This window comes from Myroides odoratus (genome assembly GCF_965118575.1).
GTDB lineage: Bacteria > Bacteroidota > Bacteroidia > Flavobacteriales > Flavobacteriaceae > Flavobacterium > Flavobacterium odoratum_B.
Genome location: NZ_CBCPHW010000002.1, coordinates 115,344 through 173,014, shown reverse-complemented (window position 1 = coordinate 173,014; position 57,671 = coordinate 115,344). Strand labels below are relative to the sequence as shown.

Sequence of the window (57,671 nt, the reverse complement as noted above, 5' to 3'; positions counted from 1 at the left end):
TCAATTCTTTGCTGTACTCTGAATAAGGATTGAGTATAAAGGTTGCTCCTTTTGTCATGCCAAATAAGTCCTGTCCTTTTAGACTGATATACGCTACTTTATCTTGAACGATATCGTTGTCAAAAATGCGATTCAAAGAAGTAAATATAGGAACTTGTCCATTCTCAAAAGAGACAAGCTTAAGTGTTTCATTTTCTCCTAGTATATGAGCTCCCTCTTTAGTATCGGTTTGGTCCGGCGTTAAAACGAGAAGCTGATTCCACACTAATTTTTGATAGAAATACGATTGAGCGTCAAAATCGGAGGTCGCTTCCAGCAAATAACGCTCTAATTCATTCTCCGGAAAGGTTGACTCAAATTTTTTCTTTTTCTTAAAAATATCGAATAATTTCATCTACTATACTTTTTATTCCCAAAATAGGAGTGCTAGGCTACTACCCTTTTGTGGCATTCATCTACTACAAAACTAGCTACAAACACAAAAAGAAGTGTAAAAATCCTATAACTACTAAATGTACTTCAAATAAAATCACTCCGCTAATCTGTTAACAATTCCTTACAACAAAATGATATTGACAGCTATTTCGATCTAGAAGGGATCGATGCTTTAAAATTCTCTCTTGTTTTAGTTCTCACTTTAACAACAGCAGTTGGTGGATTAAAACCCAATTGATCTAATGCAACAACTTCATAATCTAAAACATAGTTTTGATCCAAAAGCACTTGACTAGGCTTACTATTCACTACAACTCCATTTATCAGAAAAACAACATTCCCTTCAAAACTAATATTTTCTTTTGCCCATTGACTCAATAGAAGCAAATTAGCCTTATTATTTTCTTTGAGTGTCAATTGAATTTTTTTATCATAAGCCCTAGAATCAACCTTATACGTGCCTTGATGTACTTTCACATTGTCAATGCTTTTTGGATTTACTCCCAATACGCTATAGCCACTATATACCACATTATCAACTTCAACTACATATTGATAATTTATCTTATCTAAATCTGGTTCTTTTACCTGAGCCGATAAGGCTGCTGATAGATCAATCTTCTCTTTCTTTTGTGCAAAATTAACGGTGCTACAAAGTCCTAGACACAATATAGCTATCCAACTTATTTGTTTGAATCTCATCTTTTTTTATTAAATGTAAGCAAAAACACAATATCAAGTATACACAAAACAAAAAAGGTTTGTGTATACAACACAAACCCTATCCGTTTTACTATTTATATCAGCTCTGCGGCTACATCTTCCCATTCTTGCATCAAGGCTTCTACTTTTCTTTTATTCTTTTCATATACACCAAAAAAGCTTTCATCTTCCTTTAGTTTTTCATATTCTGCAGCTAAACGCACATCATCTTTCGCAATTTTTTTCTCTAAATCACTAATCTCACTTTCAATTTTACTCAACCTATTTTGCAGTGTTTTTTGTTTCTTTTGATCTTCATAAGATAGCGCAACCGCTTTCTTTTCTTCAACTTTTGTAGCTACTTGAGGTTCTTTTTTTTCGCTTTTCTTCTCAACCTCACGCATGTTTTGCACTTTGCGCTCTTCTAAAAAGTAATTGATATCGCCTAAGTACTCTTTAATCTTCTGATCTTTAAACTCATAAACGAGATTAGTCAATCCTTGTAAAAAATCACGATCGTGAGAAACTAAAATCAACGATCCTTTAAAATTCAGTAAGGCTTGTTTCAGTACATTTTTAGATTTTATATCTAAGTGATTCGTAGGCTCATCCATCAGCAACACATTGATAGGTGAAAGCAACATACGACAAAGTGCTAAGCGGTTTCGCTCTCCACCTGACAATACTTTTACTTTTTTCTCTACATCATCTCCTCTAAATAAAAAAGAACCTAACATATCGCGAACTTTTACGCGATTCCCATCTGTTGCGGCATCCAACATGGTGTCTAGCAATGTTTTTTCTCCATCCAAATAATCGGCTTGATTCTGTGCAAAATAACCAATCTGAACATTGTGTCCTAATTTAATAGATCCTTCATATTCAAACTCTTTCATAACTGCTTTAATCAACGTCGATTTTCCTTGTCCATTTTGTCCTACAAATGCAATTTTACTACCGCGTTCAATTAGAAAATCAACATCCTTAAAGATGATTTTATCTCCAAAGCGCTTGGTAACTTTTTCCATTTCCAATACTACTCTACCAGGGTCAATACTCACGGGAAAAGAAATATTCATTACGGCATTATCATCTTCATCAACTTCAATGCGCTCAACTTTATCTAATTTTTTAATTAATGACTGAGCCATAGAAGCTTTCGTCGCTTTATAGCGGAAACGCTCAATCAGCTTTTCAGTTTCTTCAATCTTTTTTGCTTGATTTTTTTGTGCTGCTAATTGCATTTCGCGTAATTCTTCACGCAAAACAAGATACTCAGAATACGGTTTATCAAAATCGTAAATCTTACCTAAAGAAATCTCGATGGTGCGATTGGTTACATTATCCAAAAACATTTTATCATGCGAAATAATTACAACTGCTCCAGGGTAATTTCTCAAGAATTGTTCCAACCAGATAATACTTTCAATATCCAAGTGATTGGTTGGTTCATCCAGTAGCAATACATCATTATCTTGCAACAATAATTTAGCTAGCTCAATACGCATACGCCAACCTCCCGAAAAAGTATCCGTTAAATTGTCAAAATCCTCGCGTTTAAATCCTAAACCTTGTAATACACGCTCTGTATTTCCGACGTAATTATACCCCCCGATGATTTCAAATCGATGCGTTAAATCACTTAATTGTTCAATTAATTCAGAATAAGATTCCGATTCGTAGTCTGTACGTTCGTTTAATTCTGTATTGATCTTTTCAAGGGTTGCCTCAACTTCTTTAATTTCCACAAAAGCTTGGTACGCTTCGTCTAATACTGTTCTTCCCGGAATAAACTCAATATCTTGACGTAAAAAGCCTATTCTAAGTTCCTTTTCCATTGCGATACTCCCGGTATCGGGGTCCATATCTCGAGACAAAAGTTTTAACATCGTTGATTTTCCAGCCCCATTCTTTCCTACCAATCCAACGCGATCGCCCGCACCAATTCTGAAAGTAACGTTTTCAAATAAATATTCTCCAGAAAACGAAACAGACAAATTATGTATATTCAACATAAATACTACTTCTTTAATTTAAATTTTTTGTAGCGATGAATGGATATATTCTCATCCAACGCAATATTATTTTCTATATAATTATAAAGCTGCTCCGCCAAATAAGGTGCTAATAAAACACCTCGTGTTCCCAAACCATTCAAAACCAAAATACGATCCGATTCTAAGCTTCTACCTAGTAAAGGACGACGATCTTTGACTGTTGGGCGGATACCAGCAATATGTTCGATAATTTCAAAATCCAAGTTTATAAAACTTCTCAACCCATCTAAAAGTTCAGTTTCACCCTCCTTAGTTGGCAGATCCGTTTTATCTTCCCAATTATAAGTAGCGCCCAATTTATATCTATCCTCACCTATTGGAATCAAAAAAATTCCTGCTTTCAGCATAAAATTGCACTTGAGATTGGGTATTTTCACAATCATTAATTCTCCTTTGGTTCCATCTAGAGGCAATGCTTTAAAAAATGGATTTTGCAACATCCCAAATCCTTCAGCAAAAACAATGCGTTTGGCATTTATATCTTTATAAGAAACGCCTTCATCTCCATATACAAATTGTGAATAATCGAATGCTTCCTTTCTATAAGCTCCTTGCTGCATTAAATACTGACGATAGGCTGGAATCAAATCATCCGTTTCCAGATACCCTGTGCCACCTACTTTACCTAAACCAAAAGGCAAATCTACTCCTTCTATTGTTCTCTTTTCAATTTCAGGAGATAAAAATGTTTGTAAATTTGGTCGATCCGCCGCCTGAAACCAATTATTTTGTTCTTCAACCGAGGCTAAACGGCGATATAAATCCATGGGATGCCAAAATTTCAACTGCAATTTAGCTTCTAATGCCGGATAAAAAACTTCAGCGATAACCAACTGTTCTTTCACGTTCCATACATCAGTAAAGCGTTTTAAAACCACTGGATTGTACATCCCTCCAGCAACCAAGGACGATGATCTTTGCTCCGCATCTACAACAACAAAAGTTTTTCCTTCTTGCGCCAATTTTTCGGTAAAAGCTATCCCTGCTAAACCTGTTCCAACAACAATGTAATCCACCATAATCAAATAATAAAAAAAGCTCTTATCTAAATTAGATAAGAGCTTTATAAATTAGAATTACAAAATTAGTAATTCCATAAATCATCTTCAAGATTTCTAATCAATTCTTTGATGCGTTCGCCTTCAAATAATTGACTCAACTCACCACCTTTGATATAATCGTTGATACGACTGTCTCCGTATTGATTATCTGCTTTGTAAATAGTAGAGCTAAAACGTCTAGCATTTAACAAATGATCAAAGTTCATTGGGTTCATTGGGTTTTTAGAATTAAATACCGTTGCGTCAAACAGGCTACCTCTAGCGTCTGGGAAGAAAATCCAAAAAAGCTCTACTGCGTTTTCAACATCAGCGCCTTTTGTGTATAGATCAACTACTACTGGAGCGATTCCCAACAAGCGATACTTCAACTGTCCTTCGTTACGATCAAAATACCATAAACCAACAACGTGATATGATTTCACATCAGATGGGCGTAATTCAACACGTTGAATATACTCTTCTGGAATTCTCTCACCAGCATTATAGTATTCAATACCAGCATCTGTAGTATCAATTTTCACGAAAGATGTTTCAAGCTCCTTTAACGTTCTTTTTCTTTTAAAGTCACTATCATCGTATACTTCTGTGATAGCTCCAGACTTAATACCATCAATCAATGCTTGGAACATCGATTTTCTTCCATCGCCAGATACCTCTTCGATAGGATAGTAATAAGACTCATTAGCTTTCTCTTCTAGAGAAATGTTTTCCCATACTTTTATACCAAATAGGATATCCTTATCTGCTACATACCCGTATGGAATTGGCCCTTCGCTTTGTACGTATATATCTTGAATACTTTTCATTCCGATTTCCTCCGCAGACTTAGCATTTAATAAGTTGCTTTGTGCAAATGCTTGCAATGAGAATATTGAAATTGCTACAAATAGTGAAATTTTTTTCCAGTTCATATTATTCAAAGTTTTCTTCTTTTATTAATGTCGAAATTACATGATTTCGAATGTACAAGGCGCTGTTTTCTTCAGTGCATAATCACCTGCACCGTCCAAACGTACCTTGATATCAGAAATAACAACTACATCTCCTAGTCTCGCTTTTGAAATCGTAGCTCTCGCTCTTTCATTCATTCTGTTCCCTTGAACTACCACAGATGGTTGCCCTGGCACTTGCAATACAAATCCTGTAACTGTTAAACCTAATTCAAAATCAAAATCTTCTAATTTTGCACCAATGGTTACAATCTCTAAGTTAGACTTAGGTCCTTTCGCTGTGTATTCACCACGAACTGTACCACGAGGTGCAGGAATATCTTTAATTCTAAATACTTTTTTATCGCTTACCGATGTTCCGTCAGGTAATTTACCATTCACGTTAATCGTAACCTCTCTACCAGCTTGTGGACGCATATTATATTGTCCAGCTTTACCGCCTTTAGATAAACCAGGAGCAGAAGCTACCACTTTATCATCAGAGATTCCAGCAAATGAAATCGTCATAGGGTTAACAACTCCGCGGTAAACCACGTTCATCTTATCCGCAGAAATATTGGCTGAATTTGGCTTAGGAACTACTACATAGTTACCTTTAATATCAATTTCAACTGGTTTTCCATCCTCCATAAATGTAAACTTACCATTTACATCATGTTCTCCAACATTACCTGTACCAAAACTTAAATTAACTTGACCATCTTGTAAAGATTTACTCAAATCAACCGTTTGTCCATTTACTACAACTTTTGTTGGAACCGTAGATTTATCATAACGTCCTAATACAACTTTACCTTTAAATTGTTCTCCAGCAAAGAAAGCTGATTTTTCAGGAATTACAATTGCTGCATAGTTACGCATTGAAGCCGCTTGACTTAATGTATTCCCTAATAAACTATTGTAAATTTCATGCTCAATCACCATTGCGTCATTCTGCATGGTTGATAATTTCGTTAAAGAGGCAATAGCTGGAAACCCTTGAAAATTATAGTTCAAATACGGTTTCACAACACCTTCACCATCTTTCACATCTGAAATATCAAATCTATGTTGCAAATCTACAACAATAGGTTGAAATTTAACATCCTCACCTACCACTCCTAAAACAGCGCTTTTGTATTTTTCAATTTCAGCAATAAATGCTTCTCCTTCTGTAGAATATTTATCACCCTTAAACCAAGCTTGATCAATTACTTCCCCTTTTTCCATACGTTCCGCTGGTAATTTACCATCGATACGTTGTGCTTCCAAAGGATCCGTAATTTGTTTTTTCACTGTTTCAACATAAGCAAAAAACTCTTTTGTGATAGTTGAAATCTGCTTTGCTTTCTCATAAGGCCCACCAAAACGAGTAGGATCATCCGCTGATTTAGCTTCTAAACCTCTTAATAAGCTCTCATTATTATCTATCGCCGAAGTATTCGCCGATTCAAATTTATCGTTTACCATTCCAAAAGCTGATAAAACCTCCTTTGACATCTGAAGTGCCATCATTGCGATGAACACAAGGTACATCAGGTTAATCATCCTTTGTCTAGGTGTTAATTTTGCTCCTCCTGCCATTATTTATAATTTTATCTGGATTATAAATTAATTAGCACCACGGTTTCCCATTGCAGAAAGCATTCCTCCATAAACTGTGTTTAAAGAAGATAAGTTGCCTGTTAACACAGACATTTGCTCTTTTAATTTAATGTTATTTTCAGCAACCTCTTTATTGATTTCAGCATTGCGAGTAGCACTCTCTAACTGAACTTTATACATCGAATTCAACGATTCTAATTGAGCAGCAGCTAATGACATTTCTTCAGCATATTTTCTAGTAGAAGCTACTGAATCAACTGTTGGAGCAATCTCTTTTGAAGCGGCTTCAAAGTTTCTGATACTTCTATTTAAACTACTCATCAACTCACCGTCAATTTTCGCTTCCTTAAGTAAATCATCTAATTTCTTAGATAACATTCCTTGCTCTTCCGTTGCTCCACCAACAAATCCTACGGCACTACCACCACCTCTAACTTGTGTTGGTTCTCCACCTTTTAATTCTGGATAAACTTTAGACCAGTCTAACTCGTCATCAACTGGTTCAAAAGCAGATATCGCAAAAATAAGAGCTTCTACAACCAGTCCTAAAGTTAGCATATTATTTCCATTAATTGGACCCCACTCCATGTGCGTAATTTTGAATAATGCACCGATAATTACAACTGAAGCCCCCATTCCATAACAGAAGTTCATTACTTTTTTAGGTATTGCCATAATTTTTTACTTGTTTTAATTGTTTGTCTATAATCTATAAATTGTTTTGGTTCGGGTTATTTATTTTGCCATTTTAGACACATTGCTTCTTGCCATAGAGCCTGAAACAGATTGTACGGTTCTAAATCCAACGTAAGATCTAGCTGAATCCGCATATTCAGAATCACGTGTAGCAACTTGTAACATATAAGCTGGATCTCTCCAAGATCCACCTCTAATCACCTTTAATGGCGTATCAGATGGTCTGTTTTTAGGTTTTAAGCTTGACATAAAATCATAAGACGAAGAATCGTAAGGTGAGCTTGTCCACTCTGCTACGTTTCCAGACATATTATATAAATTATATCCATTTGGTGGATAAGCGCGTGCTTCAGCAGTATAAGTTGCTCCATCGGCTGCATAATCAAAACGACTTGGTTTGAAGTTAGCCATAAAACATCCTTTTTCATCTGTTGTATAAGGACCACCCCAAGGATACATAGCTCCTTCTAGGCCACCTCTAGCCGCATATTCCCATTCGCTTTCCATTGGCAATCTGTATTCATGTACTTCAGAAGGCAAACGTTTTGAACGTAAAAATGTATTCTTATATAAAGTTCTCCATGCAGCAAATGCTCTAGCTTGATGCCAGTTTACACCTACTACTGGGTATTCTCCAAATGCTTCATGCCAAAAATAGTCATTGTGCATTGGCTCATTATATGAATATTGGAATTCTTTTATCCAACGCGTTGTATCTGGATAGATTAACAAAGTTTCTGTTTTCAAGTGTCTATTGCGTTTTCCACGCGGATCAACCCCTTTATCTTTCATTGCTCCTTCTAAATCAACATACGTGTATTTGAATTTCAATTTAGAAGCATCAAACATTCCTAATCCATTATACGTTTCAGAAGCAGGAATATACAAAGAGTCCATTACTTCAACAAAATACTCATCTGGGTATTTATCAACTAAGTTCGGTAAGTTTACTTTTTTATTTAATCTTCGACCAGCATACATGTCATCACTTGAATCCATGCTATAGTAGTTTTCATACATATATCTCTGATAAGGCGTCATACGATCTAGATTTTCTTCACTATCTAAAAACGCATAAGCACCAATACCCCCACCATCTGGAGTCAATCCCATGTCATCAGCTGCAATAGCTAAACGAGTTCGAATAATCGAATCCTTTACCCAATCAACAAATTTTCGATATTGATTGTTTGTAACTGCAGTTTCATCCATATAGAATGACCCGACTGTTACCGTCTTTGTTGGAGCATCCTGTGCACCAAGGAAATCTTCGTTTGATTGTCCCATTGTAAAAGTTCCTCCTGGAACTAAAGACATACCATGAGGTTTCGTAGTTGACCATCTCTTTCCTTCTACTCCTCCTAACAACTCACCTCGATCTCCAGTACCACAGCTGCATACCAAAGCTAAAACTGCTCCTAACGTAATGATCTTCTTCATATATTATTTAGGTTTTCTTATATACTTCTTAAAAATGTAAACGTATTCAATTATTTTTAATTTTCAAAAACAAAGCTAAAAAAAATTTAGTTTATATTTAACATATGTAAATGTTAAATTTTTCACCTCTATCCTAAACTCTTTTTAAATGCTCTCCACCATCTATCAGGCAATTGCTGAGTAGTAGCCTTTTCGTAATCTTCATAGCTGCACGGTAGTAATATTTTTTTTGTTAACTTTTCGTTAACACCCCCGCCAACATTAACCTCAATCCACCACCTTCCAGAGAGATCACTCTTGTAAAATAGTAGGTTCTCATATGCATCAAAAGGGACTATATACTTCATATAGTTATCTTTACAAGTAAAAGGGTATTCATTGTAACGATAATTAACACCTTCGATAAAATACCACAATATCTGTCCTAGTAATAACGTTTCATTTGTTTGATTATTATAATTAAACACGCCAAAAGTACTAACTTTATCGCTTAATCCACTATATCTAGCCAAAGAACATATTTCACGACCATCAAATCCATTGGGATTATAGTCGGAAAAGTTACCTGAATCACTTGATTTTACAGCATTAATATCAATACTTACAATATCTGCGTCTCTCAAAACAGGTTCTGCAGTTGCAATATTATTAATTATTTCGCCAACTCTGTAAGCTTCAAAGTATAAACTTTCAATTAAATCAATTTCTTCTTGAGCATTATAATACGTTTGGTAGCCTAAATTTGAAAAATTAAACAAATTCATCGGTTCTTCTAAAATAATTCTCGACAAAAAACTTTCGGCAGCAGGGCCTCCATCTTTTGCCAAATCCAACTTATGATCGATACAAACGAGATTAACCATTTGTTCTAATTTATCATAACCCCGATATAATGCATAGGTTAAATCCTGACTTCCTCCTACAACGATTGGAATAGTGCCATTTTTCACTAAATCTTCAATAATTGTCTTTAACAAGAAATAGGTATCTTCCAGAGACTCTCCGGGTACCAAATCACCTAAATCGACAATTCCAACATGCCAATTCCCAGGAAATAGAGTATAAAAAGATTTTCTTATCTTCATTACATCTACAACCGCTGTTTCTGATCCTAAACCTCGGTTATCCGTAACTCCAATAAATGCAATTTTATATTGCTCATATTTATCAAAATCTCCTCCTGAATGAAAATGGACTTTTTTACCAAGACTTTGACTTGGTAATCCATCTATATAATTCCTAAACTCAACACTAACTGGATGTAAAAGTTCTAACATGCCTGTCTAATTCAATTATTTCTTGGTCGTCGTTTTCGTCGTCGCTTTCGTCGTTGCTTTTTTTGCAGGGGCTTTTTTAGCCGCTGGTTTTTTCGCTGCCGTTTTGGTTTTCTTTGCAGGCGCCTTTTCTTCAATCATTGCTTTTACCTCTTCTAAGGTCAAAGCTTGCGCATCTTTATCTTTAGACAGCTCAATCTTAACTTTACCTTTCAAAATAACAGATCTACCCCATCTTGCTTTTTCAACACGGATTCCTTCTTCAGCCCAATCGTGAATTACTTTATCTTTATCTTTTTGAATTTTGTCTTCAATTAACTCGATCACATCTTGATTGGAAAGATTATCAAAATCGTATTTCTTATTGACATTAATAAAGATATTGTTCCATTTCAAATAGGGACCAAATCGGCCAACTCCTTTTTGTACGGGCAACTCTTTATACATTGCGATAGGTTTATCTGCTTCTTCTTTTTCTTTGACAAATTCCATCGCTTTTTCAAAACTCACATCCAAAGGCTCTAATCCTTTTGGCAAAGAAATGAAGGTTTTACCCACGCGAACATAAGGGCCAAATCGCCCGTTATTCACTTCTACTTCCTCTCCTTTATACTCTCCGAGCCTACGAGGCAATAAGAATAATTTCAAGGCTTCTTCTAGGGTAATAGTTCCAATATTTTGATCCGGAGCTAAACTAGCAAATTGCTTGTTTTCATCTTCTGCATCTCCAATTTGCGCCATAGGGCCAAATTTTCCTAAACGCACTAATACTGGTTTTCCTGATTCAGGATCAACTCCTAAAATACGCTCCCCAGATTCACGCTCAGCATTCTCTTCCACATCTTTTACTGTAGGATGAAAATGATCGTAAAACTCGCGCATCATCTTGGACCAATCTTCTTCACCTGCGGCAATAGCATCAAAATCTTCTTCTACTTTTGCCGTAAAGTTATAATCTAAAATAGTTTTGAAATTTTTTACTAAGAAATCATTGACAATAATTCCGATATCAGTTGGAATCATTTTTCCTTTATCTGATCCGGTTTTTTCTACTAATACTTTTTCCGATACTGTAGCCTGAGCAAGGGTCATCACTTTATAGTTACGCTCTTTTCCTTCTGTTGTTCCTTTTTCAACATAGTTACGTGCAATAATAGTAGAAATGGTTGGTGCATAAGTAGATGGTCTTCCTATCCCTAACTCTTCTAATTTTTTCACTAAAGAAGCTTCGGTATAACGTGCCGCAGGTTTACTAAAACGCTGCGTAGCTACAATTGCATTTGTCAATAGAGGCTCCCCTACTTTTAAGTGAGGTAAAATGCCTTCTACTTCCTCGTCTTCATCATCATGCCCTTCTAAATATACTTTTAAAAATCCATCGAATAAAAGTACTTCACCCGTTGCTACGAATAAATCCGAATATTTATTTGCTCCAATTTTTACATTGGTACGTTCTAACTTGGCATCACTCATTTGAGAGGCTAAAGTACGCTTCCAAATCAAGTCATATAAACGAGCCTGATCCCTATCTAAAGGAACCGTATGCAATGCCATATTCGTTGGTCTGATGGCCTCGTGCGCCTCTTGAGCTCCTTTGCTCTTCGTTACGTAATTTCTTGATTGAACGTATTGAGAACCATACGATTTGGCAATCTCAGCAGCAGCTGCTTTACTTGCTTCTTCTGATAGATTCACACTATCCGTTCTCATATACGTGATATATCCTTCTTCATACAAACGCTGTGCTAACATCATGGTTTGTCCTACAGAATAATACAACTTACGCGCAGCCTCCTGTTGTAAGGTAGAGGTTGTAAAGGGTGCTGCAGGTGATTTTTTAGCAGGTTTGGTTTCTAAATCCTTAATCGCATAAGCTGCTCCTATATTAAGGGTTAAGAAATCTTTTGCTTCTTGTTCACTCGCAAAGTTTTTAGCTAATTTCGCTTTTACTACTTTCCCTTCTTCAGTTTTGAACTCAGCCGTTACACTATATGAAGACTCAATTTTAAATTCGTTGATTTCCTTTTCGCGTTCAACAATTAATCGAACAGCCACGGATTGTACTCTTCCGGCAGATAATCCACCTTTTACTTTTTTCCACAATACAGGCGATAATTCGTATCCAACTAAACGGTCTAAAATACGTCGTGCTTGTTGTGCATTTACTAAATTATAATTAATCCCTCGCGGATTTTCAATTGCCTTTAAAATAGCGGACTTAGTAATTTCGTGAAAAACAATTCGCTTTGTTTTGCTTTGATCTAATTTTAGTTCCTCAGCTAAATGCCAAGCGATAGCCTCACCCTCACGATCCTCATCGGACGCCAACCAAACAACTTCTGCATTTTTAGAAAGCTCTTTTAATTTCTTTACTACTGCTTTCTTGTCATTCGTAACTTCATACTTGGGTTTAAAATTATCTTCAACATTTACTCCTATCTCTTTCGATGGTAAATCTGCTATGTGTCCATAACTCGATTCCACCTGATAATCTTTTCCTAAAAATTTTTCAATTGTTTTTGCCTTTGCTGGCGACTCCACGATCACTAAATTCTTTGCCATACTTCATTAATTTGTGAAGCAAAAATATGTGTTTTTTCTTAATATTTCCACTTCATCCGATATAATTCCTATTTTCTCTTAAAATCCTTTCCGATGATTTAAGAAATATATATCGTTTTAACGTTGATTACGAAAAAATAAATATTTTTCCTCCCTCTTACTACTACAAATAAAAATTCCTTCCAAAGAAAAAAACAAAAATAATTCGCCCTCTTCCTTACTTATTTTTAACCTACAACAAAATATGGCTCTCTTTATTACTTTTACTTCTCATTTCAATTCCTCAGTCCTGCGCTACTCTTTCATTAAGTCAATAAAATATAAATGTACGTTTCGAATTCATCACCTCCCGAGCTTGAGTTCCAAAAATGAATTGCAAAAGACAAACTGATCTACAAAAAAAAATGCTTCAAAAAAATCCACAAATAGTTTAAACTACATAGCAGATAAAACAAGAACAATCCCAAAACACCTTAAGAATCCTTCAAGAATAGTTCATAAAACCTTTGTTTTTAGGGCGCCCTGTTGAAGAAACCTTGAAGAAACCTTGAAGAAACCTTGAAGGAATCTTGAAGGAATCTTGAACAAAACCTGAAGCAATAAGCAGCATGCCCTAAAAAAACTTAAAACTAGGGAAGTAAGGAATACCTTTATAGTACCCATATGAAAAGAAATCCTTAAGCAATCTTAGTTAAAGTGATTCAATTCTTATCAAAATACTATTAAATATAAAGCTGTCAACTTGTCAGCCAATAAAATTAACCTATCTTTGTATCCTAAAATAAAACTCCCTTTCAAATAATCCTATGGAAAAGGTAATTGACGAAAATAAACAAGGAACAAGCTTACAGCTAGAACAAAATAAAGACAATACTAAAAAGCTTTTTATTGAAAGCTATGGCTGTCAAATGAATTTTTCAGACAGTGAAATTGTTGCCTCGATTTTATCTGATGCAGGCTATAATACAACCACTAATTTAGAAGAAGCTGATTTAGTATTGGTCAATACTTGTTCTATTCGCGACAAAGCAGAACAGACCGTACGTAAACGCTTAGAGCAGTATAACCAAATAAAAAGAAAAAACCCAGGCATGAAAGTGGGTGTTTTAGGTTGTATGGCCGAACGATTAAAAAGTAAATTCTTAGAAGAGGAAAAAATTGTAGATATGGTTGTTGGACCTGATGCATACAAAGACTTACCTAATCTTCTTAGAGAAGTAGATGAAGGAAGAGATGCAATCAATGTGATTTTATCGAAAGATGAAACCTATGGAGACATTTCGCCTGTTCGTTTACAAAGCAATGGAGTAACCGCCTTTGTATCCATTACAAGAGGTTGCGACAACATGTGTACTTTTTGTGTGGTACCATTTACTAGAGGACGTGAACGCAGTAGAGAGCCGCATAGTATTATTTCAGAAATCCAAGATCTCCATGAACGAGGATTTAAAGAAATTACTTTGTTGGGTCAAAACGTAGATAGCTACCTTTGGTATGGAGGTGGTTTGAAAAAAGATTTTGAAAAAGCTACAGAGATCCAAAAAGCTACAGCTGTTGATTTTGCACAGCTCTTGGACTTATGTGCTACAAAATTTCCAAAAATGAGGTTCCGTTTTTCAACGTCGAATCCACAAGATATGCACCTCGAAGTAATTGAGATAATTGCGCGTCATGAAAATATTTGCAAATACATCCACTTACCTGTACAATCAGGAAGTACGCGTATTTTACAAGAGATGAACCGTCAACATACAAGAGAAGAATATATCGAATTAATTGACAAGATTTATACGTTAATTCCAGATATTTCTTTATCTCAAGACATGATTACAGGATTCCCAACAGAAACAGAAGAAGATCATCAAGATACACTTTCGTTAATGGAGCTTGTTCGCTATGACTTTGGATTCATGTTTGCCTATTCAGAACGACCTGGTACCTTAGCTGCTCGTAAATTAGAAGATGATATTCCTGAAGAAGTAAAAAAGCGCCGTTTAAGCGAAATTATTGCCGTTCAAGGAAAAATCAGCTTAGAGCGAACCAAGCGTTTTGTGGGACAAACAGTTGAAGTACTGATTGAAAAATCTTCAAAGCGTTCAGATTTAGAATGGAGCGGTAGAAACTCGCAAAACACAACGGTTGTATTTCCGAAAGAAAATTACAAAGTAGGTGATTTCGTTGAAGTTTTTATTGAAGATTGTACTTCCGCAACCCTAATTGGCAAAGCCATTGGGTATTCACCTATGCAAGCCTAATCCCATTCTGAAATAGCTCTATCAAAAAGTTCACTACATGGAAAATGTTCAAGCGATAAAACAACGATTTGAAATTATAGGAAATGACCCTAAACTAAACCGGGCTATCCAAAAAGCAGTACAAGTTGCTCCTACGGATATTTCAGTTTTGGTAACGGGTGAAAGTGGAGTTGGTAAAGAAAGTATTCCCAAAATCATCCATTCTCTTTCTCATCGAAAGCACGGAAAATACATTGCTGTAAACTGTGGAGCAATTCCTGAAGGAACCATTGACAGTGAACTATTTGGCCATGAAAAAGGAGCTTTCACAGGAGCTATCGGCACGCGAGAAGGCTATTTTGAAGAGGCTAATGGGGGTACTATTTTTTTAGATGAAGTGGGTGAATTACCGCTGACTACTCAAGTGCGTTTATTGCGTATTTTAGAAAATGGGGAATTTATTAAAGTAGGTTCTTCTCGCGTACAAAAAACAGACATCCGAATTATTGCGGCTACCAATGTTCACATGATGGAAGCAATTCACAAAGGAAAGTTTAGAGAAGATTTATACTATCGACTAAGTACTATTGAAATAAGTCTGCCTCCGCTACGTGAACGAGGAGAAGATATTCATTTGTTATTTAGAAAATTCGCTTCAGATTTTGCGCATAAATACAAAATGCCACCTGTCCGCCTAGATGCAAATGCCGCGAATTTTCTAGTTCGATACCGCTGGGACGGAAATATCAGACAATTGCGAAATGTGGCAGAAGAAATTTCGGTTTTAGAAACCCAACGAGAAATTACACTCCCTATTTTACAGTCGTATTTACCCAATTATGACCGACAATTACCTTCGGTTGTACAAAGTAAAAAAGCAGAAAGCGATTTTAGTACAGAACGAGAGATTTTATATAAAATCCTCTTTGACATGCGCAACGATATTACGGATTTAAAGAAACTTACCCTTGAACTTCTAAAACAAGATCAAGGACAAGTACAAGAAACCAATCAGCATTTAATTCAGCGTATCTACGGAAATAAAACCAATGAATCCGTAGAATACCCGACCAATCCTTCGGAGATTTTACAGTTGGAAAACAGTCTTTTACATGCGACTCCACCGAATAATCACGCGGCCTATCACCCTACGATTATTGACAATGAAGAGGATGACGAAGATTATTTAATTGCTGAAACGGTCGAAGATGAACCTCTAAATTTAGAAGAACAAGAAGTTGAATTAATCCGTAAAGCCTTGGATCGCAACAAAGGAAAGCGAAAAGCAGCAGCAGAAGAACTCGGTATCTCAGAGCGAACCTTATATCGAAAGATTAAACAATATAACTTATAAAGGATGAAGTTTAGACCAATCATTGCTATTCTTTTTATAGCTTTAGTGTTACAAGGCTGTAAATATTATAACTTTACAGGTACAGGAAAAATTGATGCCGATTCTTTCCAGGTGAATTATTTTCAAAATAATGCCCCTTTGGTGGAACCAGGTATTGAACGTACGTTTACCTTAGCTTTACAAGATTTAATTCAAAACCAAACAAGTTTAACCCTAACTAATTCCGATGCAGACTTAGTTTATGAAGGAGAAATTGTCGATTACAGAATTAGTCCAATGACGGCAACTGCGGATCAAAGAGCGGCACAAAACCGGCTATATATAGCAATTAACGTTCGTTTTATCAACAAAAAAAATCCAAATGATGATTTTGAAAAGCGATTTTCATTTTATTATGACTATGATGCCAATGCACAATTAGTTGGTGCAACCTTAAATACAGCTTTAGATGAGATTTTTGAAAGAATTACACAAGATGTGTTCAATGAATCTCTAGCAAAATGGTAGAATTATAAACAAAATTAATTTGAATAAAGCAATCTTACATACTTATTTAGCTGATCCAGTAAATTTACAGCGATCTGATATTCAAGAATTAAAGCAATTACTTGATCAGTATCCTTATGTACAGGCAATAAGAAGTTTATACCTAAAATCGCTCTATTCAAATGAAAGTACGTCGTATAATCAGGAACTCAAAAAAACAGCGGCTTATACGCTAGATCGCGATATTTTGTTCAGTTTTATTATTTCGGATGACTTTACAACTTATACTCCCTTGGAAAATAAAATCCAAGAAGACGAAATAGAGGACACAAGTAGTTTAGGCAAAACAAAAGATAAAAATCCAGAACAAACGATTAGTACACTCCTACAAACTATTTCAAAAGTAGCTTATTCAATCACGCAAGAAGATAATTCGCAACCTCTTAAAATAGAAGAAAATAAAATAAAAGTAGAAGATTCATTCGAAGATTCAACCCCAGAGGTTTTAGCGGTTATTCCCGAAGATGAGGCTGTTCTTTCAGCGGTAGAAATACTAGAAAATAAATTGGAAATTGGCCAACCCTTAGCCTTCGATGAAGGTGAAAAATACTCTTTCCAAGAATGGTTAAAATTGTCCAAACAACAGCCAATTAAACGAGAATTGGGTACAGAAAAAGAAGGATTACCTCAAGATAAGGAAGAAAAAAGGGAGATAATTACAGAAGAAGAAAAAAAATTTCAAGAAAGTTTAGAAAAAAAACAAGCTTTAATTGATAAATTTATTGAAACAAATCCTAAAATTCTCCCAACAAAAAAAGGCATCCCAAGTCCCATAAATATTGAATTATCACTGCAAGAGAATACAAGTTTAATGACGGAAACCTTAGCTAAAATTTATTTAGAGCAAAAAAAATATCAAAAAGCAATACAAGCTTATGAGATTTTAATTTTGAAATATCCAGAAAAAAGTGGTTTCTTTGCAAACCAAATATTAGATATAAAAGCGTTACAACAACATAATAGTTTATAAGCATGAACACATTTACAGTATTTTTAGTATTGATTGCTATCGTATGTTTTTTATTAATTGTAGTTATCATGGTACAAAATCCTAAAGGAGGAGGTTTAGACTCATCTTTTGGAGGTTCTACTGTAGCAGGAGGTGTAAAAAACACGAATGACTTCTTAGATAAGAGTACTTGGACTTTAGGAGCGGTATTAATTATCCTTATCCTAACGTCGAGCATTAGCTTTAGCGGTGGTGCAATTGGCGATTCTAAACTTTTAGATCCTAATGCAGAAATACCTGTACAACCTGCTCCTGTTCCTGCTGCTAATACAGAAAACAAGACAGAAACAACTCCAACAGGAACTGAAGCTCCAGCTACTAGCGAAACTTCAACACCTGAAACTACACAACCTTAAGAAATTAAATTTTTTCTATATAAAAATGCCAGCTGTCAAGTTGGCATTTTTTTTTGGCAATATGTGTCAACACAAGCTTTGGCACACTTTATGACTATTTCTAAGCGTTTAGAATAAATATAAATAATTCAATTTTATAAACTATTACACTATGGCATTAAACATTAAACCACTTGCAGATAGAGTTCTTATTGAACCTCAACCAGCAGAAACAAAAACTGCTTCTGGTATTTTTATCCCTGATACAGCGAAAGAAAAACCTCAAAAAGGAACCGTAGTAGCTGTAGGAAATGGAACAAAAGACCACAACATGACGGTACAAGTAGGTGATACGGTCTTGTATGGTAAATATGCAGGAACAGAACTAAAATTAGAAGGTAAAGATTACCTGATTATGCGTGAAGACGATATTTTAGCAATTGTTTAATAAATTGAATCAAATAACAAAGTAAAACAAGACTAGATCATGGCAAAAAATATTAAATTCGACATTGAAGCACGTGAAGGTTTAAAACGTGGTGTTGACGCTTTAGCAAATGCTGTTAAAGTAACTTTAGGACCTAAAGGAAGAAATGTAATCATTGGTAAAGCTTTTGGTGCACCAACGGTAACTAAAGATGGGGTTACAGTAGCAAAAGAAATAGAATTAGAAGATGCTCTTGAAAATATGGGAGCTCAAATGGTAAAAGAAGTGGCTTCTAAAACCAATGACTTAGCAGGAGATGGTACAACAACAGCTACTGTTTTAGCACAAGCTATCGTTAAAGAAGGATTGAAAAACGTAGCTGCTGGAGCTAATCCGATGGACTTAAAACGCGGAATGGACAAAGCAGTTGAAGTGATTGTTGCTAATTTAAAAGAACAAGCACAAGAAGTAGGTGGATCAATGGATAAAATCAAACAAATCGCATCTATTTCTGCTAATAACGACGAATTTATCGGAGAATTAATTGCTAAGGCTTTTGAAAAAGTTGGAAAAGAAGGAGTTATTACGGTTGAAGAGGCAAAAGGAACAGAAACTTTTGTTGATGTAGTAGAAGGAATGCAGTTTGACAGAGGTTATTTATCTCCGTACTTCGTTACAAATTCAGAAAAAATGGAAGTAGAATTAGAATCTCCTTACATTTTATTATATGACAAAAAAGTATCTTCTTTAAAAGAGTTACTTCCAATTTTAGAACCTGTTGCACAATCAGGAAAACCTTTATTAATTATTGCGGAAGATGTAGATGGAGAAGCTTTATCTACCTTAGTAGTAAATAAATTAAGAGGAGCCTTAAAAATTGCTGCTGTTAAAGCACCTGGATTTGGTGACAGAAGAAAAGCCATGTTGGAAGACATCGCTATCTTAACAGGTGGTGTTGTGATCTCAGAAGAACAAGGATATACCTTAGAAAACACTTCATTGGAGATGCTAGGTACATGTAAACGTGTAAACATCGACAAAGACAATACAACTATCGTTAGTGGAAGTGGTGAATCAGCAATGATTCTAAACAGAGTAAATCAAATCAAAGCTCAGATGGAGACAACTACCTCTGACTATGATAAAGAAAAATTACAAGAGCGTTTAGCTAAATTAGCTGGCGGTGTTGCTGTACTTTATGTAGGAGCAGCTACAGAAGTAGAAATGAAAGAGAAAAAAGATAGAGTTGACGATGCTTTACATGCTACAAGAGCTGCTATCGAAGAAGGAATTGTTGCTGGTGGTGGTGTTGCTTTATTAAGAGCAAAAACAAACTTAGAATCAATTAAAGCGGTTAATGCTGACGAAGAAACAGGTATTCAAATCATTGCTAAAGCGATTGAATCTCCTTTGAGAACTATTGTTGAAAATGCAGGTTTAGAAGGATCAGTAATTGTTGCTAAAGTATTAGAAGGCGATAACAACTTCGGTTATAATGCAAAAACAAACGAATACACAGATATGCTACAAGCAGGTGTAATCGATCCGAAAAAAGTAACAAGAGTTGCTTTAGAAAATGCAGCTTCTGTTGCAGGTATGATCTTAATCACTGAATGCGCTTTAGTAGATATTAAAGACGAAAACGGTGGTGGAATGCCAATGGGCGGTGGAATGCCAGGAATGATGTAATAAATCACCCCTTTTATAACGAAGAGGCTTGAACACATTTGTTCAAGCCTCTTTTTTTATACCTTTATTCTCTGATTCATTTAACTATGGTTATTTTACTTACAGGTGCTTCACATACAGGGAAAACAAATTTAGCGCAACAACTAATGGAACGCTATCAGTATCCGTATATTTCAATTGATTTATTAAAAATGGGACTAATCAGAAGCCAGCAAACTGATTTAACACCTGAAGATGATGCTGAATTAGAAACCTACCTATGGCCAATTGTTCGAGAACTAATTAAAACCGCTATTGAAAACCAACAACACTTAATTGTCGAGGGTTGTTATATGCCTTTTACTTGGGCAGACGATTTTGATTCTGCCTATCTAGAACACATTCACTTCTATTGCTTGATTCTGTCAGAATCGTATATTAAAAATCATTTCGAGGCGATAAAAAAATATGCCCCTGTTATTGAAAAACGCCTTGACGACTCTTGGTGTACGCAAAAAATGCTCTTACATGACAATCAACACAACCTCACTATGTGCCAACGTTACAACTGCGAATATATCCTCATTGAGGAACAATATGCCATCGATCTCTCCTTATTTGACAAAATATAGTTAGAACTATATCCTGTTTTATTTCCCCAATGGATTATTAAATCATATCTTTTGAGATAGATACACCTAAGAGGTATCTCAAAAAAAAGCCTATTACTGCGGCGTAAAAGGCTTTTTTTCTATTCTTTAGTATTGGTTATTTTGAAGTTATTTCTTTTAAATTGGCGATTGTGGCAATCGAATCTGCGGCACTAAAAACAAAATTACCTGCTACAAGCGCGCCTGCACCTGCGTCAACAAGGGCTTTTGCATTTTTGTCATTTACCCCCCCATCAATTTCAATGATTACTTCAGCACTTTTCACCTCAATCATCGCTTTCAATTTGCGTACTTTATCATAGGTATTTTCGATAAAACTCTGTCCTCCAAATCCTGGGTTAACACTCATAATCAATACCAAGTCTAAATCTTGAATAATCTCTTCTAAGACCGAAACTGGGGTGTGTGGATTTAAGGCTACTCCCGCTTTCATTCCCTCCGCTTTAATAGCCTGAATCGTGCGGTGTAAATGCGTACATGCCTCATAATGCACCGTCAATATATCAGCGCCTAAATCTTTAAATGTTTTGATATAGCGATCAGGATCAACAATCATCAAATGCACATCTAAGGTTTTTTTTGCGTGTTTCTGAATGGCTGCTAAAACAGGCATCCCAAAGGAGATATTAGGTACGAAAACGCCATCCATAACATCAATGTGAAACCAATCAGCTTGGCTTTCGTTGATCATTTCAATATCGCGTTGTAAGTTTGCAAAATCCGCCGCTAGAACCGAAGGAGCAATCATTGTGTTTTTCATAGTTGTGTGTAGTTTTTGTAAAGATAAAAAAATCTCAAAAGAAAATAACCTCTCCTCTTTTTATAAATTAGACGCCTGTACTTTAATTGTAGCCTCGAAAAGTTCTGCAAAATATTTAATAATCTTCGCGCGAACCTCATCCTCATCCACATAGTTAACTCCCAATTCTACGTGCAAAGACGTTACCGCTTTCCCTCTAATCCCACATGGAATTATATTGTCAAAATAACCTAAATCCGAATTGACATTCAAAGCAAAACCATGCATCGTTACCCAGCGAGAAGCTCTTACGCCCATCGCGCATATTTTACGTGCAAATGGAGTTCCAACCCCTAACCAAACACCCGTTTCTCCATCACTCCTTCCTGCTTCTATGCCGTAATCTTTCAATACAAGAATCATGGTTTCTTCCAATAAACGCAAGTATTTGTGGATATCCGTAAAGAAATTCTCTAAATCTATGATTGGATAACCAACGATCTGACCTGGTCCGTGATAGGTAATATCTCCACCTCTATTAATCTTATAGAAGGTCGCTCCTTTTTCCTTTAACTGTTCATCATTGAGCAACATATTAGCCATGTCCCCGCTTTTCCCCAACGTATACACATGAGGATGCTCTACAAACACAAAATAATTGGGTGTTTGCACGTCGGTTTCATCTCTTCTATTTTTTATTTTAAGATCTAAGATGGACTGAAAAAGGGTTTCTTGATACGCCCAAGTATCTTTATAATCCTTTTCGCCTAAATCGATTAGGGTGATTTCTTTATTCATTTTTTGCTTATCTGTTATATTTTGGATTATTGAGAATGACCAAGGCTCCAATAACACCAGGAATCCAGCCTGCTAAGGTCAAAAGCAATACAATTAAGATAGATCCACATCCTTTATCGTACACAGCGATCGGTGGAAAAATAATAGACAAAATGACTCTCCAAATACTCATAATCACATATTTATACCCTACAAATTTCGTCATTTTTTTGTGAATTAAGACTATAATTTGCGTTAAACCCATACCTCGAAATCATTCAAAAGTATCAAATGACTAATTAACTGACATTTGGCGAGATACAAATGCCCCTAATTTTTAAAGATTACCTATATTTGCACTTTATAAATTAATTCATAATTCACAATTATTATGCAACTTTCAGAACAAGAAATCATCAGAAGAGAGAAGCTCGCAAAATTGCAAGAGCTCGGTGTGAATCCTTATCCTGCTAACCTATTTCCAGTAGATCATACATCCAAGCAGATAAAGAACGATTTTGAAGAAGGTAAGAAGGTAGTTGTGGCCGGAAGATTAATGTCTTCTCGTATTCAAGGAAAAGCTTCTTTTGCAACGATTCAAGATAGTGAAGGAAAAATTCAATTATACATCAACAGAGATGAACTTTGTCCGGATGAGAACAAAGATCTATATAACGAAGTTTACAAAAAACTAATCGATTTAGGCGATATTATTGGTATTGAAGGAGAATTGTTTACTACACAAGTTGGAGAAAAAACAATTCGCGTAAAAGGACTATCTCTATTAAGCAAATCTCTGCGTCCTTTACCTTTACCTAAAACAGATGCAGAAGGCAATACTTTTGATGCTTTTACCGATCCGGAATTGCGTTACAGAATGCGTTATGTAGATTTAGTAGTTAACCCTAAAATTAAAGAAACGTTTATCAAACGCACCAAGTTGTATACAGCGATGCGTGAGTTCTTTAATGAATCTGGATACATGGAGGTTGAAACCCCTGTATTACAGTCAATTCCAGGAGGAGCAGCAGCACGTCCATTTATGACACATCACAATGCTTTAGATATTCCTTTGTATTTGCGTATTGCTAATGAACTTTATTTAAAACGCTTAATCGTTGGTGGTTTTGACGGCGTATATGAATTTGCTAAAAACTTCCGTAATGAAGGCATGGATAGAACCCATAATCCTGAATTCACGGTTATGGAAATTTATGTAGCTTACAAAGACTACAACTGGATGATGGACTTTACAGAACGCTTGTTAGAACATTGTGCTACGGCTGTTAATGGATCTTCAACAGCTACTTTTGGAGAACATGAAATAAACTTCAAAGCCCCTTACAAGCGAATCACAATGGCTGATTCAATCAAAGAGTTTACAGGTTTCGATATTACAGGTAAAACAGAAGATGAAATTCGTCAGGCTGCTTTAGGCATGGGAATTCCTATAGATGCAACGATGGGTAAAGGCAAATTGATTGATGAAATATTTGGCGAGAAATGTGAAGGTAACTATATTCAACCTACCTTTATTACAGACTATCCAAAAGAAATGTCACCTTTAACTAAAGCACATAGAGATAATCCAGAATTAACGGAGCGCTTTGAGTTGATGGTTTGTGGTAAAGAAGTTGCAAATGCTTATTCGGAATTAAACGACCCTATCGACCAAAGAGAGCGTTTTGAAGCACAATTAGCTTTAGCAGATCGCGGAGATGATGAAGCTATGTTTATTGACCAAGATTTCTTACGTGCATTAGAATACGGAATGCCTCCTACATCAGGAATGGGAATTGGAATGGATCGTTTAATTATGTTCTTAACCAACAATCCTTCCATTCAAGAAGTGCTATTCTTCCCTCAAATGAGACCTGAAAAAACAGCACCTACTGTTGAATTGTCTGACGATGAAAAAATTATTATTCAGATTCTAGCAAACAACGAAAACAAGGTTGAATTAGGTTCTTTAAAAGAACAAGCGGCTTTAAGCGGCAAGAAATGGGATAAAGCTATGAAAGGTTTATCTTCTCATAACCTAACGAAAGTGGTAACCGAGGAGGATTTGAAATATGTAGTGTATCAACACTAAACAATAATTTGGAAAGAGAAGTATAGATAACCAATTCCTTTTTCCAACTATATCATAAACTAAAAGAGGAAGTTTCAGTATTGTTGAAGCTTTCTCTTTTTTCTTTCACTCTCCTCTCATACTACATAAATAGTAATAAATATACATTCTTGTTCTATAAAACCGTAACGAGAGAATCCTAAAAACACACGTCTTACTTCCTTTTATTTAACAGCTTTCAAAAATATTTTTTAAAACGATTAACAAAACTAGCTGCTTTAATCGAGTTAAATAGTCATTAAATAAGTGACTAAAAATCCCTGTGCACTTTTTTTTACTTTGCGAATTTACTGGACTGATCATTCTATTAAGAAAGAACTTCTCCAAGAACTTTATGATGAAAACTATATTCCTTTTATAGAGAATAAAGAATCAAAGACGATTGATCATGTAGTACAAAAGGAGGTCTTGTATACTATGCACTAAAATCAATTCATTTTGAATCCTATAAAAGGGGCTGTATTTTTAAAACAGTCTCTTTTTCGTTACAATTTTTCAGAATAAATCTATTTAATTCACAAATGCTTTCAACTGGTGCAAAAGCATGTCTCCTTTTACACATCAGAAATCATTTAAAAAAACTCACTTAAAGACTTTTTTTAGTACCTTAGTTCTTCATACTAGTCCCACTAAAAATGGCTAGGATTACAGAAAAAAGACCCTTGTAAATACTTAAATCGATTGAGAATGAGTATAACTAAATTGAATCATAGCCTACATCGACCTGATGGATTTTTAGAGGATAAACAAAAGACAACCATTGTAGGAATCTATGGGGCTGGTGGGGCAAATGCAAGTGGTAATCCTGCTTTAAAACGCGTAGTTGAGGAACAAAAAGGACGGATGTTTTCGAGTTCACTTGGAGGAGGTGATAAAGCTATTATTGCCTACTTAGAAGAAGGATTCAAACAAGGAAATCAATTAATACTCTATGGGCATAGTCGAGGGGGTGCTGCCGCAGTAAGAATTGCAAACAAATTAGGTGAAAGGCAAATTCCCATTGCTGAAATCACGCTTTATGATCCCGTTGGGCTGTATTTTGGGGGTAGTTTTACGTTTACTTATCCCAATGTACTAAAAGTAACCAATTACTACCAAAGAAACCCCATTGGCAGTTTTTCCCTTTGGACCTATAACCCCTTTGTTGGAAGTTCAGTATGTGGTACTTATCCGTGGACTGAAATCAACAATATCAATTTAACCGGACAGTATTACCGATCAGGGGTTTTTATCAACCACCTGAATATAACGCAATATGCCATTCAGAACCTTTAAAAAAACAGTTACGCGTCTTTTTAATTGGATTATACCAAACCCCTAGATAGATTAAATAACTGAATATGAATCCCTTTGACAGTCCAGCCTAAGTAGTAGGAAAGACATTGAATAGCTAACTCAAACATTAAGTTAGTTGGGAAATTTATACCAAATTCTGCATGTACACATAGGGCAAAGAGACAATGCTAAAAACTATGTTATTTCAACAAAACACAAAAAGATAATTTTTAAGAAGAATCCCCTCGTTTTATTTCTTAATCTACATTAAGCAACTAACCAACTGACTGTCTGTATCTTTGTATAACAAAATCGATACAACTATGAAAAATTCAATTGTATACAAATCAGATAGTAGAGGACATGCTGACCACGGTTGGTTAAAATCTCATCACACGTTTAGTTTTGCTAATTACAGCAACAAGGATCGCGTACACTTTGGGGTTTTACGTGTTTTAAACGATGATTATGTAGCACCTGGAAAGGGATTTGGAGCACATCCACATGAAAATATGGAAATCATTTCTATTCCTTTAAAAGGAAGCCTCGCACATAAAGACAATATGGGGCATGGAGAAACCATCCAAGTAAATGAAATTCAGGTCATGAGTGCCGGTACAGGCGTTCAACACAGTGAGTTTAATCCAAGTGAAACAGAAGCTGCAGAATTTTTGCAAATTTGGCTTTTCCCCAACCAACTAAACGTTACACCAAGATACCAACAAATAAGCTTGGATGTAGCTCAAAGAAAAAACAATTGGGATCAGATTTTATCTCCAAACCCTGAAGATGCGGGCGCATGGATACACCAAAACGCTTGGTTTCACCTTGCAGACCTCGAACAAGGCAAAGAATTAGCCTATGAGCTAAAAGACCCTTCAAATGGCTTATACTTATTTGTACTTGAAGGAGCGATCACGCTTGAGGATGAAGTTTTAGATCGCAGAGATGCTATCGGAATTTGGGACACAACTTCCATTCACCTTAAAGCAACACAAAAAACACAACTATTACTCATGGAAATTCCTATGGACTTACCGAACTACTTACAATAAGTATAAACTTTAATTTTAGTACACTATGAAAACGAAAAATTGGAAAATCGATACAACCCACTCATCTATTGGATTTAAAATTAAGCATATGATGTTTACGAACGTAAGAGGTACTTTTACAGATTACACAGCTACCCTTGACTTAGTAAATAATAATCTAGAAGAAAGTACACTTCAATTTGAAGCAAAAACAGCTTCTATTTCTACAAACAATACCGATCGTGACAATCACCTGAGAAGTGCTGATTTCTTTGATGCAGAACAATTTCCAACAGTTCATTTTACATCAAGTAGAATTGAGAAAAAAGGCGAAACCCATTATATTGTCGAAGGTACTTTAACGATGCACGGCGAAAGTAAAGCCATAAAACTAAATGCTGAATACAGTGGAATCATCCAAGATCCTTGGGGGAATGCTAAAGTAGCTTTAGCGCTAACTGGTAAAGTAAATAGAAAAGATTGGAATTTAAACTGGAATACCGCATTAGAAACAGGTGGTCTTTTAGTTAGTGAAGAAGTGAACTTTGATATCGAAACGCAGTTTAGTTAACGGTTGACAGTTCACTGTTAACTAAAAAAGCTCAACCTTAATCGGTTGAGCTTTTTTATTATCCATGTTGTAAAAAACGAATTTCTTCTTCTGTTAAGTCTCTCCAACTTCCTCTAGGTAGATTCCATTTAGTAATAGTTCCGTACATAACGCGATCTACTTTGATTACATTATAGTCTAAAGACTCAAATAAAGCACGTACTAATTTCACATTCGATGCTTTCAACTTAATGCCAATTTCTGTTTTCGGTTGATTTTCAACATACGCAACATCTTCAACAAATACGCGTCTTTCTTCAATGTAAATTCCTTTTTTAACACGCTCTAAATCTTCGTATTTTAGGTTTTTATCCAAAGAAACTTGATACATTTTTGAAGAACGTTGTTCCGTAGAACTCAATTTTTGAATCAAATTCGTATCATTCGTAAAAATCATTAAACCCAATGTACTTTTATCCATGCGACCTACAGGCGCTAAAGGTGTTTTTGAAGCATTTTTCACTAAACTCAATACATTCTCTTGACTAACAATCTCTTCATTAATCGTAGAGAAGCCTTTCGGTTTGTTCAATACAATGTACACTTTCTTTTCTGGTGTGATAACCATACCATCAAAGTTTACGACATCCGTTATTTTTACTTTATGTCCCAATTCAGTAACAATCTCTCCGTTAACTTTCACGTTACCAGAAACAATATATAAATCTGCGTCTCTTCTTGAGCACACACCAGAATTACTAATATACTTGTTTAAGCGCATCTCTCCATTTTCTGCATTTGGAGTGGATACTACTTTTGGTTTTTTATCGAATGTTCTATTAGATGGTTTCGGCTTTGCTGTTCCTTGTCCTTCACTAGCACGTTTCTGGAAAGGTTTTGCTGTTCCTTGGCCTTGACTAGCTCGCTTTTGGAATGGTTTTGCACCCCCACTTTTTGGTTTTCCACCGCGATTAGATTGCGTTTTTCTAGAACCTGATTTACCGTTATTCATATTAAATATTTTTGCAAAGATAGACAAACTCCTTCTTTTATTTCAATATACCCTAAAATATAGTATATCAATTATAAAGTCTCCTCCAAAAGATACCTGCCACTAGCTAAAACACCTGGTTTAATAAGCACAATGGAAAGAACCCCAAGTAAAATTAAAAGCTTAAGGAGAAAGTGAAGTTGATGGTATTCAAGTGTAGTATGTGATTTCCATAATTTGATTAAGAAGAAAATAAAAATTACGATACTAAAATAAAAATAGTAAATCATGTACCCCACATCATAGCGAACCGTCATCAGATAAATGGGAATCAAGGCTAGCACAAATACACCAGTGATGACTTCTTTCGCCTTTTTCTCCCCAAAACGCACGGGAATCGTTTGATAATTATTGGCAAAATCACCTCTAATATTTTCCAAATCCTTCATGATTTCTCGGATTAAAATAATCAAATACAAGAAGGAAGCGTGAATATAAATAGAAAGATGAAACGATCTAAAATACATCAAAATTGCAAAGAAAGGCAACATAACCAATAAAGAGGCTACTAAATTACCTATGATTGGAAATTTCTTCAATTTATGGGAATAGAACCACAAGAGAAAAATATAAACTGCAAAAAAGATTGCTCCGTGTAAAGAAACAGGAAGTACAATACAAACAGACATAAAATTAAGGAAAAAATAAACTCTTAATTTGGTTGTTTGACTGACTAATCGATCCAACATAGACTTGTTGGGACGATTAATTAAATCCTTTTCTGCGTCGTAAAAATTATTGATGATATAACCAGAAGCAATTGCTAAGGCTGAAGCGAAAATAATCAGAAATAACCGCCAATCTAAAATAACATCCAAGGCTCTTTTTTCAGGTGCAAAGATGAAGATAGACGCTAAATACTGGGCTAAAATAATAACAAAAATGTTATAACCCCTCAACACAGAAAACAAACTGAATATTTTAGCTAAGAGTATTCTGTTTTTCCTAGATAACATATTATTTTTTTCTTGTGATTAGTAAAAGGTTATAACATTCTCTATTTCTATTGCTTAAAACTGGTAAACTACTTCTAGTTTATACTCTTTAAGTGTTTCTTTTGCTTTGTCAATATCAGGTGTAAATCCTAAGATGTAACCACCTCCACCAGATCCACATAATTTCAAGTAGTAGTCATTGGTTTCAATTCCCTTTTGCCAAACCGTGTGAAACTGTTCAGGAATCATAGGTTTAAAGTGATTGAATACAACTGATGAAAGTTCTTTTGTATTGTTGAATAAAGCCTTCAAATCTCCTTTCAAGAAGTTCTCTACACAAGCATCTGTATGCTTGATAAATTCCTCTTTTAGTACTTTTCTGAATCCTTGTTCTTTTAATTTTTCCATAAAAATAGTAATCATTGGAGCAGTTTCTCCAACAATTCCTGAGTCAATCAAAAATACAGCCCCTTTTCCATCTACACTTTGAGAAGGAATACCTGTAGGTTCGATATTATCTTTCGAATTAATTAAAATTGGCAGGCTTAAGTAGCTGTTTAAAGGATCTAAGCCAGAGCTTGTTCCATGGAAAAAAGCTTCCATTTTACCAAAAATCTCTTTTAATTTCAAGAGTTTGTCTTTGCTTAGGTTTTCTAAGACCGTAATTTTCTCTGATGCATACTGATCATAAATCGCAGCAACTAGCGCTCCACTACTTCCTACCCCATAGCCTTGTGGGATACTCGAATCAAAATACAAACCGTTTTCAATTTCTGTTTGCAAACGATCGAGATCAAATTGAACTAAAGTAAAGTCTGACTCCTGCAAATCTCGAAGATAAGCAGCAAAGTTCTTCAAACTCTCATTTGATTTTTTAGCGAATCCCTCCAAGTTATCTTCCATTTTCAAGGCTCCCTTATAAAAATTATAAGGAATAGATAACCCTTTCGAGTCTTTTATAATTCCATATTCACCGAATAAAAGAATTTTTGAATAAAATAAAGGTCCTTTCATAGCATAAAAGTAATTTACCCTGCAAAGGTACGTATAATATTCACGCTTAGGTGATTTAGTTGCATTTTTTTCTATAGATGACGGTTTTTAAACCCATATACACAATGTCTACATCCATTTTGACAACATTGTCCTTTTTGCAAATGATACAATTCTGTAAATACAAAATAACCATTTTCCATATAGTAGTGTTTTCCTTCTACCATTTCACTTCTATTGGTTGGGAATTCACTGGTTTTTGCTTCTAGCACCAGTTGATTCATTTTTTCTAAACAAGCATTACACAAACACTTGTGAAACGAACTACGCAAGAAATTTTTAGTATCGGGAGTTAATTGAACAGCCATACAATCACATTGATCAATCGCTTCTACCCGACATTGAATGGGCGTTTTACAATGCGTACATACTTGATTTTTCGTCATATTCCCGCTACTTCATGGTCGTGAAATTATAGAATTTCATTCCCCCACTGGCTTCAATTTCCACTTGTTGTTTGATTACTTCTCCATTGGGCTTTTGCAATTCCAAAGTCAATTGATTCATCCCTTTAACCAAAGGCACTCGAGCATAATTAATCACAGCAGGTAAGGTTTGCCAATTTCGCGTATCGGCTTTTTCTGAAAATAGATTATACAGTTGTAAACCTAAGCCTACACCTTCCAATACAGCATTGTTATCATTACTTCTAGCCGCTGATTTTACCGCGTATTCCGCTGATTTTTTTACAGCCAAACGCGTTAAAATTTTCCCTAGTTCTTTTCCGGCTCTTTCTTGCAGGGTTGAAACCGCTACAACATCAATATCTTGTACTTTTTCTAAAGCATAGGTTGCTGTACCATTTACCTGAATCTTGGCATTTACATAAGGTACGGGAGTGCTGATATATTTAGGATAAGCAATATTCACACTGTGCACATCACTTAAATTTGTAGTACCTGCAATGCCAAAATCCAAAGGAATCATAATCCCTAAAGCATTGGTAAACACTAAGGCACCACTATCTCCTCTAATTAAAGAGAAGAACATATTTTCTTCCTCTTTGATTGGTGCAGTACCATTTTCCCAGAAGACAACAAGTTCGCCACCTTCCGTTACTTGATACCGTTTAAAAGCCATTGAAAACTCTTTCTCAAACCTTTTTAAATCAGAGGTAAAACCCAATTTATCCGCCATATTCATGACATCATATTTTAAGTTTTCAGGAATACTCACTCCATAATAAATTCCACCAACAGCACTTTGATATACTTCGACCGCATTGCGATACGAAATAAAAGCATCATTGTAGTTACCCGTTGATTCGTAAATTAAACCTTGTAAATTTAAAGAAAAGGCATCTTTAGAATAGCGGGTCGTTTTGTTGTTGTACTTATCACCTTGATCGTAATTTTGAAGAGAAATACGACGTGCTTCCACAAGTGCTTCTTGGGACTGCCCTAAATACAAATAATTCAATGCCTTGTAATAGTGAAGCATAAAAATCTCAAATTCCTCTCCTTTGTAACTTTGAGACATGGAATTCAAGAAAAGGCCCACCATCACATCCCCTGTTTTGGTAACCTGATCTTCAATTAAAAGATCTGCTTTATTTAGGTATTGATTACTTACCGCATAATTGCCTTTTAGATGTTCAACTTTTCCCTTTTCCATATAAAACAGAAGTAGGTTTCTTGGCTTTTGAAGCAGCTGATTTTTATCTAAAGCATTTTCCGCTCCAACGTAATCTTGTTGAAGCATACGCTGGTAGTAATCCGTAATTCTATCGTGATAGGAAGCACATCCAAATACGAAAAACATTAGTGCTACAAGCACTAATGTTTTTGTAATTGAGTATATGGTTCGATTGAAAACCATCAATTATAAGTTTAGTTTTTTACGTATTTCGCTATTTTTTTGTCTCCAATCCAAACTACTTCGTTTGTTTGAAGATTTGTCAACTCTAAATTAACTTGATAGTAAACAACTTTTTTCTTTTTATGTGAATCTACAATAGAGTTGATCGAACCTTGCAACATAAAATCTGCGCCTTGTTCTAAACCAAATTGTTTCATCGAAGAGGTAGAAGCGTTCGTTTGTTGATCCGCTCTTTCTCCTCTTAATTCGTCGCGTTTTTTACCACCTTGTACTAAACGCACACGTCCAGATTGAATAAAAGACTGCTCTACATCTTTAACAAATGTTTCTGCATCGATATGCTCATGGCTTTTATTGTAAACCATTCCAACGATAACTACCGGTTTTTTATTGTCGTTGTCATCTTGAAAATTCCCAATCCAAGCACCATCTAATACTTGTCTTGTCATTTGCTGAGCAACTTCTCTTGAATCTGAATTATTCCATCTACCACTGATATCAATTGTTTCATCTGTACTAACTCTAGTAACTTGACGACCACATGACGTGATAAATAAACCTGATGCTGCTAAAACCGCAACTAATGCTATCTTTTTAATTTGCATACTTTTTTTATTATTCATTAATTTTTTCATTAAATAGAGAACCACCAATTACCGGTTCTAAAGCCAACACGCGGCATCCAATTCCAATTGCTATAATTTCTATAGTAGCCATTGTAACCCGAATTGTAATTATATCCATAATCGGAATAATAAGAACGTCCGTATTTTGCTCTAGCCATGCGTTCTTCATGACGGTATTGTCGTTTCAAAGCTTTTCTTTCTTGCTTTGCCTCATACCAATCATACGCTTTATAGGTATCTTGTACGGTTTCTCCTAAATTGACCAACAGAGAATCGCGTTGTATCGTGTATTTTTCAAGACTAACACGGTAATTTGGATTCTGATCTTCAGTAGGAGTTTGTGCGCTAACTTGATAAGTAAACAAGCTACACAATGCGAATCCTACTACTTTTATAATATTTTTCATAGCTTGGTTGTTTTAAATTAAACACTTTTATTGTAACGTAAATATAGCACTTTTTATTCTATAAATAAAGCACCTGATCCTATTTTATCTTCAATAAAGTGTTCATTCTGACAAAATTTGCTTAAATCCTCGCGAATAAAGTTCAAGACCTTCTCTTTTTCATTTTCTGGAAAAAGTACATGTACATTCGCACCTGCATCCAAAGTAAAACAAACGGGTAGTTGAGTTTTAGCCCTAAACGCCCAAATTCTTTCAATAATTTTCAGGGTATTGGGTTTCATTAAAATAAAATACGGCAGGGAAGTCATCATCATCGCGTGTAAAGTCAAAGCTTCACTTTCTACCAAGGCTATAAATTCTTTTACATCTCCAGTTTGAAGGGTCTTTTTTAATTTGCTCAAATTTTGATGGGCTTGTTGAAAGCGCTCACTCGAAAAAGGATGATCGTGCATTAAGTCATGCCCCACAGTACTTGATACTTGTTTTTCTCCTTTATCCACTAATAAGATTACATCTTGGTAGTTTTTAAACTGTTGATGTATTGCAAAGGGAGCTTCAATCCCGTATAAATCTGAACTTCCTTCAATTTCTTCATGGACACCCCAAATAACAACCTCACCAGCAATACTTCTACAAGCACTTCCTGAACCTAATCGCGCTAAAAAAGAAGCCTTCTTAGTAAAATAATCATTCGCCATTTCTGGATGGAGTGCACGTTCCAAAGCCATGACATTCATCGCTAAAGCAGCCATCCCAGAGGCAGAAGATGCGATACCTGAACTATGTGGAAACGTATTGGTTGTATCTATCGTAAAATGATACGCTTCTATATAAGAGCAATAAGGAAGAATACGCTCAAAAAACTTTTGCACTTTGGGCTTAAACTCTTCTTTCGGTTGCCCTTCAAACAACAAATCGAAACTAAGTCCCTTTGCTTCTTTTTTTGAAAACACTAAAGTAGTAAGGGTCTTACAATGGCTTAAAGTAAAGCTTAAAGAAGGATTGGCCGGAATTTGATGTGCTCTTTTCCCCCAATACTTAACTAGCGCAATATTACTTGGAGCGCTCCATGTAAATTTTCCTTGCTGTACGGAATTAGATAGGGTACTTTTTGCTTCAAATACAAAATCATTTGCGTGTATCATTTCTTTCAAATTTTTACAAAAATACTACCTTTTTACAACATACATACTTCTTGCTCCCGCATCTCTCTTATTTTTTTTATGATAATAATATACCTATTTAACTACATTATCCACACCTATTGCATCAATTTAATACAAAAAACGTTATTAAAAAATAAAAAATAATTGCAAATTCAACAAACATATCTTACATTAGCCTTACACCAAACTACCAAATGCATAAAAACATGAAAAAACTACTCCTTACAACAGTCCTCAAAAAAAAATCAGAGGGTATTCATTCTGTTTTTATTTACACAGAATCTACTTTTTTAAAAGAAATTCAGACCTCTTCTCAAGCTAGCATACTTCTTGATAATTCGGTTAAGGAACTAACTTTAGTGTATGGAAATGTACATCAATCTTTTGCTGTAGAAGAACTAACGGACGCTAAACAACAAACCCTTCAGTTAACAGAAGACTTAGTAATACAAGTACGCTTAGTGAACAAAATTCAACTTTTGGATCGCACCAATTTAGCGTTAGGTCTATTTTCCGGTTTACTCACCATTGGATATTCGCTCTTTGCCAATTCGGATTGGAGAGAGTTTTTATTTTTATTAGGAAGTACAATTATTGTTTTACTGCTGTTTATGCTACTTTATAAGCATCCCATTCACACGAAGCATTATAATCTTAGGATGTTTACAGCAATAAGTGCTTTAGTTCTAATCTTTATCCTTATTCCTATGGAAAATTGGTCACTTAAAACTTTGATTGGATTATCGACCTTAACGGTTATCACCCGATTTATTAAAGACTACCAACGATCTCTTCATTTAGTCTATAATCCTTTCATCAAACCATAAAAAAATATGGAAGGTTTTGCCTTCCATATTTCTTTTAGCACTTACAAAATTACATACACTTATAAATCTTCATCTACATCTCTGACTTATTCGTTGTGTGTTCGCCAAAGGAACATAAAATCCACACGTTTTCAACTCAAATCAAATAAACTTATCAACAAGGTTATCACCAATTCGACATTAATTAAGATAAGTTTAGGAGTTGTAAAAATACTGATTCACTTTTTGCTGTATTGTCTTTCTACTTTGTACACTAATATAGTCTTCACCTATTGGCGCACTAAACATAAACATTGGGTTTGCAGGAAATTCACTGGATGTCCTAAACAGTAAAAAATAGCTTTTCCCTGATCGCCCTGATTGCATCCATTCATTTAATTTGTAGTAATCAGGTACCGATCTTCTTTCTCTAACTACAATTAAAACATCTTTAATTTCAGTCCAAGGCAAGTATTTTTCTTGAAATAGGCTTTTATAAAGTACACCCTTTTCATCCACGCTTACTTTCATAAATAGTACTTTATAAAAGAAAACTACAAACAAAAAGAAAAGAAGTATAGCAACAAGCTTTACTAAACCAGTTCCTACAACTAAAAAGAAAATACCAGTTCCTAGAAAGGGCCCTAAACACATTGCTAGAAGTAAGCTGCAGCTACTTGCGTTATAATAGTTGAATTTCATATCTTATATTTTAAAATTTTGAGGCGATATCCTGAGCTGCTAAGAATCCGGTTGTCCAAGCATTTTGAAAATTAAATCCACCCGTAATCGCGTCGATATTTAAAATTTCTCCTGCAAAATACAAATCTTTACAATTTTTGCTTTCCATCGTTTTAAAATTCACATCGCGCAAATCAATTCCGCCTGCAGTCACAAATTCTTCTTTAAACGTACTTTTACCATTTACTTGAAATTCGCCTTCTTGCAATTGTACAAGCAAGGCTTCCAGATGCTTATTACTCAAATCAGCCCACGTTTTTGCTTCGTCAATTTGTGCGGACAAAACCAATCGCTCCCACAAACGCGTGGGAAAATCAAACAAGCCTCTTTTGGTTACCATTTTTTTGGCATGTTCGAGTTTAAACGCTTTCAATTGCTCGAATAAATCTTCTTTCTCGATCTCAGGTAACCAATTGACAACAATATGAAATTGGTATTTTTTTTCCGCTAATAGTCGAGCTCCCCAAGCAGAGATACGCAAAATACCGGGACCACTCATCCCCCAATGGGTAAGTAACACAGGACCCGTAGCCTCTAATTTCGTTCCTTTGACCTGAATGGATGCAGGTGTTGAAATCCCCATCAAATCTTTAATTCGCTTATCTTTTATATTAAAAGTAAACAAGGAAGGAACGGGTTCAACCAAACGATGTCCCATTTCTTCCATCAGTTGCCATATCTTTGGATTACTTCCGGTTGTAAATACTAGTTGAGAACAGGACATACCTTCTTTGGTGGTGTCTAACTTCCATCCCTTTTCACCTTGGTAAATGCTTTGAACACTAACGCCCTGTAGAACGGTAATTTTAAATTTTGCTACTGCCTGTGTAAAGCAATCAATAATAGTCTGTGAAGAATCAGTGATCGGAAACATACGCCCATCTTCTTCTATTTTTAACTCTACCCCATATTTCGCAAACCATTCGATCGTATCGCCACTGCAAAATTGATGAAAAGGCCCTAGTAATTCTTTCGAACCTCTTGGATAAAACTGTACCAATTCTTTGGGATCAAAACACGCATGCGTGACATTACAACGACCACCGCCTGATATGCGCACTTTTGAGAGTACCTCTTTACCGCGTTCTAAGATAGCAATACGCAGATTCGCATTGCGCTCGGCAATATTTATAGCCGTAAAAAAACCAGCAGCTCCACCTCCAACAAGTATAACATCATAATGCATAAAATACCTAATTTTCTATTAAGTAAAGATCTCTTTTTTATTCCCTTCGAAAATTTTATCTTTACAGCCACAAAGATACTTACTTACAATCGCATCCCTATCATTGTAAAATCAAGATTATGAAAAAATTGCCCTTTTTATTGCTGATTGCTTTATTCACTATGTGTAAATCCATCCCGCATGGAAACAATAGCAGTACGAGCAGTAACACTTCTTCTTCAAAAGATTTATCTATTGAAGAGCGCCTAGAAGAAATTAAAGAAGAAAATCGATTACCTGAAGAAAAAGACGTTATTGATTTACCAGACTATGCCCAAGTAAGAGATGATTTTCGTTCGGTTACTGAAAAAACCCGAGAATCGTATTTACAAGGTATGCAAGCTACGGGAGACAAATTCAGTGTGGTTATTTTAACCCAAGGGTTTAAAGGAGAAAATATTGTTGTTAAAAATGATACGAAGACTTTTTTCAAAGGCATGACAATGAGTGATTTATCTACAGGTATCGCCAAATCCGTTCGCGTGGATAATACCGCTGATTTTACAGTACTTGATACCTATACAAACAGTGAAGTAACCATCGATAAAGATCATGCGAAGATGTTTAAATTTATTTACATCATGAAAAACAGCAGCAAAGAGACGCCTTTTAAAGTGACTTTTAGCAATACGCTTCGACCTGTTCGATAATGGAAACAAGAGATACTATTTTACGACTTATACAACAAACGGCTCTTATTTTAAGGGCCTTTTTTAATCAATTGCCAGAAGACGACAGCGAACAAGTCACCCAAGATTTCACTGCGCGGTTGAAAGAGCAAACCTCCGTCGATTTAGAAGTACTCCTATCTTTGGAAACCCCTCAGCAGATACAGGATTTTTTTGCTTTACATCCTGCTTTCGATACTAGCAATCAAGAAGTATTAGCTGATTTACTCGTTGACTTGGCTGAAAAAATGACAAATAAAAACTTCGAGGTAAGTTTACAATACAAAAAATCAGCCTTAAACCTCTACCGTCATATCAATAAAATCACACAGACACATGACAGTGCTAGACAAAACAAAATAAACAAATTAAGCTAACGAATGACGTAAACAAGTGTTTGTTTTAATTTTTATCGCACAAACGCATTTCTTATTGCTCTAGAAAAACAACCACTTCTTCTTGCGTTTTACCACAAATTCTCCCATCATATTCTCTGTATCATCCTTTAATGATACATATAAAGGTTTATCAAAGTCTTTGATTTTAATCCGTTGCGTTTCCATTCCAATAAACTGAATGATTATTTTATTCTTTTCAAATTCATCTGGTACTTCTAATTGAAATTTCCCTTCATAATCGGTTCCAACACCGCAATTCGTACCTTCGATAACAACTGCGGCACCAGGTAACGGTATATCTTCTACATCACAGACCTGTCCTTTTAAAATGCGTTTCGTTTCGCTATAAAATACTGGATTTGATTTTTCAGATTCAAGTCTCTTTATCTTTGTCACTTTCTTTGCCGTTTGTTCTGTAGTAACTTTTTCCTGTCCCGTGGCTGTAGCTGTAGCCGTTAATACTACTAAATTAATTGCAGCAGCAACAATCCCATTTAACTTTATACCTCTGAAAAGATCCGTATCCTTCAAGTTTGTATCTATCAATTGTACAGGGACTCTTCCACACACCTTTCCTTCTCGTTTAAGGTGTTGAACTAATTCATGCTTTGTATAGGAAGAAAAATCGTGAACTTCCTTTTCACAAACTGCACAGAAACGACCTTTGTCTATGGGGGGCATTTGATTCCAATCCTCGGAACAAGGTTTAGGTATTTGAAGGGTATAGTGAGCCATCGTGGTAAAGATTAAATAGGTATAAGCAATATGCCTTAGTTTAAACTAAGATACTTATTTTTTATCTACTTTTTCCCTTCCCCAAGCTACCACCTCAATGCCCTCTGAATAATTCGGTTCAATCACCTGCTTTTCGGTCAAATGCAAAGATCCAAAGGCATAATCCACTTTCTGATTATCAAATGAGATTTCTTTCAATTCCCAAAGTTTGTGGTGAATAGGATAGCGATAGAGGGTGTTTTTGACATAGACATACAAGCAATATCGCTCGGTAAGCCAAAGTTGTAAAGATGTTTTTTGGTGAACGACCTCTCCTATTTTATAGGTGGCTTCTAATTGAAATTTCTTTTTCTTATGAGAAGAAGTGTATACTTCTTTATCTCTTTGCATGGTTGCCTTTTCATAAGGCAGTCCCGATAATTTTTTAGCTACGTAAACAGAGAGGGACTTCCCGCCTTCAATATTCAAAAAATAAACCCCAGGTTTCCCGTCTTTCACCACATAGGTTCTCACGTTAATTTCATCAAAATTAGAAATAAAATCTACGGCTGGTAAATAACGGGGACGGATTTTTTCCATTGTAAAAGGCACGACAGAAATATAATATTTACCTTCAAAAGCGTCTAATTCAAGAGCGGGAGGGACTAACGCTCTCAACGCCTCAAAAGGCACTTCAAAATGTAGGAAAAGGAGTCGATTCCATTCTTGGTAGTAGCGCCAATTTTCTTGCGGTAAAGACCAAGGCCGGTGGTCAATTGCTTTTAAGATTTCTTGTATCATAGCTATTTTTTCTCTTCTTTCTTAAAGATACTGAAATTGATTGATACAAACGAGAAAAGGCATCCCATTAGGATACCTTTTCCTCAATAGCTTCTTCCAATATTGCTCATACCTAAAAAGCTATTCAATTACAATTGAACACATTCGGAAATTAAATGAGTTACCAACGAATTAAAACAGTATAAATATACTAAATTCCACTAAAAATACCTTACCCCTTCACCCTCTAGGGCTTACTTTTATCGTATGCGTAGTAAAAACTTCAAAAAACGACGAATCGAGTACCTCCATCTAGCCTCTTTTTCAGTATCCGCAGTCAAAGGCACAAAGAAGCAGAGAATTGTCATTCCATTTCTATGAAACAAGGAGTAGATTGCGCTTTAAAACAAAAAAACGCCTAGTTGAGCTAGGCGTTATGTCTTATTTTTTGGTAGGGTTATCATCTTTTGGTAGGGCAATACCGTTGCATACCCTTTGTTTTTAAAATAGTCGGTTGGATCTTCTTCTGAAACAGCCATAACAAAATCTCCGCCCCAAGCGCCTAAACTTTTAATCGTGCCTTTGAAGTCAGCAAATAATCGTTTTTGAATGGGTTGAATTTCTAAAATTTCACTTAAAATAGTTTCGTGCTCAACGAGTAACCCCTTAAAAACTTCTACGTCATTGGTACGAGCCAAAGCGTTACTAATTTCAGTAATGCGTTGAATTTCCTTGTGAATCAATCCTTTTTTTTCTCGATAAGCCACAATCGCAGCTTTACTACTTTGTTTTTCATTTAAATAAACAAAGTAAATCTGTTGGGCAAATGGAGGGTTAAAGTCAGCCAATTCAACCTTGGGGTGAATTGGATTCGTCAATTGATACACTAGGGAATGGCGATGTCGAGCACATGCGATATCATATCCACTACCACCAAAAGATTCTTGCAACAGTTGATAGGGATTAATGGTAAACCATTGGGCTACATTATTAATCCAAGTAGAAGAAGTACCCAATCCCCATAAACGAGGAAAAGTCAATTTGCTTTCCACTTTAAAACCGCTGCTTACTTTTAAAATAGTAGGGTTTTGTTGATGTGCTGCTCGCAAGACCTTAACTAAGGTTTGTATATACGCTGAACCGTGTATGTCCTCCTCTTCACTCAAGAGTTGTTTAATAGACACCTGTTCTTGCATCCAAATTTCGCCATCCACATCATAACTCGTCCAATAGACCTTCGGTTCTTCGATAGACTCAATATGCAAGGATTGTCCAAATGAAGTGGGCAAGGCAAAGGCAAGCGCTCCATCTAGCACTACATATTCGCCTGAAATAAGCAGTTTTCCATTGCTATAGAATTCCATGCTACTCCTTTCTCAATGTTTCCAACAATTCAACAACCGCACTGTGTGAGACGATATTTTTTTCAAAATGCGCCACTACTTTCACACGCTCGTCGTTCGTTGCTTTGAATTGGTTTAAAATATTCATCAAGTGCATTTTCATATGCCCTTGTTGAATTCCTGTCGTTGTTAGTGATTTAACTGCGGCAAAATTCTGTGCTAATCCGGCAACTGCAATGATTTGCATCAATTGAGTGGCACCAGGCTTTTGCAAGAGCTGCAACGCAATTTTCACCATTGGATGTAGAGAAGTTAATCCGCCAACCGTTCCAACAGCCAAGGGTAAATCAATCCAAAATTTAAAAATCCCATTTTCAATTGAAGCATGGGATAAGCTTCTATATTGTCCATCTCTAGCGGCGTATGCATGCACCCCTGCCTCGATGGCTCTAAAGTCATTTCCAGTTGCTAATACTACCGCATCTACCCCATTCATCACCCCTTTGTTGTGCGTCACGGCTCTAAAAGGTTCAATTTCTGCTATGCGAACTGCTTGTACAAATTTCGTTGCAAAAAGTACAGGATCCTTAATATCGCTTGCTTCTAAATCCTCCACTGGACAAGAAACTTCTGCGCGAACCACGCAATTCGGAACATAGTTTGACAAGATGCTCATGACAACATCAATCGCTTGCTCTTGATCCGAAAAGGCTGAATACTGCATCGCTTCTCGCTTCAAGGTCGAAGCCATTTGCTCCAAACACGAATTGATAAAATTCGCCCCCATACTATCTTTCGTATCGAAGGTAACATGTAACTGGTAATAGTTGGGTATTTCTTGTGTTTTATCACGCAAGGTAATAGCTAGGATTCCCCCCCCGCGTTTCTGCATATTTTGAGTAATCGCAAAGGTGTCTTCTAAGAATTGGGCTTGAGTATGCTGAATGAATTGTTCTAATTTTTGCTTGTCCCCTTTATACATAAAATGAACTTGACCAATTTTTTCTGTATCGAGAATCGTGGCTTTGAAACCACCGCGATCTGCCCAAAACTTAGCGGCTTTGGCTGCTGCGGCAATGACCGAACTCTCTTCAATCACCATGGGAATCGTATACCAAGTATCATTAATTAAAAAATTAGGAGCTACACCAAAAGGCAAATAAAAATTCGTTATCGTATTTTCAATAAACTCATCGTGCAATTTTTGCAATTCCACATCTGAATTCCAATATTGTTTGATTAAATCTACGACCGCTTCTTGGTTGTTTAAATATGTTTTTGCTATCCAATTGATTTTCTCCTCTTTGCTCAGTTTTGAAAACCCATTTATACTCCCTATCATGATAAAAATATTTTAGCTACAAAGATACATGATTCTATTTAGCAGATAAAAGTTATCCTACTATCTTCTAAAAAAAACAAAGCAAGTTCTGTTTACTATTTCTTTACACTAAGCGGGAATAAATTCGAGAGTTGGTAGGGCATAATTCCAAAATACGTCCAGAGTACTTCAACACTGTTTCAACACTGCTTCGACAAAAGTGCTTCTATCCTAGTATAGTTGAGGGATTCTTAACGTATTGTCGAAGGAACACTATTGAAAACCTTACAAAGTAAACAGGTGAATTATCTATGACGCAAGAATAATCTAAACAACGACCCTTAAAAAAAGAAAATAATCAGTATTCCGTGTTATTTATTCAAGGTATTGTGATTTTCTCTAGCAATACCGCGTCAATGAATTTAAGTTTTTATTAATAAATCTGAATGAAAATTGGCATAAACCATATTTTTTTAGTAAAATTGGAAGTTTTTTCGACTAAATAGACAATGAAATATAGTATACTAACCTCTCTAATTTGTGTGATTGCCACACAAATTAGTTTAGCCCAAAAGAATATTGAGCTATCAGAAATTTGGAATGGGACCTTTAAAACGGAGGCTATGCAGGCCGTCAATACGTTAACGACTCACAATCAATATGCGCGGATTGAACGTATTTCTGAACAACATCAAGTTATTAATTTATATGACTTTACAACTTTAGAAAAAACAAAAACGGTTTTCAGTAATGTGTCTTTTCCTGAAATCAAATCCATTGAAAGTTATGTATTTGACTCTAAAGAAGAACAACTTTTAATTGGAACCAATACGACCCCTATTTATCGTCGTTCTTTTTTAGCGGATTACTATCTTTTTAATCCTAAAACCAATCAGACGACAAAAATTGCCAATCACCCTATCCTAGAGCCTTTATTTTCTCCAGATGGTACGAAGATTGCCTATGCCTATCAAAACAATTTGTACATCTACACGATTGCTACCCAACAAACGATACAACTAACCCAAGATGGTCAGAAAAATCAAATCATCAATGGTATATCGGACTGGGTATATGAGGAGGAATTTAGTATTGTACGCATGTTTGACTGGAACCAAGCAAGTACTCAATTGGCTTATGTCAAATTCAATGAAACAGAGGTTCCTGAATATTCAATGGATATCTACGGATCCGCTTTATATCCGACTCAAGATACCTTCAAATATCCTAAAGCAGGTGAAAAAAATGCAGTCGTTTCCTTATTCATTTATGATATAGCAAAAACAGCAAATCACAACATTGATTTATCCGAATTTTCCGATTTCTATATTCCGCGAATCAAATGGACCAATGATGCCAAACAGTTAAGTGTTCAAGTAATCAATAGGCATCAAAACGATTTAAAAGTCTTTTTTGTAGATGGTACGACCCTTGCAAAAAAGCTAATTCTAAATGAAAAAGACAAGGCTTATGTCGATGTACATACGCTTTCCTTTTTAGCTAATAATGACTTTGTTTGGATGAGTGAAAGAGATGGATACAACCATTTATACCATTACAACAAAGAAGGTAAACTCCTGAATCAGATCACGAAAGGAAACTGGGAGGTTACCGATTATTATGGCCTTGATCTTAAAGCTAACAAATTATTCTTTCAATCCGTAGAAAGAGGTTCTATTTATAGAGATATTTACTCCATTGACTTAACGGGTAAAAACAAAAAGCTTCTATCGAGTCAATTGGGAACCAATTCGGCTATTTTCAGTCCAAATTTTGATGTGTTTATCAATACTTTTTCTTCGACGACCAAAGCACCTGTTTACACCTTACATCAAAGTAAAACAGGTAAAGTAGTCAAAGAAATTTTGAACAACACCGCTTTAGAAACGAAACTAAAAGCGTATCAATTGCCGCAAAAGGAGTTTATTCAAATTCCAACTGTTAATGGAGTTTTATTAAACGCTTGGATGATGAAGCCTGTTGATTTTGATGCTTCGAAAACGTATCCTGTTTTCATGTATCAATACAGTGGACCAGGTTCTCAAGAAGTGGCAGACAAATGGCTGAATTCCAATGACTACTGGCATGCGCTTTTAACTCAAAAAGGATACATTGTCGTAACCGTTGATGGCAGAGGAACCGGTTTTAGAGGAGCGGATTTTAAAAAGACAACGCAATATGAATTGGGTAAATACGAAGTTGAAGATCAAATTGAAGCAGCGAAGTATTTAGCGAAACAAAGTTATGTCGATGCAAATCGCATCGGTATTTGGGGTTGGAGTTATGGTGGATTTATGTCTACAAACTGTCTCCTAAAAGGCAATGAGGTTTTCAAAATGGCCCTTGCTGTAGCACCTGTAATTAACTGGAGAATGTACGATTCTATTTACACCGAACGCTACATGAAAACCCCGCAAGAGAATCCATCGGGTTATGATGACAATTCACCCTATTTCTTTGCGGATCAACTCAAAGGGCGTTTCTTATTGGTTCACGGTTCAGCAGATGACAATGTACATGTTCAAAACTCCATGGCTCTAATTGAAACCTTGGTTCAGCACAACAAGGATTTTGACTGGTTAATTTATCCCGATAAAAATCACGGTATTTACGGAGGAAATACACGCTTACAACTTTACACCAAGATGACTAATTTCGTCTTAAACAACCTATAACACCCCAACCAACGACTAACTATAAAACACCGTTTTAAAATTTTGAAACAAACTATATTAAACTTAACGTAAATGGCAGCAGAAACAGCTACTAAATCAGACCTTTTTAAGTCTAATGTCTTAGGACATCCAGCAGGTCTTTTCGTTCTTTTCTTTACCGAAATGTGGGAACGTTTCTCTTTCTACGGAATGAGAGTATTATTGATTCAATTCTTAACCGCTCAAGTGCTTTCTGGCAGTGAGTTTTCAGGTTGGGGATGGTCAGCAGAACAAGCCGGAGCGTTATATGGTACCTATGCCATGCTTCTTTATTTAACCCCTATCTTGGGAGGAGTAATTGCCGATAAATACATTGGTTCTCGTTGGGCTGTAATTATTGGAGCTATTATCATGACTTTAGGACATGCTTCGATGGCTGCAGAGGGTATCTCTCAGATCTGGTTCTACGTAGGATTAGCCTGCTTAGTGATTGGTACGGGATTCTTTAAACCAAATATGCCTTCTATGTTAGGAGAAATGTATAAATCACTTCCTACAAAGAAAGATGGTGCCTATACTATTTTCTATATGGGGGTAAACTCAGGTGCCTTTTTTGGAATGATGCTTTGTGGTTACTTAGCAGAAACAAAAGGATGGCATTATGGTTTTGGTTTAGCCGGAATTTTCATGTTGTTGGGAACGATCCAGTTTTGGTTAGCTAAACCGCTATTTGGCGACTTAGGTGAATTGAAAAAAGAAGATACTTCAGTTGCTAAAACGCAAGAAGAAATCAAAGAATTAGAAGAAACTAAAAATCCGTATACCCTTCTTGATTATATTTTAATCGGCTTAGTATCGGTAATTGGTTTATTATACGCTTTCAATGATCCGCTATCCAAAAACAAGGTGATGGATCTATTCGCTTTCTTAGACACCTCTTTTTTACGTGGACAAAACCTTATGGCTGTCTTAGCTTTGGTATGCTTCTTGTATTTGGTGATCTCGCGTATCCTGCGTTATGGAAAAGTTATCCGTGATCGAATGTTTGCCGTTATTTTATTGGCCTTTTTCCTGATGTTCTTCTTCATGAGTTTTGAACAAGGAGCAACCTCTTTGGTATTAGTAGCCAGAGATTATGTTGACCGTACTTTAGAAGGAACCGCTTTAACGGTATTTAATATTATCAATACGTGTTTAACGATTATTCCTTTGTTAATCATTTCATGGGTATTAATTTTATTAGCCAAAGCAACCTGGAATAAAATTGCCTTATCAAACGTTATTTTATTCGTTTGTTTTGGTGGGATTTGGGCGATGGCTATTTATATGTTGAATGCTGAATTTTCAAAAGATGTTTCTGAGATTACCGTTTCGTGGTTCTCTATTTTAAACTCCTTTTTTATTATTGCTTTAGCGTCATCGGTATCCAAATTATGGGATTCTAAATACAATCCACCTGCTGCATTTAAGTACGGAATTGGTTTGCTTTTAGTTGCTGTAGGATTCTTAGTTTTAGGGCTTGGATCGATGGGCTTAGGAGATGGTGTAAAAATGTCAATGATATTTTTAGTTTTAACCTACTTATTCCATACTTTAGGGGAATTATTTATTTCACCTGTTGGCTTGTCTTATGTTTCTAAATTAGTACCGGGAAAAATGCTTGCATTTATGTTTGGTATGTGGTACTTAGCTCTAGCTATTGCTCAGAAATTTGCGGCTATCCTAGGAGGTCAAATTGAAAATATCAAAGAAGAGTACTCACTCAGTCACTTCTTCTTCTTATTTACTATAATACCAGCTGCAGCTGCAATCTTGGTTATGTTAGTAAATCCATTATTGAAAAAACTAATGCACGGGGTTCGTTAATACACCGTGCATTGCACAATAAATAAAAACTATAACAATGAGTCAAACACAAACATTAGAAGAGATTCAGAATTTCGAGGGAAAATATCCTAAACAAATCTGGAGCTTATTCTTCTCAGAAATGTGGGAACGTTTTTCGTTCTACGGGATGAGAGGAATGCTGGTATTCTTTATGATACACAATTTAGATTTCGAGCATGGTAAGGCAAACTTACAGTATGGAGCTACACAAGCCTTCGTTTATGCTTTTACCTTTTTAGGAGGAATCTTTGCAGATAAAATTTTAGGTTTTCGAAAGTCTCTTTTCTGGGGTGGGTCGATGATGATTTTAGGTAGTTTAATTTTGGCAATTGATCCGCATACTTACTTTTTCGTAGGAATTGCCTTTACTGTAATTGGAACGGGATTCTTTAAACCCAATATTTCAACTATGGTAGGTAAATTATACAAAAAAGGCGATAACCGTACAGATGCTGGTTTTTCCCTTTTCTATGCAGGAATCAATTTAGGTGCTTTATTAGGGGGCTATTTGTGTATTGCTATTGGTAAAGGTCAAATTTTTACTGAAACAATTGATGAAGCACACCGTTGGAATGTGGCCTTTGGTTTAGCAGCCTTTGTAATGTGTATCAGTTTAATCAACTTTATTTTTACAAAAAGACATTTAGGTCCAATCGGACTTCAACCGATGCAAACCAATGCAAACGGAGAAAAAGAAAAAATGCCTTTATGGAAAGAGATTGGTACGTATGCTTTGACATTTGCGATGGTTCCAGTTATTGTATTCATGATTGACAATACCGATTACACGGCTTACTTTATGTATACCGTTGGTCCATTGGCTTTGGCTTATTTGTTCTATGAAATGACAAAATTGACAAAAGCGGAGCGCAAAAAGATTATTGCTGCTTTGGTATTTATTTTCTTTTCTGTGTTATTCTTTGCTATTTACGAACAAGCAGGTGGTTCTTTGAGCATCTTTGCTGCACAAAACTTGAAATCCGATCTATTGGGAATGAATTTAGACCCAAATGGGGTAAATAATTCGGGGGGTGCTTTCTTCATTATCTTCATTGCACCTTTATTAGGTTTATTGTGGATTTGGATGGCGAAGAAAAAAATTGAACCAAATACCGTGATGAAATTTGGTTTAGGGTTTATCTTACTAGGGGCTGGTTTCTATGCGTTATTTGGAACTCGATTCTTCGCAGATGCTGCAGGTATGACTTCTTTGGATTTCTTTACTTTTGCTTTGTTAATCATCACTTTGGGTGAATTGTGTTTATCGCCAATTGGACTTTCGATTATGACTAAACTTTCAACAGCAAACTTACAAGGAATGATGATGGGAATGTGGTTCTTAGCAAGTGCTTACGGACAATATGTTGCTGGTATTATTGGAGCTTCTATGTCCAAACAAGAAATGGAAAACCCAACCAATTATGATGCTTTAATTGCCTACACGGATGGCTATAAAGAATTGGCGATATACGCTGTAATTGCAGGGGTACTCTTAATTATCATTTCTCCAATCATGAAAAAATTAATGCAAGAAGTTAGATAATCTCATCTTACTTCTCTGATATAAATAAAACAAAAAAGTGGCTTAGTAGCCACTTTTTTGTTTTTAAGTCCTTTTTTTAACATGGAATCCATTGCCATATAGAATATAGGAATTAAATTACACCTCTTAATTTTAACACTCTTTTATACGCATGTCACAAAATAATAAATCCTTTGGGCAGACTTTACGCTCTTTCAATAAAAACTTCTGGATTGCCAGTTTTATGGAACTCATGGAACGCTGGGCATGGTACGGAATTTATACCCTTTTAGGCCTCTACTTAGTTGGTTCAACGGATACGGGAGGTTTAGGCTTTGACCATGTACAAAAGGGAAATATCATGGGAAATATTGTAGGTATTCTCTATTTCCTTCCTTTAGTTTTCGGAGTTATTGCCGATCGCATTGGCTATAAGGTTTCCTTGACAATCGCATTTATTATCATGCTTAGTGGTTATTATCTCCTAGGGGAAGTAAACACGTATTGGAGTGTATATATGGTTTTCTTATTGGTTGCCGTTGGTGCTGCCTTTTTTAAACCGGTAGCCTCTGCCATTATAGCTCGCAATACAGATGAATCAACGGGAACGCTTGGTTTTGGTATTTTCTATATGATGGTAAATATTGGGGGGTTCATCGGACCTGCTATGTCATCCGGATTGCGTACAACCTATGGATGGAAAATTATCTTCATTCAAGCAGCTATTGTAATTGCTATCAACCTAATCATACTTCTTTTATTTTACAAAGAACCGAAGGTTGAAAAACCGAAAGATTCTATTGGAAAAGCCATCAAGGATTCTATTCTAGGTGTTTTTGAGGCCCTAAAAGACGTGCGCTTAGGTATTTTATTGGTATTGATGATTGGATTCTGGACGATGTTTAATCAACTATTCAATACCCTCCCTAACTTTATTGAAGATTGGGTAAACTCAGCGGCTCTAAGTACTTGGTTAAATGATAATATTCCAGTGTTAGGAACCTTAATGACGCAAGATGGACAAGTAAAACCAGAGTGGTTCACGAATATAGATTCCTTTATGATCATCATCTGTCAGGTGAGTATCTCTTACTTTGTAACCAAAATGCGCCATATTAATGCCGTAATCCGAGGTGCTATTATTGCAAGTATCGGAATTGCCTTAACTTTCTATACCAATAATCCAATCTTCACTATTTTAGGTACGATGATTTTTGCGGTTGGAGAGATGATGTCTAGTCCTACGGTTTCGTCTTTTATCGCTTTAATTACGCCTAAAGGAAAAGAAGGTTTATACCAAGGAACTTATTTCTTACCTGTTGCTGCGAGCTATTTCGCTACGAGTGTTATCTCGGGAAGTTTATACCAATCTTGGTCAGATAAATTATCTCTTTTAAAAAGAGAAATGACAGGAAGAGGCATTGAAATGCCCGAAGTAGTAAGCCATGAACAATTTATAGAACAAGGGGCTAAAACATTGAACATGTCTATTTCTGCATTTGAAAAGCAATTTAACTTAAAAGCAGAATCTGTAGATTGGCAAGTTGTTGCACAATCAGTCAAAGATTTTGCTGCTTCTAAAGCCATTGATATTAGTCAAATCCACTTTCCTTTTTCTAAAAATGAATACTTCGCTTTAGCCGAACAAAAATTAGGTATGTCACATTGGGAAATGGTTGATATGCTATGGAATACTTACAATCCAAACAAAATTTGGTATGTGATTTTTGCCATTGGGTTATTTTCTGTTATCACCTTAGTCATCTATGACAAATTGGTGATAAAACCGATAGAAAACAAGAAATAACTTATTGATTTTATATTAAAATTATTGAGAACAAAAAAAATAGCCTTTTAAACTAAAGAAAAATGGTTATCTTTCTCAACCAATTTAAAAAACAACGATCTATGCAAACAAGCTCGAATACGCAGCCGAATTTTTTTGACACCAAAGTACTTGGACATCCGGCTGGTTTATTTGTATTATTTTTCACCGAAATGTGGGAACGATTCTCTTTCTATGGAATGAGAGTCTTATTGATTCAATTCTTAACTATGTCCGTAGTCGGAATTAATACAGGTTGGGGTTGGAATGTTGCAGATGCAGGTGCCTTGTTTGCTACTTATGCCATGCTCCTTTATATTACTCCTATTTTTGGAGGTATACTAGCGGATAAATACATCGGCTATCGCTGGGCTGTGGTAATTGGATCGTTGATTATGACCTTAGGACACGCTGCCATGGCCTTTGAGGGAGAAACCTTCATGTACATCGGTTTGGGTTGTTTGGTAATCGGTACTGGTTTTTTCAAACCTAATATGACGTCTATCCTCTCGGAAATGTATAAATCCTTCCCTGAAAAGAAAGATGGAGCTTATACTATTTTCTACATGGGAGTAAACGCAGGCGCCTTCTTTGGAATGATGCTTTGTGGGTATTTAGGAGAGCGTGTTGGATGGCATTGGGGATTCGGATTAGCTGGAATATTTATGCTGCTAGGAACCTTACAGTTCTGGTTAGCAAAACCAATTTTCGGCAATATTGGTGATGTTCCTTCCAAAGAATCAAGAAGTGATAAAGAGGAAATCGTTGATACAACGCATATGAAAGCGGATGAAAAAGATGCTTTAAAACGCAATCCTTTTACTGCAATCGATTATATTCTTATTGTGATTACAACCATCATCGGGTTAATGTATGCGTTTGATGATGTATTTAGAATTGTTGCTGGAATTAATCTGTTCCCTGAAACGATCCTAGGACAAGACGGTTCTACAGTAGGTATTGCCTTTGGATTAATTATCTTCTTGGTACTGGTAATTTGGCGTATTGCGCGTTATGCAAAAATAGTTCGCGATCGAATGATAGCTGTAATTATCTTTGCTTTCTTTACGATCTTCTTTTGGATGAGTTTTGAGCAAGGGGCGACTTCTTTAGTAATTTTTGCACGGGATAATACACAGCGTGTCCTTTCTGGAGATACGGCTTTATTATTTAAAATTTTCAACACCCTGTTAACGATTATTCCTTTGGCTTTAATCTCCTGGGTATTAATTCTTTTAGCAAAGAGAACCTATAAAAAAGCTTTAATCTCAAATATCATTTTAGGATTAACCTTTTTAGGGGTTTGGGGAGCGGTTGTTTGGATGTTAGACAGGGATTGGTCATCCCACGCATACGAAGTGCATTACCAAACGGTTGAAACGCTTGCTTTAAATGAAGATGGTACAACCAAATACGACGAAAACAAAAAGGAAACGTATAACTATCAACCGATCTCTATGGCTTTTCAAGCGAAAGAAGGAGATAAAATAGTAAATCAAAATACGACGATTTCTAATCGCGAAGAATACATTGTTGGCACAAAGGTTAAAATTTATGAAGAACTAGGAACCTATCATATTCTTACGGACGAATTAGAAGCTAAATTAATTTCAGCTCATACTACGCAAGATAATACGCCTCATATTGTACAAGCAGAGATCAAAGAAATTAAAGACAATCAAGTAGAAATTACCGCTTCATGGTTCTCTATTTTAAATTCCTTTTTTATCATTGCTTTTGCTTCCTTAGTATCTAAACTATGGGACTCTAAATACAATCCTCCCGCTTCTATTAAATATGGGTTAGGGTTGATTATTATGGCTTTAGGATTTGGTGTACTAGCGTATGGAGCAAATGGCATAACGGAAGGAAACAGAGTTTCGATGATGTGGCTTGTTTTTGCCTATTTATTTCATACCTTAGGTGAGTTGTTCTCTTCACCAGTGGGGCTTTCTTATGTTTCTAAGCTTGTTCCGCCAAGAATGATTGCATTTATGTTTGGTATGTGGTACTTAGCTATTGCTATTGGTAATAATTTAGCCGCTAAACTAGGAGGTCAGATTGAAAATATTACAGAAAGATACTCTTTATCTGGCTTTTTTCTTATTTTTACAATCGTACCTATTGTCGCTGGTATTTTAGTAATTGCGCTAAATCCAATGATGAAACGCTTAATGCACGGTGTAAAATAAAAACAAACTCAATCGTTACAAATGAAAAAAATCGCATTCTTATTTGCCCTGATTTTAGTTGGCTTAACTGCACAAGCACAAGAAATCAAATGGATGTCTTTAAATGACGCTTTAACCGCACAAAAAAAAGATCCTAAACCTATTTTTATGGATGTTTATACCGATTGGTGTGGACCCTGTAAAATGCTAGATAGCAATACATTTAGTGATGCAAAATTTGCAGAATATGTGACTAAAAACTATTATGCTGTAAAATTCAATGCAGAAGGAAATGAAGCGGTAACCTATAATGGTAAAAAATATAGCAACCCGAACTTTGACGCAAGCAGAAAAGGAAGAAATGCTACACATGAATTAACTACCTTCTTGCGCATTCCTGGCTATCCTACCATGGTTGTCCTAGACGAAAAAGGCAATTTAAAACAATCTATAGTAGGCTATCATACACCTACTCAATTGTTGAGCAAAATATAACCTCAAATCCATTGAGAAGACCAATATCCCTTTTGACGTATATCGTGAAAAGGGATATTTTTTTTTCGACAACTTTGTTTTAATTTCTCTTTATACCACGTACTCATCCCTCTGCCAATAATTACTTGTTTAGGCTGATGTAACTCTAAAACTCGATCAAAGTTAACCTTGACATTATCGAAAAAATAAAGGAGTTCAAATCGCGGAAACAAGTCATAATAGGGCATCTCTTGAGATAAAACTAACAACTTATTTACAGCATCAATTTGGTAAGTATCTTGTACTTGTGTGATAATTTCTTGACTTGGGTTATAGCTTTTCCTGTAATCCTTTAGTACCCATGGAACATGTAAACGATTAACATAAACTGTCAATTGCTTGTCTTGGTAACGCAAATACAACGGTGTATTGGTTGGCACAGCAGCAATCACAAATGCATCCTGCTGTCGATTAGCATAGTATGAATACCTCCATACCAAACAAACAGCTAAAGATAAACCAGCAATCCAATACACTTTTCTAAGGGTCGGTTTGTAAAGTACATACCCTATTCCCAGTTGAAAAACCAATAGAGCTACGGTCTTTTCTTTAGTTAAATAGATTTCTGTCACATTGAAATTTAAGGCTTCTAGTAGACGTAAAATACGCATTATACACGCAACACTAACCTCTAAAAAGATTCCTCCTATTTTTTCAATTTCCATATGTATTCCCTGTAAGAACAAAAAGCTCAATCCACCGATCAACACTAAAGTTATTAAGGGGACAACAACGATATTATTCAACAAAAAAGTCAAGGAAAGAGAATTAAAATAATACAATTGGAGGGCTAACACACTATATTGAGCGACAAAGGAAACATAAAGTAGACCTAAAAAATAATTGACGAAGTTAAATCGGGTATAGCCCTTTTTAAACAGGGGCATCAACCAAACAATTCCCAAAACAGCCAGATAACTCAATTGAAAACCAACATCAAAAATCCAATCGGGTTTAAATAGCAAACTCAAAAATAAAGCCATCCCAACCCCTTCTAAAGTACTTTGTTTTCTCCTTACTTCTTTTGCTATAGCCAAAATAGAAAACATAAAAACGGCTCGAAATACAGAAGGTGAAAAGCCAGAAAGAAATACAAAAAGCCACAAGACAACGAGGAGAAGCAAACAACGATATTTTCGCTTTATAAAAACCATAAGTTTGGAAAGAAACAAATAGATAATCCCCACATGCAGTCCCGATATAGCTAAAACATGCATAACTCCAAGTTGTTGAAAAGAAGCAACGACTTCTGTATCTATATCCGTTCGATCTCCAAGCAATAAAGCCTTTACGATGCTTTTTGTAGAGAAGGACATCTGCGTATTGCGATCTATATTATTTTGCAAATAAGTTCGTGCCTGCAGAAATAAGGTATACACCTGTTGATCTTGTCCTAAATCTAGGACTTGGTGCACTTTTACTTGTTTTGTTATATTCTGTTGGTACATATAAGCACCATAATCCATTTGCCCTAAATTAGCAGGAGGGTCAAAAGAAGTAAAACTACCGATTGCTCGGTAATGATTTCCGATTTGCAAAACACGATGATCTTCCACAAAAAGCAGCGCCTTACCCTTCGTTTGGGTTTGTCCAATACGTTCTATAGCCACAACACAACGCGTCCATCCCTTCTTGCGCTTTTGTTTCTCTAAAAGTTGGTATTGGAATGAATAGGGTTGTTTATCCTCTATGATCTCAGCATATTGGTGTTGTTTTGTCTGCCAATTGGAACTATGACTGGCTAAAAAACCCAAAGAAAAACACAGCAGATAAAAGATTCCTGCTGTTACATAAAAAGCTTGTGGTCTGTACCACCAATCGCTCTTTGACCTACCTAGTAAACAGAGTAAAACCAGAAGCATACCAAAGAGGGACAATACAAGCCAATTAGCACAACTGTTCTTAGCTAAAATACCAAGTATTAATGCAGTAGCATAAAACAAAAAAGAGAATTTTAATGGCCTCATACTCTGAGTACATCAAAATTCTCTCCCTTTTTTTATAAATCCTTTGATTTAAATATCTTGTTCAGTCAAAACTCGGTTTATTTGAACAAATCTTCTTTTATAATAATCTTCTTTGGTTGAAGAAACAATAACTCCTTTTGTTGTTGAGGAATGAATAAACTTAATTTCATCGTCCACTACTTCTGTAATAATACCTACATGGCTAATTCTACTTCCTCTTCCCGTTCGAAAGAAAATCAAATCTCCTTTTTGTGCGTTGTTTTTAGAGACCTTATCTCCTACTTCAGCCATTGCACTAGAATTTCTAGGTAAGTTAATTGACGTATCATTAAAAGCGTTCATTACAAGTCCTGAACAATCTAATCCTTTGTGTGTGGTACCTCCAAAACGATAGCGAACCCCTTCAAAGTCAAAAGCTGTATTCAAAACTAAATCAGAAACTTCAGCACTTACATCCTTAGATGTACTCATTTCTGCTAATAATTCATCTAATTGATTTCTAATTTCCTCATCCGTTTTCTTGCTTTCTTTTAAAACAACGGTTTCTTTCTTTTTATCAGGATTTTTAACTACCTCGTTTGTGGCATATGTATAACTCGAGCAGACTAGGCTTAGACCTACTAAAAGGGTGGAAAGTATTGTTTTATTTTTCATAGCAAAAGGATTTTTACATAGTAGATTTCAAATTAGAATTCTTAATTATTTCGTTAGCAGCTAAATCACTAGCCCCACGACCGCCTAAATTAAGAATTAATTCTTCATAATCCAACAAAATTCTTTCTCTTTTTTCACTTTTCACAATTTTTTCAAACTCCGAAGCAATTCTTTTTGCATTACAATCGTGTTGAATTAACTCAACAACTACCTCATTATCCATGATTAAATTCACCAATGAAATATATTTTAAGGTAATGATTCGCTTTGCTATTTCGTAGGAAATGCTATTCCCTTTATACAATACAACCTGAGGTACTTTAAACAAAGCGGTTTCTAACGTAGCCGTTCCCGAAGTTACTAATGCAGCATACGCTACATCTAATAACGCATAGGTATCATTGTTAATAAACGAAATATTTTGCCCCTTTAAAAATTGTTCATAAAAAGCGTGTTCCTGTCCTGGAGCACCTGCAATTACGAATTGGTACTCGGGGTGCTTCTGTACCACCGACAGCATTTCTCCTAACAATCGCTTGATTTCTTGTTTTCTACTTCCAGGTAATAAGGCGATTATAGGACGTTCATCCAATTGATATTTTTGGCGAAAATCCACTTTTTCGCGGCTGCGAAATTCTTCAATTTCATCAATTAAAGGATGTCCAACAAAAGTGACTGGATAGTGGTGTTTCTTTTCATAGAAGTCTTTTTCGAAAGGTAAGATTACGTACATAAAATCCACATCGCGCTTAATAGCTTTGATGCGACTTTCTTTCCAGGCCCAAATCTGTGGAGATATATAATAATGAGTAGGTATTTTATGCTCTTTCGCCCATTGAGCAATACGCATATTAAAACCTGGATAATCAATAAAGATGAGTACATCCGGAGCAAAGGAAGCTATATCTTTTTTACAAAAGGAGATATTCTTTAGAATCGTAGGTAAATTTTGAACCACTTCAACGAATCCCATAAAAGCCAAATCCTTATAATGTTTGACTAAAGTACCCCCCACTTTTTGCATTAAATCACCTCCCCAATACCGCATTTCAGCCGTTGGATCTTGGGCATAAATTGATTTCATTAAATTTGCACCATGTAAATCTCCTGATGCTTCTCCAGCAATAATGTAATATTTCATCTACAATATCTGTGTAATTAGCGTGATAACAATGACTGCAAAAATGCATCCTCTGGCTTTGTAGTCTTCTTTTCTATTGATAAAAAACGTGAATATTCCCAAATTCAACAAACTTCCAATAGCCACTATTCGTCCTAATAAACCTGCTTTTCTAATGATATCAAAATTGATAAATAAATCAAAGTTTGTAAACATTCTCAAATAAAGTTCAGCGCCAATTACGGTCAAACAACCACCGATTAAAAAGCCCAATAGAATATCTTTAATTCGCTTTCCCATTTATACTAATTCCCATTTATACTAATTCCCAATTATTAATTCTGTTTATTGCGTGATGTGCCGTTAAATCAAAGTGAACTGGAACAATCGAAATAAATCCATTTCTCAAAGCCCATTCGTCGGTATCTTCTCCTTTATCTTGATTGACAAATTCTCCCTTTAGCCAATAATATTCTTTTCCATTTGGACTTGTTCTCTTATCAAAGTCCTCAATCCAAACTGCCTTTGCCTGTCTACAAACTTTAATGCCTTTGATTTCATCGGTTTGCAATCTAGGGAAATTTACATTTAATACAACCTCTTTCGGGATTCCCTTCTCTAGTGCTTGTGTTGTAATTTTTTTCACAAAGCCTCTTACTTGTTCAAAATCCGCATTCCAACTAAAATCCAACAAAGAAAATCCGATAGCGGGTATACCACTCATTCCGGCTTCCAAAGCAGCACTCATTGTACCCGAATAAATCACATTAATCG

At 35.7% G+C, this 57,671-nt stretch carries 52 protein-coding genes and 1 pseudogene (2 of these 53 cut by a window edge); 21 read left to right on the top strand and 32 right to left on the bottom strand.

Annotation, left to right across the window (positions count from 1 at the left end):
- The 10 genes from ACMHJ2_RS02205 to topA all read right to left on the bottom strand — a co-directional run.
- On the bottom strand, positions 1-394 hold the 5' portion of the coding sequence (locus ACMHJ2_RS02205; RefSeq protein WP_413511327.1) for an SseB family protein. The gene continues 632 nt to the left of window position 1, outside the view; the window shows 394 of its 1,026 coding nt (coding positions 1-394); the start codon lies at positions 392-394; its stop codon lies beyond the left edge, outside the window.
- 185 nt (positions 395-579) lie between these two features.
- Complete coding sequence (locus tag ACMHJ2_RS02200) at positions 580-1,137, bottom strand: hypothetical protein (RefSeq protein ID WP_413511326.1); 558 nt, start codon at positions 1,135-1,137, stop codon at positions 580-582.
- A gap of 95 nt (positions 1,138-1,232) precedes the next feature.
- Complete coding sequence (locus ACMHJ2_RS02195; RefSeq protein WP_413511325.1) at positions 1,233-3,152, bottom strand: ABC-F family ATP-binding cassette domain-containing protein; 1,920 nt, start codon at positions 3,150-3,152, stop codon at positions 1,233-1,235.
- 5 nt (positions 3,153-3,157) lie between these two features.
- Complete coding sequence (locus ACMHJ2_RS02190) at positions 3,158-4,213, bottom strand: NAD(P)/FAD-dependent oxidoreductase (protein WP_413511324.1); 1,056 nt, start codon at positions 4,211-4,213, stop codon at positions 3,158-3,160.
- 65 nt (positions 4,214-4,278) lie between these two features.
- The gene (gldN, locus tag ACMHJ2_RS02185) at positions 4,279-5,166 is read right to left on the bottom strand and encodes a gliding motility protein GldN (RefSeq protein WP_413511323.1); all 888 of its coding nucleotides are present in this window, start codon (positions 5,164-5,166) and stop codon (positions 4,279-4,281) included.
- A 36-nt stretch (positions 5,167-5,202) separates the two neighbouring features.
- Entirely contained in the window at positions 5,203-6,768 is a 1,566-nt protein-coding gene (gldM, locus tag ACMHJ2_RS02180; RefSeq protein WP_413511322.1) for a gliding motility protein GldM, read from the bottom strand.
- Between the two features lie 27 nt (positions 6,769-6,795).
- Positions 6,796-7,464 carry a gliding motility protein GldL gene (gldL, locus tag ACMHJ2_RS02175; protein ID WP_413511321.1) on the bottom strand — a complete coding sequence of 223 codons (669 nt, stop codon included), beginning with the start codon at positions 7,462-7,464 and terminating at the stop codon, positions 6,796-6,798.
- Positions 7,465-7,524: 60 nt separating this feature from the next.
- Positions 7,525-8,925, bottom strand: a complete 1,401-nt coding sequence (gldK, locus tag ACMHJ2_RS02170; RefSeq protein WP_413511320.1) for a gliding motility lipoprotein GldK — start codon at positions 8,923-8,925, stop codon at positions 7,525-7,527.
- Positions 8,926-9,053: 128 nt separating this feature from the next.
- Positions 9,054-10,202, bottom strand: coding sequence for a formimidoylglutamase (locus ACMHJ2_RS02165; RefSeq protein ID WP_413511319.1), 1,149 nt, complete (start codon positions 10,200-10,202; stop codon positions 9,054-9,056).
- 15 nt (positions 10,203-10,217) lie between these two features.
- Positions 10,218-12,761, bottom strand: coding sequence for a type I DNA topoisomerase (gene topA, locus ACMHJ2_RS02160; RefSeq protein ID WP_413511318.1), 2,544 nt, complete (start codon positions 12,759-12,761; stop codon positions 10,218-10,220).
- 806 nt (positions 12,762-13,567) lie between these two features.
- Between topA and miaB the strand changes: the two genes are divergently transcribed.
- The 8 genes and pseudogenes from miaB to ACMHJ2_RS02120 all read left to right on the top strand — a co-directional run bounded on the left by miaB (position 13,568) and on the right by ACMHJ2_RS02120 (position 20,966).
- Positions 13,568-15,016: a tRNA (N6-isopentenyl adenosine(37)-C2)-methylthiotransferase MiaB gene (gene miaB, locus ACMHJ2_RS02155; protein ID WP_413511317.1), complete on the top strand. Its 1,449-nt coding sequence runs from the start codon at positions 13,568-13,570 to the stop codon at positions 15,014-15,016.
- Between the two features lie 37 nt (positions 15,017-15,053).
- Complete coding sequence (locus ACMHJ2_RS02150; protein WP_413511316.1) at positions 15,054-16,349, top strand: sigma-54 interaction domain-containing protein; 1,296 nt, start codon at positions 15,054-15,056, stop codon at positions 16,347-16,349.
- 3 nt (positions 16,350-16,352) lie between these two features.
- A complete protein-coding gene (locus ACMHJ2_RS02145) occupies positions 16,353-16,856 on the top strand; it encodes an LptE family protein (RefSeq protein ID WP_413511315.1) in 504 nt (167 codons plus the stop codon).
- Between the two features lie 544 nt (positions 16,857-17,400).
- Positions 17,401-17,865, top strand: a pseudogene (locus ACMHJ2_RS02140) (tetratricopeptide repeat protein); the annotation flags it as partial.
- Positions 17,866-17,867: 2 nt separating this feature from the next.
- Complete coding sequence (gene secG, locus ACMHJ2_RS02135; protein ID WP_413511314.1) at positions 17,868-18,260, top strand: preprotein translocase subunit SecG; 393 nt, start codon at positions 17,868-17,870, stop codon at positions 18,258-18,260.
- A 151-nt stretch (positions 18,261-18,411) separates the two neighbouring features.
- Positions 18,412-18,687 carry a co-chaperone GroES gene (gene groES, locus ACMHJ2_RS02130; RefSeq protein WP_060873958.1) on the top strand — a complete coding sequence of 92 codons (276 nt, stop codon included), beginning with the start codon at positions 18,412-18,414 and terminating at the stop codon, positions 18,685-18,687.
- A gap of 39 nt (positions 18,688-18,726) precedes the next feature.
- On the top strand, positions 18,727-20,355 hold the full coding sequence (groL, locus tag ACMHJ2_RS02125) for a chaperonin GroEL (protein WP_413511313.1): 1,629 nt from the start codon (positions 18,727-18,729) through the stop codon (positions 20,353-20,355).
- Positions 20,356-20,441: 86 nt separating this feature from the next.
- Positions 20,442-20,966, top strand: coding sequence for an adenylate kinase (locus ACMHJ2_RS02120; protein WP_413511312.1), 525 nt, complete (start codon positions 20,442-20,444; stop codon positions 20,964-20,966).
- A 136-nt stretch (positions 20,967-21,102) separates the two neighbouring features.
- Here ACMHJ2_RS02120 and rpe read toward each other — a convergent pair whose 3' ends face one another.
- The 3 genes from rpe to ACMHJ2_RS02105 are packed head-to-tail and all read right to left on the bottom strand — an operon-like array spanning position 21,103 to position 22,714.
- The gene (gene rpe / locus ACMHJ2_RS02115; protein ID WP_413511311.1) at positions 21,103-21,765 is read right to left on the bottom strand and encodes a ribulose-phosphate 3-epimerase; all 663 of its coding nucleotides are present in this window, start codon (positions 21,763-21,765) and stop codon (positions 21,103-21,105) included.
- 60 nt (positions 21,766-21,825) lie between these two features.
- Positions 21,826-22,542 carry a lipoyl(octanoyl) transferase LipB gene (lipB, locus tag ACMHJ2_RS02110; RefSeq protein WP_413511310.1) on the bottom strand — a complete coding sequence of 239 codons (717 nt, stop codon included), beginning with the start codon at positions 22,540-22,542 and terminating at the stop codon, positions 21,826-21,828.
- 7 nt (positions 22,543-22,549) lie between these two features.
- Positions 22,550-22,714 (bottom strand): YqaE/Pmp3 family membrane protein, encoded by a 165-nt coding sequence (locus ACMHJ2_RS02105; RefSeq protein ID WP_413511451.1) that lies wholly within the window; start codon positions 22,712-22,714, stop codon positions 22,550-22,552.
- 198 nt (positions 22,715-22,912) lie between these two features.
- Between ACMHJ2_RS02105 and lysS the strand changes: the two genes are divergently transcribed.
- From lysS to ACMHJ2_RS02085, 4 genes are all read left to right on the top strand, one after another.
- Entirely contained in the window at positions 22,913-24,613 is a 1,701-nt protein-coding gene (lysS, locus tag ACMHJ2_RS02100) for a lysine--tRNA ligase (protein WP_413511309.1), read from the top strand.
- A gap of 726 nt (positions 24,614-25,339) precedes the next feature.
- Complete coding sequence (locus ACMHJ2_RS02095; protein ID WP_413511308.1) at positions 25,340-25,927, top strand: hypothetical protein; 588 nt, start codon at positions 25,340-25,342, stop codon at positions 25,925-25,927.
- A gap of 323 nt (positions 25,928-26,250) precedes the next feature.
- Entirely contained in the window at positions 26,251-26,982 is a 732-nt protein-coding gene (locus tag ACMHJ2_RS02090) for a pirin family protein (protein ID WP_413511307.1), read from the top strand.
- Positions 26,983-27,007: 25 nt separating this feature from the next.
- Complete coding sequence (locus ACMHJ2_RS02085; RefSeq protein ID WP_413511306.1) at positions 27,008-27,532, top strand: YceI family protein; 525 nt, start codon at positions 27,008-27,010, stop codon at positions 27,530-27,532.
- Between the two features lie 58 nt (positions 27,533-27,590).
- On the opposite strand, the gene ACMHJ2_RS02080 is transcribed toward ACMHJ2_RS02085, so the two are convergent.
- The 8 genes from ACMHJ2_RS02080 to ACMHJ2_RS02045 form a co-directional block, all read right to left on the bottom strand.
- Positions 27,591-28,523: a pseudouridine synthase gene (locus ACMHJ2_RS02080; protein WP_413511305.1), complete on the bottom strand. Its 933-nt coding sequence runs from the start codon at positions 28,521-28,523 to the stop codon at positions 27,591-27,593.
- A gap of 71 nt (positions 28,524-28,594) precedes the next feature.
- Positions 28,595-29,518, bottom strand: a complete 924-nt coding sequence (locus ACMHJ2_RS02075) for a geranylgeranylglycerol-phosphate geranylgeranyltransferase (protein ID WP_413511304.1) — start codon at positions 29,516-29,518, stop codon at positions 28,595-28,597.
- A 54-nt stretch (positions 29,519-29,572) separates the two neighbouring features.
- Positions 29,573-30,511, bottom strand: a complete 939-nt coding sequence (locus ACMHJ2_RS02070; protein WP_413511303.1) for a mevalonate kinase — start codon at positions 30,509-30,511, stop codon at positions 29,573-29,575.
- A 71-nt stretch (positions 30,512-30,582) separates the two neighbouring features.
- On the bottom strand, positions 30,583-30,936 hold the full coding sequence (locus ACMHJ2_RS02065; RefSeq protein ID WP_413511302.1) for a cysteine-rich CWC family protein: 354 nt from the start codon (positions 30,934-30,936) through the stop codon (positions 30,583-30,585).
- 7 nt (positions 30,937-30,943) lie between these two features.
- Positions 30,944-32,368, bottom strand: a complete 1,425-nt coding sequence (locus ACMHJ2_RS02060) for a COG3014 family protein (protein WP_413511301.1) — start codon at positions 32,366-32,368, stop codon at positions 30,944-30,946.
- Between the two features lie 11 nt (positions 32,369-32,379).
- The gene (locus ACMHJ2_RS02055) at positions 32,380-32,973 is read right to left on the bottom strand and encodes a penicillin-binding protein activator LpoB (protein ID WP_413511450.1); all 594 of its coding nucleotides are present in this window, start codon (positions 32,971-32,973) and stop codon (positions 32,380-32,382) included.
- Positions 32,974-33,002: 29 nt separating this feature from the next.
- On the bottom strand, positions 33,003-33,401 hold the full coding sequence (locus ACMHJ2_RS02050; RefSeq protein WP_413511300.1) for a hypothetical protein: 399 nt from the start codon (positions 33,399-33,401) through the stop codon (positions 33,003-33,005).
- A 53-nt stretch (positions 33,402-33,454) separates the two neighbouring features.
- Positions 33,455-34,546, bottom strand: coding sequence for a diphosphomevalonate/mevalonate 3,5-bisphosphate decarboxylase family protein (locus ACMHJ2_RS02045; protein ID WP_413511299.1), 1,092 nt, complete (start codon positions 34,544-34,546; stop codon positions 33,455-33,457).
- A gap of 227 nt (positions 34,547-34,773) precedes the next feature.
- Between ACMHJ2_RS02045 and ACMHJ2_RS02040 the strand changes: the two genes are divergently transcribed.
- The gene (locus ACMHJ2_RS02040) at positions 34,774-35,394 is read left to right on the top strand and encodes a hypothetical protein (RefSeq protein ID WP_413511298.1); all 621 of its coding nucleotides are present in this window, start codon (positions 34,774-34,776) and stop codon (positions 35,392-35,394) included.
- 195 nt (positions 35,395-35,589) lie between these two features.
- Here the strand turns inward: ACMHJ2_RS02040 and ACMHJ2_RS02035 are convergent, their stop codons facing one another.
- Positions 35,590-36,075, bottom strand: a complete 486-nt coding sequence (locus tag ACMHJ2_RS02035; RefSeq protein WP_413511297.1) for a PH domain-containing protein — start codon at positions 36,073-36,075, stop codon at positions 35,590-35,592.
- Positions 36,076-36,085: 10 nt separating this feature from the next.
- Positions 36,086-37,300, bottom strand: coding sequence for an NAD(P)/FAD-dependent oxidoreductase (locus tag ACMHJ2_RS02030; RefSeq protein WP_413511296.1), 1,215 nt, complete (start codon positions 37,298-37,300; stop codon positions 36,086-36,088).
- Between the two features lie 119 nt (positions 37,301-37,419).
- Between ACMHJ2_RS02030 and ACMHJ2_RS02025 the strand changes: the two genes are divergently transcribed.
- Positions 37,420-37,989, top strand: a complete 570-nt coding sequence (locus ACMHJ2_RS02025) for a hypothetical protein (protein ID WP_413511295.1) — start codon at positions 37,420-37,422, stop codon at positions 37,987-37,989.
- The gene (locus tag ACMHJ2_RS02020; RefSeq protein WP_413511294.1) at positions 37,989-38,384 is read left to right on the top strand and encodes a hypothetical protein; all 396 of its coding nucleotides are present in this window, start codon (positions 37,989-37,991) and stop codon (positions 38,382-38,384) included. The genes ACMHJ2_RS02025 and ACMHJ2_RS02020 overlap by 1 nt, the downstream gene beginning before the upstream one ends.
- Positions 38,385-38,444: 60 nt before the next feature.
- Here ACMHJ2_RS02020 and ACMHJ2_RS02015 read toward each other — a convergent pair whose 3' ends face one another.
- The 4 genes from ACMHJ2_RS02015 to ACMHJ2_RS02000 form a co-directional block, all read right to left on the bottom strand.
- Complete coding sequence (locus ACMHJ2_RS02015; RefSeq protein WP_413511293.1) at positions 38,445-39,140, bottom strand: carboxypeptidase-like regulatory domain-containing protein; 696 nt, start codon at positions 39,138-39,140, stop codon at positions 38,445-38,447.
- Between the two features lie 54 nt (positions 39,141-39,194).
- Positions 39,195-39,920 carry a YqjF family protein gene (locus tag ACMHJ2_RS02010; RefSeq protein ID WP_413511292.1) on the bottom strand — a complete coding sequence of 242 codons (726 nt, stop codon included), beginning with the start codon at positions 39,918-39,920 and terminating at the stop codon, positions 39,195-39,197.
- A gap of 413 nt (positions 39,921-40,333) precedes the next feature.
- Positions 40,334-41,263: a GYDIA family GHMP kinase gene (locus ACMHJ2_RS02005; RefSeq protein WP_413511291.1), complete on the bottom strand. Its 930-nt coding sequence runs from the start codon at positions 41,261-41,263 to the stop codon at positions 40,334-40,336.
- 1 nt (position 41,264) lies between these two features.
- A complete protein-coding gene (locus tag ACMHJ2_RS02000; RefSeq protein ID WP_413511290.1) occupies positions 41,265-42,584 on the bottom strand; it encodes a hydroxymethylglutaryl-CoA reductase, degradative in 1,320 nt (439 codons plus the stop codon).
- A 488-nt stretch (positions 42,585-43,072) separates the two neighbouring features.
- Here ACMHJ2_RS02000 and ACMHJ2_RS01995 point away from each other — a divergent pair, with 488 nt between their 5' ends.
- The 6 genes from ACMHJ2_RS01995 to ACMHJ2_RS01970 all read left to right on the top strand — a co-directional run bounded on the left by ACMHJ2_RS01995 (position 43,073) and on the right by ACMHJ2_RS01970 (position 53,117).
- Positions 43,073-45,238 (top strand): S9 family peptidase, encoded by a 2,166-nt coding sequence (locus tag ACMHJ2_RS01995; protein WP_413511289.1) that lies wholly within the window; start codon positions 43,073-43,075, stop codon positions 45,236-45,238.
- Between the two features lie 72 nt (positions 45,239-45,310).
- Positions 45,311-47,083, top strand: a complete 1,773-nt coding sequence (locus ACMHJ2_RS01990) for a peptide MFS transporter (RefSeq protein ID WP_413511288.1) — start codon at positions 45,311-45,313, stop codon at positions 47,081-47,083.
- Positions 47,084-47,120: 37 nt separating this feature from the next.
- Positions 47,121-48,647 (top strand): peptide MFS transporter, encoded by a 1,527-nt coding sequence (locus ACMHJ2_RS01985; protein WP_413511287.1) that lies wholly within the window; start codon positions 47,121-47,123, stop codon positions 48,645-48,647.
- 151 nt (positions 48,648-48,798) lie between these two features.
- Positions 48,799-50,433: an MFS transporter gene (locus ACMHJ2_RS01980; protein WP_413511286.1), complete on the top strand. Its 1,635-nt coding sequence runs from the start codon at positions 48,799-48,801 to the stop codon at positions 50,431-50,433.
- A gap of 101 nt (positions 50,434-50,534) precedes the next feature.
- Positions 50,535-52,643 carry a peptide MFS transporter gene (locus tag ACMHJ2_RS01975; RefSeq protein ID WP_413511285.1) on the top strand — a complete coding sequence of 703 codons (2,109 nt, stop codon included), beginning with the start codon at positions 50,535-50,537 and terminating at the stop codon, positions 52,641-52,643.
- A gap of 21 nt (positions 52,644-52,664) precedes the next feature.
- Positions 52,665-53,117 carry a thioredoxin family protein gene (locus tag ACMHJ2_RS01970; protein WP_413511284.1) on the top strand — a complete coding sequence of 151 codons (453 nt, stop codon included), beginning with the start codon at positions 52,665-52,667 and terminating at the stop codon, positions 53,115-53,117.
- Positions 53,118-53,119: 2 nt separating this feature from the next.
- Here ACMHJ2_RS01970 and ACMHJ2_RS01965 read toward each other — a convergent pair whose 3' ends face one another.
- The 5 genes in view from ACMHJ2_RS01965 to surE are tightly spaced (at most 48 nt apart) and all read right to left on the bottom strand, a layout consistent with a single transcriptional unit that may run on beyond the window.
- On the bottom strand, positions 53,120-55,123 hold the full coding sequence (locus ACMHJ2_RS01965) for a ComEC/Rec2 family competence protein (RefSeq protein WP_413511283.1): 2,004 nt from the start codon (positions 55,121-55,123) through the stop codon (positions 53,120-53,122).
- 48 nt (positions 55,124-55,171) lie between these two features.
- Positions 55,172-55,777: a C40 family peptidase gene (locus ACMHJ2_RS01960; protein ID WP_413511282.1), complete on the bottom strand. Its 606-nt coding sequence runs from the start codon at positions 55,775-55,777 to the stop codon at positions 55,172-55,174.
- A 13-nt stretch (positions 55,778-55,790) separates the two neighbouring features.
- Complete coding sequence (lpxB, locus tag ACMHJ2_RS01955) at positions 55,791-56,918, bottom strand: lipid-A-disaccharide synthase (protein ID WP_413511281.1); 1,128 nt, start codon at positions 56,916-56,918, stop codon at positions 55,791-55,793.
- The gene (locus tag ACMHJ2_RS01950) at positions 56,919-57,197 is read right to left on the bottom strand and encodes a hypothetical protein (protein ID WP_413511280.1); all 279 of its coding nucleotides are present in this window, start codon (positions 57,195-57,197) and stop codon (positions 56,919-56,921) included.
- 16 nt (positions 57,198-57,213) lie between these two features.
- Positions 57,214-57,671, bottom strand: partial view of a 5'/3'-nucleotidase SurE gene (gene surE / locus ACMHJ2_RS01945; RefSeq protein WP_413511449.1) — the 3' portion only. The gene runs 313 nt beyond the window's last position; 458 of the gene's 771 nt are visible here — the last part of the coding sequence; its start codon lies beyond the right edge, outside the window; it ends in the stop codon at positions 57,214-57,216.

Excerpts from the sequence above, each read along its gene's own strand:
- ACMHJ2_RS02200 (WP_413511326.1), bottom strand. The coding sequence starts at position 1,137 with ATGAGATTCAAACAAATAAGTTGGATAGCTATATTGTGTCTAGGACTT.
- ACMHJ2_RS02195 (WP_413511325.1), bottom strand. The coding sequence starts at position 3,152 with ATGTTGAATATACATAATTTGTCTGTTTCGTTTTCTGGAGAATATTTA.
- ACMHJ2_RS02190 (WP_413511324.1), bottom strand. The coding sequence starts at position 4,213 with ATGGTGGATTACATTGTTGTTGGAACAGGTTTAGCAGGGATAGCTTTT.
- gldN (WP_413511323.1), bottom strand. The coding sequence starts at position 5,166 with ATGAACTGGAAAAAAATTTCACTATTTGTAGCAATTTCAATATTCTCA.
- gldM (WP_413511322.1), bottom strand. The coding sequence starts at position 6,768 with ATGGCAGGAGGAGCAAAATTAACACCTAGACAAAGGATGATTAACCTG.
- gldL (WP_413511321.1), bottom strand. The coding sequence starts at position 7,464 with ATGGCAATACCTAAAAAAGTAATGAACTTCTGTTATGGAATGGGGGCT.
- gldK (WP_413511320.1), bottom strand. The coding sequence starts at position 8,925 with ATGAAGAAGATCATTACGTTAGGAGCAGTTTTAGCTTTGGTATGCAGC.
- ACMHJ2_RS02165 (WP_413511319.1), bottom strand. The coding sequence starts at position 10,202 with ATGTTAGAACTTTTACATCCAGTTAGTGTTGAGTTTAGGAATTATATA.
- topA (WP_413511318.1), bottom strand. The coding sequence starts at position 12,761 with ATGGCAAAGAATTTAGTGATCGTGGAGTCGCCAGCAAAGGCAAAAACA.
- miaB (WP_413511317.1), top strand. The coding sequence starts at position 13,568 with ATGGAAAAGGTAATTGACGAAAATAAACAAGGAACAAGCTTACAGCTA.
- ACMHJ2_RS02150 (WP_413511316.1), top strand. The coding sequence starts at position 15,054 with ATGGAAAATGTTCAAGCGATAAAACAACGATTTGAAATTATAGGAAAT.
- ACMHJ2_RS02145 (WP_413511315.1), top strand. The coding sequence starts at position 16,353 with ATGAAGTTTAGACCAATCATTGCTATTCTTTTTATAGCTTTAGTGTTA.
- secG (WP_413511314.1), top strand. The coding sequence starts at position 17,868 with ATGAACACATTTACAGTATTTTTAGTATTGATTGCTATCGTATGTTTT.
- groES (WP_060873958.1), top strand. The coding sequence starts at position 18,412 with ATGGCATTAAACATTAAACCACTTGCAGATAGAGTTCTTATTGAACCT.
- groL (WP_413511313.1), top strand. The coding sequence starts at position 18,727 with ATGGCAAAAAATATTAAATTCGACATTGAAGCACGTGAAGGTTTAAAA.
- ACMHJ2_RS02120 (WP_413511312.1), top strand. The coding sequence starts at position 20,442 with ATGGTTATTTTACTTACAGGTGCTTCACATACAGGGAAAACAAATTTA.
- rpe (WP_413511311.1), bottom strand. The coding sequence starts at position 21,765 with ATGAAAAACACAATGATTGCTCCTTCGGTTCTAGCGGCGGATTTTGCA.
- lipB (WP_413511310.1), bottom strand. The coding sequence starts at position 22,542 with ATGAATAAAGAAATCACCCTAATCGATTTAGGCGAAAAGGATTATAAA.
- ACMHJ2_RS02105 (WP_413511451.1), bottom strand. The coding sequence starts at position 22,714 with ATGAGTATTTGGAGAGTCATTTTGTCTATTATTTTTCCACCGATCGCT.
- lysS (WP_413511309.1), top strand. The coding sequence starts at position 22,913 with ATGCAACTTTCAGAACAAGAAATCATCAGAAGAGAGAAGCTCGCAAAA.
- ACMHJ2_RS02095 (WP_413511308.1), top strand. The coding sequence starts at position 25,340 with ATGAGTATAACTAAATTGAATCATAGCCTACATCGACCTGATGGATTT.
- ACMHJ2_RS02090 (WP_413511307.1), top strand. The coding sequence starts at position 26,251 with ATGAAAAATTCAATTGTATACAAATCAGATAGTAGAGGACATGCTGAC.
- ACMHJ2_RS02085 (WP_413511306.1), top strand. The coding sequence starts at position 27,008 with ATGAAAACGAAAAATTGGAAAATCGATACAACCCACTCATCTATTGGA.
- ACMHJ2_RS02080 (WP_413511305.1), bottom strand. The coding sequence starts at position 28,523 with ATGAATAACGGTAAATCAGGTTCTAGAAAAACGCAATCTAATCGCGGT.
- ACMHJ2_RS02075 (WP_413511304.1), bottom strand. The coding sequence starts at position 29,518 with ATGTTATCTAGGAAAAACAGAATACTCTTAGCTAAAATATTCAGTTTG.
- ACMHJ2_RS02070 (WP_413511303.1), bottom strand. The coding sequence starts at position 30,511 with ATGAAAGGACCTTTATTTTATTCAAAAATTCTTTTATTCGGTGAATAT.
- ACMHJ2_RS02065 (WP_413511302.1), bottom strand. The coding sequence starts at position 30,936 with ATGACGAAAAATCAAGTATGTACGCATTGTAAAACGCCCATTCAATGT.
- ACMHJ2_RS02060 (WP_413511301.1), bottom strand. The coding sequence starts at position 32,368 with ATGGTTTTCAATCGAACCATATACTCAATTACAAAAACATTAGTGCTT.
- ACMHJ2_RS02055 (WP_413511450.1), bottom strand. The coding sequence starts at position 32,973 with ATGCAAATTAAAAAGATAGCATTAGTTGCGGTTTTAGCAGCATCAGGT.
- ACMHJ2_RS02050 (WP_413511300.1), bottom strand. The coding sequence starts at position 33,401 with ATGAAAAATATTATAAAAGTAGTAGGATTCGCATTGTGTAGCTTGTTT.
- ACMHJ2_RS02045 (WP_413511299.1), bottom strand. The coding sequence starts at position 34,546 with ATGATACACGCAAATGATTTTGTATTTGAAGCAAAAAGTACCCTATCT.
- ACMHJ2_RS02040 (WP_413511298.1), top strand. The coding sequence starts at position 34,774 with ATGAAAAAACTACTCCTTACAACAGTCCTCAAAAAAAAATCAGAGGGT.
- ACMHJ2_RS02035 (WP_413511297.1), bottom strand. The coding sequence starts at position 36,075 with ATGAAATTCAACTATTATAACGCAAGTAGCTGCAGCTTACTTCTAGCA.
- ACMHJ2_RS02030 (WP_413511296.1), bottom strand. The coding sequence starts at position 37,300 with ATGCATTATGATGTTATACTTGTTGGAGGTGGAGCTGCTGGTTTTTTT.
- ACMHJ2_RS02025 (WP_413511295.1), top strand. The coding sequence starts at position 37,420 with ATGAAAAAATTGCCCTTTTTATTGCTGATTGCTTTATTCACTATGTGT.
- ACMHJ2_RS02020 (WP_413511294.1), top strand. The coding sequence starts at position 37,989 with ATGGAAACAAGAGATACTATTTTACGACTTATACAACAAACGGCTCTT.
- ACMHJ2_RS02015 (WP_413511293.1), bottom strand. The coding sequence starts at position 39,140 with ATGGCTCACTATACCCTTCAAATACCTAAACCTTGTTCCGAGGATTGG.
- ACMHJ2_RS02010 (WP_413511292.1), bottom strand. The coding sequence starts at position 39,920 with ATGATACAAGAAATCTTAAAAGCAATTGACCACCGGCCTTGGTCTTTA.
- ACMHJ2_RS02005 (WP_413511291.1), bottom strand. The coding sequence starts at position 41,263 with ATGGAATTCTATAGCAATGGAAAACTGCTTATTTCAGGCGAATATGTA.
- ACMHJ2_RS02000 (WP_413511290.1), bottom strand. The coding sequence starts at position 42,584 with ATGATAGGGAGTATAAATGGGTTTTCAAAACTGAGCAAAGAGGAGAAA.
- ACMHJ2_RS01995 (WP_413511289.1), top strand. The coding sequence starts at position 43,073 with ATGAAATATAGTATACTAACCTCTCTAATTTGTGTGATTGCCACACAA.
- ACMHJ2_RS01990 (WP_413511288.1), top strand. The coding sequence starts at position 45,311 with ATGGCAGCAGAAACAGCTACTAAATCAGACCTTTTTAAGTCTAATGTC.
- ACMHJ2_RS01985 (WP_413511287.1), top strand. The coding sequence starts at position 47,121 with ATGAGTCAAACACAAACATTAGAAGAGATTCAGAATTTCGAGGGAAAA.
- ACMHJ2_RS01980 (WP_413511286.1), top strand. The coding sequence starts at position 48,799 with ATGTCACAAAATAATAAATCCTTTGGGCAGACTTTACGCTCTTTCAAT.
- ACMHJ2_RS01975 (WP_413511285.1), top strand. The coding sequence starts at position 50,535 with ATGCAAACAAGCTCGAATACGCAGCCGAATTTTTTTGACACCAAAGTA.
- ACMHJ2_RS01970 (WP_413511284.1), top strand. The coding sequence starts at position 52,665 with ATGAAAAAAATCGCATTCTTATTTGCCCTGATTTTAGTTGGCTTAACT.
- ACMHJ2_RS01965 (WP_413511283.1), bottom strand. The coding sequence starts at position 55,123 with ATGAGGCCATTAAAATTCTCTTTTTTGTTTTATGCTACTGCATTAATA.
- ACMHJ2_RS01960 (WP_413511282.1), bottom strand. The coding sequence starts at position 55,777 with ATGAAAAATAAAACAATACTTTCCACCCTTTTAGTAGGTCTAAGCCTA.
- lpxB (WP_413511281.1), bottom strand. The coding sequence starts at position 56,918 with ATGAAATATTACATTATTGCTGGAGAAGCATCAGGAGATTTACATGGT.
- ACMHJ2_RS01950 (WP_413511280.1), bottom strand. The coding sequence starts at position 57,197 with ATGGGAAAGCGAATTAAAGATATTCTATTGGGCTTTTTAATCGGTGGT.